Source organism: Cohnella sp. GCM10027633, from assembly GCF_042675445.1.
GTDB lineage: Bacteria > Bacillota > Bacilli > Paenibacillales > Paenibacillaceae > Cohnella.
The window spans coordinates 1-57671 of record NZ_JBHTGV010000012.1 but is presented as its reverse complement, the minus strand read 5'-3'; the positions used below and the strand labels follow the sequence as shown (position 1 = coordinate 57671).

Here is a 57671-nt window from a genome sequence, read left to right as displayed (position 1 = left end):
GCTTCGAGCGGACCCTCGTACAGCTTGTTGCCTTGCTCGTCGAGGATGACGGCCGGTCCGGACAGCCCTTGCGCCAGCGCGGCGGAAGCTTCGATCTTCGGCGTCTTCGCGAACCACTTGTCGACGAACTTCGGCGGCTTAATGAAGATGAAGAAGACGAGAACGAGGGAGATGAGCAGCACGAAGACGAACATCTTCTTGGCGATGTAGACGGTACCGAAGCGCCAATAGTCGTTGAGCGAGCGAAGGCGTCCCCCGAGAATCGTCTTCATCCACTTGACGAGCCATTTGAGAATGAGTTTCGGCAGCGTCTTGGCTTTCTTCAGAGGCATTAAGATCCGTTTTTGGATCGGTTTAATAAACGGTTTGACGATGGATTCGATCATTAGGGCACCTGTATCGTGACTTGGCCAGGATTGACGATCTGTATGACGCCGCCGAAGTTGCACATGCACTTGGAAGAGTTGTTGAGCGCGGGCATGTTCGCGACGAGCACGGTCGGCGAGCCCGGCGCCCAAGGGGCCGCGGTTACCGGGGTGCAAGGCATCGGCGTCAAGACGCCTAACGCCGCGGCTGTCGCGGAGGCGACGGCCGGATTCGCCATCGACTGACACATACCGAAAGGCGCAATATTGACGAACGGCTTGTTATCCATGATGTTGGCGATCGGCATGGCCGTCAACGTCCGGTTGACCGGCAATACGTTAAGCATTCCGGGAGCAAGGCCGAACGAGCATTGAAGCGCCGCTCCGCCGCATACGAGCTGTCCCATGGCAACTCCTCTCGCACGGCTCCTAAGCCGTGTCTTCGACGTGACACAATCTTCCTCTATACTACAACATCGTACGAATAATGTCATTTTATAATAGAAAATAGAGTGTAAAAAAACGTGACATATAGTACCATGGTAGTAACTAGCATGCGGAAGATTCTCTGCAATTATCGTCGAACAAGGGATGTGGACATCCGATTCTATGAAAAAGCTCGCTCCTATACTATTGCTGTTCGCCTTGGCGCTCTCCGCGCTCTCGCTCTACCGGATCGATTCCGCGCACGGCTTGTCGACCGCGCCGTGGACGGACAGCTTCGCGCTGCAGAACTTATCCCGCGCCGGGGAAAGCCCGGACGCGTCGCTCGTTGCCATTAGCGATTCCAAGCAACGGATCCTCAAGCTGTCCCCGGACGGCGTGCTGCAGGCGAACATAGGCAGATCGTCCTCGGAATCCGGGCAGCGCCGGGACTTCACGGAAGTCGTTACGGACGGCGCCGGGAACGTGTACGCGATCGATACGGTGCTGGACGACTACGGGTTATACGTGCTACGGGAGCAGATCGTCCGTTACGACGCGGCCGGGAAACACCGGGCCGTACTGTACGACTGGGAGGGCGACGGCAGCGGCAAGCGTATCGGACAGCTGAAGGCGCTCCGCGTGCTGCATAACGACCTGTACTTCTTCGTCGCGGAAGCGGACAAAGTGTCGCTCATGCGAATCTCGCTCGCGGGCGGACAGCCGCAAGAGCAGTTCTCGTTCTTGCTGCCTAAGAACCGGTACATGTCCGAGATCGTCGGGACGAGCCCGGGCCAAATCTACTATTCGACCAAGAAGGGCGCGGTCTTCCAAGTGTCCGCCGCCGGAGAGAGCAAGCTCGTCTATCCGCTGGAGAACATGGAACGCACCCGCAAAAACTTCCCCGAGCGGCTGTCGCTCGGGCAAGAAGGCCATCTGACGTTCGTCGACCGGTCCCTTAACGCGGTCACCGTGCTGGAGCCGGGGCGGGCGGACGGCATTCGCGTGCTGGCGGCGAGCGAGGATCTGGAACGTTCCGCGCCGGGAGCGGAAGGCTACGAGCTGATGGACGTCGCGTCGACGTCCGACGGCGGCTTCATCGCCGCGCTCAGCGACCGGGTGCTCCGGTTCGACGCGGACGCGAAGCTGTCCGGGGCGTGGGCGCAGGCGGAATACGCCGGAGACGAGAAGACGGCGGATTGGCTGAGGTGGGCGGTGTTGGTCGCCGCGGCGATCCTCGTTCTGTACAGCCTCCGCGCCGTCTATATCCACACGCTTAAGCGCAAGATGTCGCTCTTCTTCAAAATGATCGTCGTGACGGCGCCCGTCATCGTCGCGTGCATGTTCCTGCTCGCGAACTTCATCTACGACAGTTTCTCGGCGCGCATGGAGCAAGAGATGCAACGGGAGCTGTCGCTGCTCGCGCGCAACGGCCAGAACCTGATCGACGGCGACGCGTTGGGACGCATCCAATCGCCGCAGGATTTCCGGAACGACGATTACAACGCGATTCGCGCGAAGATGAACTTCTTGTTCGAAGGCGAGTACGCGAACGACCGGCAAGGCTTGTACAGCACGCTGTACAAGTACGAAGGCGACCAACTGAACATCATCATGGACGACGACGACGGCGTCAACATGTTCAAGCCGTTCGAGACGAACGAAGAGAACGAGGCGGTCCGGAAGGACGGCATGGTGAGATCCGGGCAATGGGAAGACGCCAACGGCAAGTGGCTGTACGCGATCGGCCCGGTGTACGACAATTCGGGACAGGTCGTCGGCATTTACGAGACGGGCCGGGACATGAGCGTTCTCGATCAGGCGAACCGCAAAATTTATACGAATATCGTGCAGAACATCGTCATTATTACGTCGGTGCTTCTGTTCGTCATTTTACTCGTCACGTTCCTGCTGTTGTCCTCCCTGCGCAAATTGCAACGGAGCGTCATGGCGATGGCCGACGGCAACTGGGATACGGAAGTGAAGCTGAGAAGCCGCGACGAAGTCGGCGACTTGGGCGAGCAATTCAACCGGATGGCCCGCTACATCCGCCAATATATCGCCGACATCACGCAGTTCTCGGAAGCTTCGTTCCGGTTCGTGCCGCAGCAAATCTTCAAATCGCTCGGGAAGAAGGGCATCCTGGACATTCGCCTAGGCGATCAGGTGCAGCAGAACATGGCCGTCATGGTCGCGAATCTAAGAGATTTCCACCGTTACGCGCAGACGTTGTCGCCGAAGGACAACTTCGACTTCATGAATTCGTTCCTGCGCCGGTTCGGACCGATCGTACGCGAAGAAGACGGGCTCATCAGCAAGTATCTCGGCGCGGGGTTCATGGCGCTGTATCCGGGATACGCGGAGCAGGCGCTGCAATCGGCGGTCACGATCCGCAGGGAGCTCGGGCGATATAACGAAGACCGCCGCAAAGCCGGGTACGAACCGGTCGACATCGGCATCGCGATCCACAAAGGGCCGCTCATGCTCGGCATCATCGGGGAAGAACGCCGCTGGGAAGGCAACGTCATCTCCGACGACGTTCATCTGACCGCGCTGCTCGAGAAGCTGTCCGCGGAGCTCGGCAGCACCGTGCTCGTCACGAAGACGTTCTTCGAGCAATTGCGCGAGCCGGAACGGTTCCGCCACCGCTCGCTCGGACGGATCACGCCGGAAGGCCATGGCGAGGCCGTCGAGCTGATCGACGTGTACGAAGGCGATCCGGACACGGTACGCCTGGCGAAAGACCGGACCAAAGCGCTGTTCGAGCGGGGGCTCCTGCTCTGCCAGGAAGGAAGATTCTTCGACGCGAGGGAGACGTTCGTCGAGGTTATCAAGCTCAATCGTCTCGACAAGGCGGCGAAGCTCTACTTCTACTTATGCGACGAATACTACCAGAAGGGCTCGCAAGCGGGTTGGAACGGAACGCTGGCGATGTAACGAACATCGGCTTGAACGGCTTGGAGGAGGTGCGAGATGCGAATTACGGACACGGATGCCTATACGGTGGAACGCGTGAACAGCGAAGAAGAGGCGAGCCGGATCGTCGAGTTTCTGTTCTCGCAAGACTCGTTCGACGATAACCGGCATACGCCGGGCGAGGTGGAGCATTTCCGAAGCTTGCCTTATCGGGCGCTGCGGGGGGAACTCGTCCTCTGGCACGTCCGCGACGAAGAAGGGCGCGTGATCGCTATCAATTGCGTCGCGGAGAACGAGCAGCGAACCGGCGGTTATAGCTGGGATTATATCGTCGTTCATCGCGCTTACCGCAAGTCGGGCGTCGCGACGGCGCTCATCTCGGAGATGCTGTCGACGCTGCGCTCCGAAGGCGCGAGATACGTGATGACGTTCACGTGCAGCCTGCCCGAATACGCCTCGATTCGCAGGTTGTTCGCGAAGCACGGGTTTCGGCTGTACGGGACGTGCCCGGACTATTATTACGAGGGCGAAGACCGGTTGATCTACGGACTTCGGCTGGATTGACCGATTGCGAAGGAGAGCATGGACATGACGACGGCATTTCGCGACGGCCGCGAACATCTCGACGCGGAGCTTGAATGGCTGGACGCCGGTCTCGAGGCGCTCATGGTAATCGGGGGCGGCAAGCCGGACGCCGACCCGCTCGCGCAGACGGGAATGAGAGGTCTCGTGGTGACGGCGGCGGAGCTGGCGGATGTCCCCGAGGATCGGGGAGACGAATGGGAGAAGTACGCGAAGCGCAGACGGGATACGGAGCGGAAGATCGCCGAACGCGCGACCGCTTCATGGAACGAAGGGCTCGACCTGCCGATCGTGCGGCTCTGTCGGTCGCTTCGCCTCACGGTCTGGGAGAGGCGGTGCCTCGTGCTCTGCGTCGCGCCCGAGATACATCGCAAATACGAGAAGTGGTACGCCTACTTGAACGACGACGTCACGAACAAGGCGCCGACGCTGGACATCGCGCTGCGCCTCCTATGCGACTCCCCGGCCGAGGCGGCCTCCGCCCGCGCGGCGCTTAGCGGCAACTCGGCGTTCCGCTCGCTGCTGCTGGAGAAGGACGACGCGAAGCCGTTCGCCGATACGGGCCGGGCCGGACTGACTTCGGCGCTTCGGCTGGATCTCCGGACGGTCAGCTTCCTGCTCGGCTCGGAGCAGGCGGACGGCAGGCTGGCGGACGTGGCCGAAGCGTTCGCCCCGGCCTGGGTGGACAAGCTGCCGCCGGTCCCGGCGGACGACCGGGCGACGGCGGCGCTTGCCGGCTTGCGAGATTCGGACGTGTTGGGAGATTCCGTCCCGTTCGTCCATCTGTGGGGACAGCCGGGCATCGGCAAGAAGCTTCGCCTGTGGCGACTCGCTTCGGCCCGGCGTCAACGGCTGCTCGTCGTGCATGCCGATAGGCTGCCCTCGGATTCCGTCCGAGCGGCGGAATTGTTATTCGCGGCGGCGCGAGAGGCCGTCATGACGGACGCGGCGCTGTGCGCGTCCGAATCGATGGGGCACGCGCCGGGCACGGCGCCGAGGCACGAGGAGGGTTGGCGGGCAGCTTTCGCGACGTACGCGAGGTTCGCATCGCGGCCGCTCGCTTGCTGGACGTCGATCGCGAAGCGGCAGCCTGCGGAGCTGCCGTCCCTGCCGGGCTGCGTCCGGTACGAGGGATCGGTCGAGCCTCCGGGCGCTTCGGTGCGCGACATCTTCTGGCGGGCGGAAGCTTCCGAACGCGAGGAATGGGCGGAAGCTTCCGGCGAGCTGCTGAAGTCGCTCGCGGAGAAGTACAAGTTCACGCCCGGCCAGATCGCGCAGGCGTGGCGGCAGGCGTTGGCGCTCGCCGCGGGAAGGGGCGCGGACGCTCCTTCGCAGGAGGAGCTGGACGACGCTTCCCGCATGCAATACCGCCACCGTCTAGCCCAGTTGGCCGATCCGATCAAAGCCGCTCGCAAGCTCGGCGATCTGATTCTACCGCCTGAGCCGTTGGCGTTGATCAGGGAAGCCTGCAACCGGTTCCTCAACCGCGAGACGGTGTTCGAGCGGTGGGAGTTCGGCCGCAAGCTGCCGTACGGCAAAGGGCTTAGCCTGCTGTTGGCCGGCCCTCCGGGGACGGGCAAGACGATGGCGGCGGAGATCATCGCGGGTGAGCTCGGCCTGGAGCTGTACCGCATCGACCTGTCGCGCATCGTGAGCAAGTATATCGGAGAGACGGAGCAGCGGCTCAGCGAGCTGTTCGCGGAGGCGGAGAACAGCGGGGCGATCCTGTTCTTCGACGAAGGGGACGCGCTGTTCGGCAAGCGGACAGAAGTGAAGGACGCGCACGACAAGTACGCCAACATGGAAGCGGCGTATTTGCTGCAGCGGATCGAGGCGTACGACGGCGTCGCCATTCTGGCGACGAACTTGATCAACAACATGGATGAAGCGCTCATCCGGCGGATGACGTTCATTATCCAGTTCCCGTTCCCAGGCATCGAGGAGAGGGAGCGCATCTTGCGAAACCATTTGCCGGCGGCTGCGCCGTTGTCGGGAGATCTCGACATGCGCTTCCTGGCCGAACGGCTCGAGGTGTCCGGCGGCTACCTGAAGAACATCGTTCTCGCGTCGGCGTTCCTCGCGTCGGCGGACGGAACGGCGATCGGAATGACGCATTTCGTGAAGGCGGCGCGGCAAGAGCTTCGGAAGATGGGGAAAATTTTGGTTAAAGAATCTTTTTTTCCATATTTCGTGGAGTAAAACGAACAATCTCGTAGTCAAGGCGAATAATGGTAGTTATAATAGAAGAAGCGTGGATTATCATGCTTCCTATCGAATTATGACGATTGTTGCGGAGGAGGGGTCGACATCGGAGGCTATACGGTCATCGCGGATACCGGCGCCAGCTTGCTGAAGCTGTTGCGAGAGCAATTATGTCCCGACCCGGTACCCAGACCCGAACTCATCGGCATCGCGTCCCCCGTCGACAAAGGCGACCTCGCCCTGTCGCTCTATCTGTTCAGCGTAAGGGAGAACGGGGAGTCCAGGCGGAACGATCTGATCGCTCAGGGCGGAGTGCTCAAGTTCCCGCCGCTCGCGGTCGACTTGCACTACTTGATAACGGCGCATTCCTCGGCGGACGTCCTATCCCGCGCGTTGGACGAGCACCGGATCCTGGGCCGGACGATGCAGGTGCTGTACGACAACGCCTTGCTTCGGGGGGCCTATCTGGAAGGCACGCTCGCCGATAATCAAGAGGACCTGCGAATTGCGTCGGAGAGCTACTCGTCGGATCAGCTCGCCCAAGCGTGGCAGTTCGGCGACACGCCGTACAAGCTGTCCATGATGTATCGGGTCGGACCGGTGATGCTGGAATCGAACCGAGTTAAACCCGGGCCGCGCGTCATCGAGAGACGGATCACGCTGCAGGACAAAGGCGGGGGCGGTTGATGGGGAACGAGACGACAACGTTCGTGAACCGGTGCGCGCTCGTCGTAAGAGCCGTAGACCTGTGGACGGGCAAGGAGCCTGCGCCGGCATCGATCCGCGTCGGCATTCGCGGCCACAACCGCGCGCCGCTTCGCACGAGCGACGGAAGCTATGCTTTCCTCGACTACGCGTACGACCGGTGCATGGTAACCGTCTCTTCTCCCGATTATCTCGATTACGAACGGGAGATAGAGCTGCGGGACGGGGTTCCGATTCTGACCGCCGGATTGATGCCGAGCAAGGTCCGATCGGTTCCCGCTGGCGCCGCAGGGCTGCGCTTCCGGATCGTCGACGAAGCGACCGGGAGGCCGGTCAAGGACGCCGAAGTGCGCGCCTACGTCGACGACGACCGAGCGATCTGCGGACGCATCGCCGACGATCAGGCCGTTAGCGGCGCGCCGGAAGTGCGCGTTTCGCCGGCGACGATCAAGCTGTTGCCGGGCGACTCGTTCGTCCTGCGCGCGAAAGACGGCGCCGCGGACTGGTCGAGCGTATCGGCGTTCGCCGATACCGCCGGCGGAGAAGTAGTCGCGCTGTCATCGCCGCTCGGCCGGACATGGCCGCGCGGAGAGCGGCTGCTGCTCGCGTCCGTCACCCGAAGCGAAGCGGACGGGACGGTCACCGTTCCGTTCCGGGGCATTCTTCCGACGGAGTTCCAGACCGTCGTCGAAGTAAGATCGGGAGACCGGAAGACGGCGGCGAGACTGTCGGGAGGCGGCGGAGAGATCCGGCGGGCTCCCGACGTGCGAATTTGAACATGGTGCGTGACGTCGGTTAGAGCGGCATGCCGCATTCGGCCGGCTAAATTATAAAGTTCATTCCAGAGAGGAGGAACTGGCAAGCCCGACCTGCGAACAACAAGCGTTGCATACATTCTAGAACGTACATAGGGGGAGCCGGGAAACATGGCAGAGTATTTGTCGCCTGGGGTATACGTGGAAGAGTTCGAGAGCGGCTCGAAGCCGCTAGAAGGGGTGAGCACGAGCACGGCGGGGTTCATCGGCCTTGCTCAAAGAGGCGCCGTCGAAGGACTGCCGCTTCTGATCACCAGTCCGGCCGATTTCCAGCGCAACTTCGGTACGTATTTGTCCGAGAGCGCTTATGGCGGATATCGTTTTTTGGCGTATGCGGTAGACCAGTTCTTCACGAACGGCGGTTCGCGCTGTTACGTCATGCGCGTCGCTCCGTCTGACGCCAAAGCCGCGTCCAACGAAGACGGGGAAGCGTCCGCGCTATCCATCGTCGCCAAGAACCCGGGTACTTGGGGTAACTTGATCAAAGTCATCGCGACGGAAGCCAGCAAGGCGAAGACGCAGATCTACGCGGCTAACGGCAAACGGTACCGCGTCAAGAACGCGGGCGGATTCTTCGCCGGCGACGTCGTGGCGTTCAACGCCGGCGACGAAGTGCAGTACAACCGCGTCGTCACCGTGCAAGACAACGAGATCGAGCTGGCGGACGAGCTGTCCGGCGACGTCGTGGACAACGCTCTGTTGCCTACGAAAGTGCTCTCGACTTCCGAGTTCACGCTGAACGTCGTTTACGGCGACGAAGTGGAGACGTTCGAGAAGGTAAGCCTGAATCCGGAAGCTCCAAGCTTCGTGGATAAAGTAGCCGGCCGTTCGAACCTCGTCACGATCGCCGCGCGGACGGTATCTACCGAAGCGGTAGCGCCGTTCGATACGGTTACGGGCCTTGGCGCATCCGGCAAGCTGGAGTTCGTCCTCGCGGGCGGCAGCGACGGCGCCGTATCCGGCATCTCGCCTTCCGACTTCATCGGCGAAGACCGCGGCCCTGGACGCCGTACCGGCATCCAAGCGTTCATCGATAACGACGTCGTCAGCCTGATGGCGATTCCGGGCGTTACGGATCCGAACGTTCAATTGTCCCTCGTGGCGCATTGCGAGAACCTGAGAAGCCGCTTCGCGATTCTCGATATCCCTCGCGAGAAGACGAAGGTCGCGGACGTCATCACCCACCGCAACCTGTTCGATTCGAGCTACTGCGCGCTGTACAATCCGTGGCTGTCGGTATTCGATCCGCTGGACAAACGCAACATTTTCGTTCCTCCGTCGGGCACGATCGCGGGCATCTACTCCCGTTCCGATACGACGAGAGGCGTGCAGAAGGCTCCGGCCAACGAAGTGCTGCGCGGCGTCGTCGGCCTCGACGTGCAATACAACAAAGGCGAGCAGGACATTCTTAACCCGATCGGCGTGAACCTGATCCGCTCCTTCACGGGACAAGGCATCCGCGTATGGGGCGCCAGAACGGCAAGCTCCAACACGCTGTGGAAATACGTCAACGTTCGCCGTCTGTTCATCTTCCTGGAAGAGTCCATCAAAGCCGGCACGAACTGGGTCGTCTTCGAACCGAACAACGAGCAGCTGTGGGCTCGCGTGCAACGGACGATCGACGCGTTCCTTACGCGCGTATGGCGCGGCGGCGCACTGATGGGTTCGAGCGCTTCCGAAGCGTTCTATATCGATATCGGGCGCTCCACGATGTCGCAGGACGACATCGACAACGGCCGTCTCATCTGCGTCATCGGCGTCGCGCCGGTTAAACCGGCCGAGTTCGTCGTATTCCGCTTCACGCAGAAGACGGGCGACGGGGCATAAGGTGACGGAGGTCATGTACGCAGCGCCTCGCGATAAGCGAGGTGCCGAGCGTAATCGTGATCGCGACCTGCAACAGCAGCGGCTTTGAACAGGCGCCCGCGCAGCGGGCCTAACCATAGGATCGGAAGGGGATATCAATGGCAGGCGAACGCAATGATCCATACCGCAATTTTAGATACCGCGTCGAGATCGAAGGGCTTCAGCAAGCCGGTTTCAGCGAAGTAACCGGATTCGACGCATCGTTCGACGTCGTTCAATACCGTAACGGCGACGACGTCATCACGCCTCGCAAAATGCCGGGCTTGGCCCGCTACAGCAACATCACGCTCAAATGGGGCGCAACGGAATCGATGGAGCTGTGGGAGTGGGTTCAAGAGTGCCTCGAGGGCACGATCGAACGCAAGACGGTTACGATCATCGCCATCGACGAAGAAGGCGGCGACGTCGCGACGTGGCAAGTCATCGAAGCTTGGCCGACGCGTTACACTGCACCGAGCTTCAACGGCTCCGGCGCGGAAGTCGCGATCGAGCTGCTCGAGCTCGCGCACGAAGGCATGTTGCGCACGGCGTAAGATTTCGTAAGAGCAAGGCGTTATCTATTTACAGTTTCATGCAGAAAACAAGGGAGGCCCTCTCTCTTGTTTTCTGTGTTTATAAACAGAATTACGGAAGCGAGGAATACGCACGATGGCGTTCGAAACCGAATATGAATTTGAACTTCCCCGCGGCTTCGTGGACGATCACGGCAATCTCCATAAGCGCGGCGTCATGCGATTGGCTACCGCGGCCGACGAGATTCTTCCGATGAAAGACCCGCGCGTGCAGCAGAACCCCGGCTATTTGACGGTCATCTTGCTGGCCCGCGTCGTGACGAAGCTCGGAGATTTGAAGCATCTCGATACGAAGACGATCGAGAAGCTGTTTACCGCGGATCTCGCATACCTGCAAAATCTGTACCGCCACATTAACGACATGGACCCGCCGAGATTGCAAACGTCCTGTCCGAAATGCGATCACGAGTACGAGGTAGAAGTCGATTTTTTATCCGTAACGGAGGGCCTCTCGTAGGATACCCGGCAGACCGGATCTACGAGGAAGTCGGCTTCATTTCTTATTATTTTCATTGGGCCCATGACGACGTCATGAACATGGACCACCGCGAGCGGCGCAGGTGGTGCGACGAAATATCGAAAATCAACAAAAAGCTGAACGACGAGCCGGATAGCAAAGCCAACGTGTTCGACGTGTTCGGGAAGAGGTGACGATAGGTGGCGGCAATCATCGGCGCTTACCGCTTCGCGGTAGAGCTGGACGGCATGCTGGTCGCGGGATTCTCCGAGGTCATCGGGCTGGAATCCCAGACGGAGTTCGAAGAATATCGCGAAGGCGGCGTGAACGGATACGTGCACCGGCTGCCGAAGGGCGTGCGTACGCCTCCGATCGTGCTGCGCAGAGGCATCTCGTCTTCGCAAGAGCTGTGGTCGTGGTACGACTCGGCTTCGCAGGGACGCGTCACGCGCAAGAGCGGTTCGATCATTCTGTACAAGCAAGACGGTACCGAGCTGTTGCGGTGGAACTTCTTCGAGGCTTATCCGGTGAAATGGTCCGGGCCTTCGCTGAACGCCGCCGCGAGCGACGTCGCCGTCGAAGCGGTGGAGCTCGTGCACAACGGCATTAAGGCGATCTATAAGCCCTAATAGTCATTACACCGATCGCGGCAATATGAAACAGTCATTCCGACGATAAAAGGAGGGGTTGCGCATGCGGAAGCTTCAGTCGACGTTCGAAACGAACGGATCGCGAGCGATCGTCGTTCCAAAGACGTTCTCGTCGGACATTGCCGGCAAATACGGAGCGATGAAACGCGGCGCGCAAAAGAACCGAACCTCCTTAGTCTATCGAACGGCATCGGCCGATAAGAAGAAATCGCAGCGCGAGAAGCCGACGACGATCGTACGGGTGCAAGTGAACATGCCGCAGCCGGCTCCGATCGTAAAGGTGCAAGAGACGAAGATCATCCGCGAGCGAGTCGTCGTGAAGGACAATCCCGCGAACATACCGGACGTTCAACGGGAACGGGCGGAGCGCGAGAAGCCGGTCGTACGCGAACGCATCGTCGAACGGGACAAACCGGTCGTGCGGGAGCGCATCGTAGAGCAAGAGAAGCAAGTCGTCCGGGACAGAATCGTAGAGCAAGAGAAGCAAGTCGTCCGGGACAGAATCTTAGAGAGAGAGAAATCTCCGGTTGTAAGAGAGCGTATCGTCGAACGGGATAAGCCGGTCGTACGAGAACGTATCGTAGAGCGGGAGAAGTCGCCGAATACGAGACAACGCGCCGTCGATCGCGAGAAGACGCCCTTCGCGCAAGCGCGCTTGGCGGACCGATTAACGAGAATGATTGAATCCGCTCGTAACGAGAACAAGTCAAGCCGGAAAGCTCTGAAGCCGGCGGAACGCCGGGAACGGATTAGCCGGATTTTCAACGAACAGTCGACGGCAAGAGAACTCGCATTCCGCTTGTTGGAAGAGGCGACGCATCTTACCGACGAAAGTCCGACGGGCGAGGATACCGCGATGGCAGGTTCGCCTCTTGGAACGGACGGAACGTCGCCTAGACGGCAATCGCAGGCAGCGCGACAGAGCCGTAACATGATCAACGCTAGAAAAGGTTCAATCGAACCTCCTACATATAAGCAAAAATCCGCGAACGCCGCGCAACAGCGTATTCGCATCTCTCAGCGCAACGGCGCATCGAGGCCTTGGAGCGCCGTCGTTATGATCAACCGGAGCAGGGCGGAACGGTTGAAGCCGCAGGATCGGCTCGCGCCTATGCCGAACGTCGTCTGGAAGCTTGCGACGCAGCAACGATTCGCCGACAGGTATATCGAGTCTCGCGGCAGCGAGACGGTACGAGAGGTCGCCAGACGCGATTCCGCGGAACGAGCGCGAGAGGCATCGTCGCCTAACGGCGAGGGAGCTGCGTCGAGAGAAATTCGTCGCATCGCCGAGGAAAGACAGGAACGGCAAGAGCGGCAGGCGAATGTCGCCGACAGGGGGACGACTTCCGAAGCGACGGCGATCTCGGGCGATACGCAAAGACCATCCAAAGCGGATGCTCAGTCCTCGCAACGGGATGGGGCGGGCAGAGGCAAGCCGATCGACAGGCTTGAGCTTGACCGGAATCTGCTCGGAGACGAGCCGACGACCGATGAGGTGACCGTAACGACATCCGGGGGATTACCGCCATTATCGGCATCGCTGCCGATTCGATTGCGCGTGGTCGGTACGGATGGGATAACGGTTCGCTTGTTATCGGCGAAAGCGGAGCGTCTGGGCGCTACTCTGTTCCTGCGGGGACGAGCCGACCCGGCATCGCGATCGATGGAGTCGCCTTCCGCATCCAGACTTATTCTAAGAAAACTCGCGTCTAGCACGGACACTTTCGCGACCGCGAAGCGCGCACCATTGAGGGGCGATACGCCCTCGCAATCAACGGCTCCCTCGGCAACGGGCAACGCGATGCTTAACCTTGCGGAGACAGCGCGCACCCCAAGCTTGCGGGATTCGGCGGGCACGCCTGTCTCGAACGCTCCGAACGCATCGGGCAACCGTTCGGCGAACGGAACGGACTTCGGGCTTTCGCCGAACGCCGCCAACGCTCCGAACAACCCGCGTTCGCAGAACTCGCGGAACTCGCAGACCGTTGCGGATGCGGTGAACGAGGCCGGCTTACGGAAGGAAGCGGTTAAGATTGGCGCATTAAACGTCGGCGATTCGGCTTCCTCGCCGAGCGCCGTCCGCATGCCGATCTCCGCGCGAACGGTCGTACGTCGCAGCGTGACGGGCGGCACCGTCAAGACGCCGCCTAGAGCGACGCCCGCGGGCACGATCGTGCACGCTTCCAAGCGGTGGCTGGCCGCCGCTCATCGGGCGCAGCGGAATAACAACGGCCTTGCATCCGCGTCAGCCGGACGACAACCGAATGCGGCAACCGCTGATCCGAGCGCGTCGCCTCCTGCTCGAAGCTCGGCATCGAACGCCGCTTCGACGACGTTGCGCAATCAACGCAACAACGCCGCCGTTTCCGTTTCCGGCGCCGGAGCAGCATCGGCACGCCATACGAATGCAGCCGGCCCCGGCGCAGAGACGCGTTTCACGAACGTCGCCGGTCAAGCAACGGGACGAACCGCACCCGGAGCCGACGCTCAGGCATCGGCCGCCGCGGATTCGAACATGATGCATGCCGCGGCCGGCGGGACGAACGATAACGCCGCCCCCGCCTTGAATACGACGAACGCCGCGATAACAACGCCTGACGCCGCCAACTCGTTAGCGCCGGACACCGGCGAGACGATCGCCTCAGCCAAGCTGTCGCGGCGCAAGCAAGCTCGCATGCCCGAATTGATGCATCGCGAACCGGGAGAGGCTGCCAAGGCCGAAGAAGCCGAAAGGGCAGTCGCCGATCCGGCAACGAGCCAGCCCGGGCAAACGGCGGCGGTCCGGCCGAGCGCCGGAACGGAGGAGCTCGCGGCAAGCGAAGAACTCCCCGTGCGCGCCCGCCCGATCGAACGCTCTGGCGAATCGCCGGCGATCCGGTTCACGTTCCGCAATCGGCCGATCGATTCGGCAGGTTCGAACAAACCCGCGAGCGCGGGAAGCGCAGCTCGACGACAATCCGTGCCGCAAGCGCGCATTTCGGCTCGACCAACCAGGGAGAGCCTGCCATCCGCGGCGAGGGACGAAGGCGGCACGCTGCAGGGAACGCGCGCGACGCTTGTCGCCCGCAGGCGCGCGGAAGCCGGACCACGCAACGCGTCGATGATCCAGCGCTTAAGTCCGCGCTCCGTTGCGACCGCGAATGGCCCGATGACCGCCGCGGGAGCCACTCGATCGCCTTCACTCGCCTCGAGCCTGATGCGAGAACGCGCGCCGATGACGACTTTGTTGTATCCGGATACGGGCGCAATGTCGGACTCGCTGCAAGGTCATGAGGCGAACACATCTTACGTCGCGCAACCGATGGCGCCGATGACGACGCTGCGTCGCCAACAACAGCAGCAAGCCTCGGGCCGGACTAGCGCGAAGGCGAGCGCCGCGCCCGCGCCGGCCGCGATGGAACTGCGTCGCCAAGCGACGCCCCAAACCCCTCCGCCGGCCGAACCTGCGCCCGCCGCCGTTACGGTGGAAGCGCCGCCGAGCATCGACGCGAAGCAGCTGCAGAAGGCGATCGAATCGATGCCGCAGCTCCATCCCGATCAACTGGCGGACCGGGTATATACGGCTTTAATGAAGAAGATGAAGTTCGAACAACGGCTACGCGGATTTTAACGGCAATTGAGGAGGAGGGTCCCGGAACATGTCGCTCACCAAAGCCAAAGTCATCATCATCAAGAGCAATAGCCAAGAGACGGTCGACGTCCTGTTCAATCCGAGCGAGTACGTGCTGCAATCGGGCAATACGTTCTCCTGGCATACGATACCGGGGCTGCAGGCTCCCGTCGCGCAGTTCGTGAGCGGCGAAGCGACGACGCTGACGATGGACCTGTTCTTCGATACGTACGAGAAGGGCACCGACGTGCGCGCGCATACGGCCAAGATCGCCGGGCTGCTCAACGTCGACAACGACCTGCACGCGCCGCCGAAATGCCGGTTCGTGTGGGGCTCGCTCGACTTCAAAGGGGTCGTCGAGAAGGTGCAGCAGCGGTTCACGATGTTCCTCGGTACCGGCATTCCGGTGCGCGCGACGCTGAACGTCACGTTCCGCGCCGTGCAATCGATGACCGAGCAGTACCAGAACGTGCCCCGCCAGAGCGCCGACCGGACGAAGCAGACGACGCTGAAACAGGACGAGCAGCTGTGGATGCTCGCGACGGCCGAATACGAGGACCCGGGCCAGTGGCGGGCGATCGCCGAGGCGAACGGGATCGACAATCCGCGCAAGCTGCCCGTCGGACGCAAGCTGACTATCCCAAGGCTGGAGTGAGGCTGCCGTGGCAGGAACGATCAAATTCGATACGACGACATACACGATGCAGGCGCTCGAGACGAAGTACCGCGATTTTTTCTCGCCTGCGTTCGATATTAGCATAGACGGTCAAAGCTTCACCTTGCAGAACATCGCCGTATCCACCGTCAAGGTGGACACGACGACGGACGCGCGGGCGGATTCGTTCACATTCGTCGTGGACAACGCCTATGATGCCGTGGAACGCAAGTTCAAGTGGGTCGGTTCCCTCATCGAAGTCGGCAAGACGTGCACGATCACGATGGGGTATACGGACAAACTGGAGACGGTATTCGACGGCATCATCACGAGCGTATCGCTCGATTACCCGGCGGACGGCCTACCGACCGTCTCCGTGCAGGGCATGGACCGCTCTTTCCTTATGATGAGAAGCGTCAAGTCCAACCTGTGGCTGAACAAGAAGGTAAGCGACGTCGTCAAGATCATCGGCGGCAAGTACGGCTTGCAGATGGCCGTCGACGACACGGGCACGCCGAAGCCGACGATCGAGCAGTTGAAGACGAGCGATTTTCACTTCTTGAAGTCGTTGGCCGAGGAGACGAACCACGAGTTTTTCGTCATCGGGAAGAAGCTGTACTTCCGCAAACCGAACCCGTCGGCGGCAGCCGTCGTCACGCTCATGTACGGCAAAAACCTGCGAAGCTATCATACGACCGTGGACATCTCGAACCAAGTGAGCCAGATCATCGTGCGCGGTACCGATCCGAAGACGCGCGTGCCGTTCCAAGCCGCGTCGAATTCGGTTGCCATTATCGGCACGAACGGCAAGACGGGCAAGGACATCATGGGCGCTCTCTCGAGCCACCTCGTCGAGACGGTGTACAGCGACGTGGCGACGCAGGCCGAGGCGCAGACGCTGGCGAATTCGATGCTGAACGAACGGGCGATGGATCTGGTGACCGGCGAGGGAGAGTGCATCGGAATCCCCGAGATGCGCGCCGGACGTCACATTAAGCTGGAAGGCCTCGGCCCGAAGTTCAACCAGCTGCTCGCGCTGAGCGGCGTCGTGCACACGATCGACAATCGAGGGTTTCTCACGACATTCAACGTAGAAGGGAACGCGATCTGATGTCTAGCTTTTTCCCCATGGGACAGGATTCTTCCCCTTCCTCGGGCAGCGCCGGCACGATTAACGGCGTGATGGTCGCCACCGTCACGAACATCAACGACCCGGAGAAGCTCGGCCGGGTGAAGCTGAAGTTCCCGGTCCGGGAGAACGAGCACGAGACCGACTGGGCGCCGATCGCTTCGATGATGACCGGCAGCGCGATGGGCACGATGTTCATTCCTGACGTCGGGGACGAAGTGCTCGTGGCGTTCCACCTCGGGCATCTGAACCAGCCGTTCGTCATCGGCTCGCTGTGGAATTCGCAGAAGAAGCCGCCGACGTACGAGCAGACGAACAAGATTCGGAAGATCCAGACGAAGAAGGGCCACGAGCTGATTTTCGACGATAACGATTCCGCCGCTAAGATTACGCTGAAGACGCCGGACGGGCATAAGATCGAGTTCGACGACCAGAAGGACACGATCAAGATGTTGACGTCGACGGGTAACCAAGAGGTGTCGGTGACCGGAGGCTCGAGCGGCAACGTGACGGTCAAATGCGGCTCCAGCAAAATCGAAATCACGCAGACCGGCGACATTACGATCAACGCGACGAAGGCGGTCACGATCAAAGGGCCGCAGATCAGCGTGGAAGCGACGGCGAAGCTGTCGCTGGCGGCCAGCGGCGCGGTGGAAATCAAGTCGGACGGCCTCCTGACGCTCAAAGGCGCAATGGTCAAAATCAATTGACGACGGACGGAAGGAGTACGGGACGATGAGCGCATCATTCCTCGGCCGGGGGTGGAAGTTCCCGGTGCAAGTAGACAGGGCGACCGGTCGGTTCCTCCTCTCCGAAGGCGAAGAGGACATCGCGGAGGCGATCGGCATCATTCTGAAGACGTCCAAAGGCGAGCGCGTCATGCGTCCGGACTTCGGGTGCGGGCTGAACGAATTCGTGTTCGGCACGACGGACGAGACGACGATGCGGCTGCTCGAGACCGATATCCGGCAGGCGCTTACCGTGTGGGAACCCCGGGTGACGGACGTCGAAGTCGAAGCGACTCTCGACGAGGCGAGGCCCGGACGGCTGCTGATCAGCATCACTTACGTCGTGAGATCGACGAACAACCTGTTCAACCAGGTGTATCCGTTCTATCTGGAAGAAGGAACGAATTAAGCGGGAGAGACGATCGCTATGAGAACTGGAGCTTGGCAGCAAGGAGCGGGGCGTCTGGCCCCGGCGCTCGACGATAGGGACCTCGACGCGCTCGTCGCTCAGATGAAGGCGATGGTGCCGCATTATACGCCGGAGTGGCGATTCTCGCCGGAAGACCCGGACGCGGGGTCCGCGCTGTTCTTCTTAGCGGCGCAGATGCTCGGCGACAACGTGAAGCGGCTCAACCAAGCGCCGCTGAACAACTTCATCGCGTTCCTCGACTTGCTTCGAGTGAAGCTGCAGCCGGCGCGTCCCGCGAGGGCGAGCGTGACGTTCAAGCTGAACGAAGGCGTGCGGGAGCCCGTGTACGTACCCGGCGGAACGCAGTTGACGGCGGCGGTGGACGACGGGGGAGAGGACGTGCCGTTCGAGACGGAAACGGCGCTGCTCGTGACACCCGCGAAGCTGACGGAGCTGTTCAACGTGCATCCGGAACGGGACGCGATCGTGCATGCGGCGACCGACTACGAGACGGGCCTAGCGGCCGGAACCGTAGGCGAGCTGCCGCTCTTCGACGTCGACGGGACGAACATGCAGGAGCATGCGTTCTATATTCGTCACGACGAGCTGTTCTGGATGGACCGCCCCGCTATCGTGACGCTGAAGGTACATAACGCGGACAAGCAGTATTTGGAGAACGACGTCGCCGCGCTGCTCGCCCGCGAGAGCGTATTCGAATGGTCGTACTTCGGCAAGTCCGGTCAATGGGTGCCGTTCGAGAAGGCGACCGCTTACGGCTCGGAGCTCGCGCTCCGCAAGCAATCCGCCGGCGCCGCCTTGCTAACGGCCGTGAACGGAACGGAAGGACGCTGGATTCGCTGCCGGCTGCGGCCGGAGCTTGACGCGGAACGGAAGCTGGAAGCGCTGCGCGCGATGCCGCCGATGGATCGGATCCTGATGCACGCGGTGCACGACAGGAAGACGGATCCCGGAGGCATACGGCCGACCGATCTGTACTTCAACGACATGGAGCTGGACAAGGCCGGGTATTATCCGTTCGGCGAGCATTTCATGCCGTATTCGGTATTCTATATCGGCTGCGCGGAAGCGTTCACGAAGCGAGGCAGCCGCCTGAAGCTGTCGTTCAAGGCGAAGAGCGTGCCGAACGGGCTGCGGATGGGACCGGATCCGGAGATCCGCTGGCGGATGGTCATGCGCAAGGCCGACTTCGATAAGAAGCCGCCGCAGCGCTTGTTCATCCGCAAGACGATCTGGGAATATTGGAACGGCGAAGGTTGGATGAAGCTTCCCGAGAGCGGGAAGTACGAGGAGCTGTTCGTAGGGGTTCCGGAAGCCGGCGCGGGCTACGAGCTGGACTTTCCGTGTCCCGAGGATTTGTCGGCGACGTACGTGAACGGCCGGGAAGACCGTTGGATCCGGGTGCGCGTGCTGCAGACCGATCCGGTAACGGATCCGCTCGTCGAATACATGAGCCCGTTCCTGGAAGACACTTCGTTCACCTATCGCTATGCCGGGGACGTCCGATTGTCGCCCGACGGCGCGCAGGCGTTCAATAACGCCGATTGGCGCGACGTCGGCACGATGGTTCGCCAGGTCGGACAGACGTTCAAGCCGTTCGAACCGATTCCGTGCCCGGCTCCGGCCGTCTACTTCGGTTTCGATATGGCGCCCGTTAAAGGACCGATCCGCATTCATTTCACGCTTGGCCGCAGGCAACCGCCGGACGGCGATCCGCCTTGGGTAGAGTGGGAAGCTTACGTCCGGTCGACGAGCGGTCAATGGGGCTGGGAGACGCTGCGAACGTCGGACGGCACGAGCGGGTTCACCGATTCCGGGGAGCTGCAATTCGTCGGACCGCCGAACATGGCGCCGGCTTCGCTGTTCGGACTCGAACGGGCCTGGCTTCGCGCGGTGAACCGCGACGGCCGCTACGGCGCTCCCGGCGCGAGTCTGCCTGGCGTAGACGCGATTCGCCGCAATTCCGTCACGGCGGTTCAACAACTATCGATTCGTCAGGAATATCCGGAGCCGCGCGGCGACGGTTACGTCCTATCTAGCACGCCGGTTATCGGACAAGACATCTGGGTGGACGAAACGGGCAGCGTGGACGAGCACGAGCTTAACCGCTTGCTCGAGGAGCATCCCGACCGCTTCGAGGCGCATCGGGACAGCGACGGGCAAATTCAACGGTTATGGGCGTTATGGCAGGAAGTGCCGGCGTTGACGACGTCGGGTACGCACGACAGGCATTATACGATCGACGCGGCTTCCGGGGTCATCGCGTTCGGCGACGGCGCGCGCGGCATGACGCCTCCGCTCGTCGGCGGGGACAAGATCCGCGCGAATTACCGGGTTACCGAAGGTGCGCGCGGCAACGTTGCGGCCGGCGAGCTGAACGGTATCATGGGCGCGATCGCATTCGTGGAGCGCGTCGTCAACGCGGCGGCGGCGACCGGCGGCGGCAACGCGGAACCGCTGGAGCGCGCTCTCGTCAGAGGCCCTCAGGCGCTGAAGCATCGGGGGCGGGCGGTGTCCGCGGCTGACGCGGAATGGATCGTGAGGGAGCTGGAGCCCGGCATCGACAAGGTGAAGTGCTTGCCGAACCGGGACGCGAAGCTAAGATCCCGACCGGGATCGGTCGCGATCGTCGCGCTTCCGCCGGGCGGAACGGACGGCGCGAGCCGGTTCGCCGGCACGAGGAAGCGGCTGGCGCGCGAGCTGCTCGCCCGCGTGCCGAATCTGCTGACCGCCGGAGGCCGCCTGCACGTAATGGCGCCGGCGTACTTGGAAATATCCGTCGTCGCGACGATATCCGTCGAGTCGCCGGAAGACGTTATGCCGGCCGAAGCGGCGTGCACCGAAGTGCTTAATCGCTACTTGGACACGCAAGCGGGCCAACTGGACGGGCAAGGCTGGAGCATCGGCGAGTATGCGCATCCGTCCGCGTTCTACGGCTTGCTGCAAGGCGTCCGCGGCGTTCGGCGGGTGGAGCTGTTGCATTTGAGCGTCATGCGCATCGAGAACGGGACGCAGGTCGAGATGGCGTCCGACGATATGAAGAGCGTGCTTCACGGAATCGTGACGGGAGGCAAGCATCGCGTCACCGTCGTGCTAGGATCATAGATCGATTGTCGATAGAAGGAGGGATACGGGATGCTGCCGAGGTTGCCGCTGGACGACCGAACGTTCGAGAGCATGGTGAAAGAAGCCCGCAAGGGCATCCCGCAGCAATTGCCGGAGTGGACGGACGAGAACGCCCACGATCCCGGCGTCACGTTCCTCGAGCTGTTCGCGTGGTTAAGCGAAATGCAGCAGTACTACCTCAGCAGGGTGCCGGAGCGCAACGTCCGCAAGTTCCTCGATCTGCTCGGCGTCGCACCGAACGAAGCGTCTTCCGCCGAGACGGACGCGACGTTCGGCAACGTGCTCGAGCAGGTGCTCGTACCCGGCGGCACGAAGCTGCAGGCGGAGGATCAAGCGTTCGAGACGACGGAGCCCGCGCGGTTCATTCCGCTGGCCATCGATCGGATCGTCACGCGCACGGAGCGCGAATCGAGCGACATGAGCGCGTTCAACGCCGACGGCAACGTCGCGTTCTACGCCTTCGGCCGCAACGCGCGCGCGGACAGCAAGCTGTACATCGCGTTCGACCGCGAGCTGCCGCAACGGGAAGCCGTCTCGATCTACGTCCGCCTGAAGGACGGAGAACCGCCGGAAGACCGTTCCGGCGTCACGCCTTCCGCTAACGTCGCCTGGAAGTACTACGGCGTCGCCGACAACGGCGAGCAAGCGTGGCTGCCGCTCGAGCTCGTCTCGGACGATACGCTGCATCTGACGTACAGCGGAGAGATCAAGTTCGCTCTGTCGTCGCCGATGCTGCCCGTCGTCGTCCATCCCGCGGGCGACCGGCCTCGTCACTGGATCAGCTGCACGCTGGAACAACCGGGATACGAGAGGCCTCCGCGTATCGAGCGGATTCTGCTCCATACGGTGAAGGCGATACAGAGGAACACGCACGGAGAATATTCGATACATGACGGAACGGGGCAACCGGGCTGCGGGATCGCGCTGGACCGGTTCCTCGCGTACTTCGGCCAAGTGCGGGTTCAAGTCAAGAACCCGGAAGGACGTTGGCGCGAATGGCGCGAGACGTACGATCTGGCCTCGTGCGGCCGGTCCGAACGGGTATTCCGCGTCGAACGCGGAGATCCGCGCACCGGCGAGACGACCGTGCGGTTCGGCGACGGAACGAACGGCTCGGTCATCCCCGCGGGGGAGAACAACGTGCGGATCGTCTGCATGACGAAGTCGTTCGCGACCGGCAATTCGCTAGGTAGAAGCGGCGGGTTGCCGCGAACGAAGCTGCCGGTTCCGGCGCTGGACGGACCGATTCACGGCGAGTTGCTCGTGCAGGTGGCCGTCGAAGACCCGACCGGCGGCAAGGAGCCGCTATTCGAAGATTGGACGGAAGTCGAACACTTCGACCGATCCGGCCCGCTCGACAAGCACTTCGTCTTCGACGCGGAGGAGATGGAGATCCGATTCGGAGACGACGAGAACGGAGCGATTCCGGACCGTTCGGTAACCGACAACGTCTTCCTCCTCGCCTGCGCGACGGGCGGCGGCAGCAGAGGCAACATTAAGCCGAATCTGCTGACGAAGTGGACGCAGCCGGAGCAGGAGGCGCTCGGCTTGACGGTGACGAACGCGAGCTACGGCTCGGGAGGCTCCGAAGCGGAGACGCTGCAGACCGCGACTCGGCGAGCGGCGGATCTATGGCTGACGCCATACGCCGCGGTGACGAACGAGGATTACATGCGCATCGCCGGCGAGACGCCGGGACTGCGCATCGCGAGGACGCACGTCATCCCGCAATACGCGCCCGGCCGCGGCACGTCTCGCGGCGCGGTAACCGTCGTCGTCGTACCCGACGGGCTAGCCGCTGCGCCGATACCAAGCAAAGGCTTCTTGGATACGGTGGCCAATCATCTCGACGACCGGCGGCTCATTACGACGGAAGTCCACGTGATCGGTCCGGAGTACGTGCAAGTGACCGTACATGCGACCGTCGTCGTCGAGCCTCATTATATGGAAGAAGCTCATCGGATCGTCGCGACGCTGAACCAACTGCTGTCGCCGATCGACGGACCGGGCGGCGTGCAAGGCTGGCCGTTCGGACGCACGGTGCAGAAGGGCGACATCTACAGCGCGATCAGCCGAATGAACGGCGTCGCGTACGCCCAGGACTTATGGCTGGACGCGGAAGGGCGGCACGCGAGCAAGAACGCCGCGGGGGATATCGTTCTTCCGCCGAACGGCATCGTCGTATCCGGCTTGCATCAGGTGCAATTGATTAGCCGGACGCAAATCTAAGTATCGCGCGCAACGTTGCGGGAGAGGAGGAACGACTTGACGGACGGGAATACGTATTATTCGCTTAGCCAGCCCGAGCATTGGAGGAAGCGAGGCTTCGGTCGCAATCTGGACGTCGCGAGCGGCGTATCGCTGCGCACGGACGCCAAGTACGGCGTGTCGGCGACGGTCCATCTCGGGGAGATGGACGGCATCGGATCGATATCCGACTTCGCCGTCCAGTCGATCGGTCGCTGGATCTTGCTCGACGATCAAGGAGATCTATGGTCGTACGATCGAGGGAGCAAGCATCACGAGCGGTTGTTCGTGCCGGGGCATGGCTTGTTCGGCCCCGCGGCGATGTTGGCCGTCTCGGGAGACACGCTGTTCGTTGCCGACCCGACGGGCACGGCGATGCTGTCGGCGATCGACCTGGCGAACGGTCAGCTGAGATGGAGCCGTACGGGAGGCTTCATCGACGAAGTGCCGATTCGGCCGCTCGCCATCGCGGCGGACGATCGCCATCTGTACGTGCTTACGCCGGAAGAGGCCGACGAGAAGGATATGCGGTCGCCGGACGGCGAAGCGAAGCTGGCGATCGTAACCCTATCGCTATTCGGGAACTTGGAGGCGAGCGTGACCGACGAACGGTTCGCGGCCGCCCTTCCCGAAGATGCCGCATTGTGGCGAGGCAACTATTACCTAGCCGCATCTACCGGCGGTCACCTCTACGCGCTCGATTCGGGCGGGCAAGCGCTGTTCGCGTTCGATCCCGGAGGCCGTCTGGCGAACCGGCTCGTCCTTCCTTCCCTTCCGCTCGCCGGACTCGGCGTCGATTCGGACAACCGGATCTACATCGGAGATACGCGGGGAATGGAGGAAGGCGCCGAAGACGATCGCTTCCTGCTGCAGTTCGGCGAAGAAGGCGATCTACAGGGTCGGGTAGCCGGCTTCCGAGGCAAAACCGACGGCTTGCTCATCGACGCGAAAGACCGCATCTACGTCCGAAGCCGGGAGAACGGCACGATAACGGTGCTCGAGCTGCAGGAGAAGACGCGCGGCTGGGACGACGGCGGGTCGCCGGAAGGCTTGTGGCTGTCCCGGGCGTTCGACAGCGGCGAGGCGGAGACGATCTGGCACAAGTTCACTCTCGAAGCGGATATTCCGGACGGAACGCAGCTGCGGGTGTCGTACTTCAGCTCCGACTCGGAATGGGTAACCGCGCAAGGAAGCGCATGGATGGCGGACGAATGGCTCGCCAGAGAAGACCTGAGCTTGAAGGAACGGGCGGACGGGCTGAAGGCGCATTGGTCCGCTCCGGTCATCAATCCGGTGGACGCGCTGTTCTTCGGGGCCCGAGGACGGTACCTATGGCTGAAGATCGAATGGATAGGCAGCGAGCGCCGTACGCCTCGATTGGACCGGCTTCGGGTCTACTATCCGAGAGAGACGCTACTGAATTACTTGCCGGCCGTCTATCGGGAAGACGAGGGCAGCAGGGATTTCCTCGAACGATATTTGTCTCTGTACGGCACGCTGTTCGATAGCGTCGAAGAGGCGATCGACGGCATGTCGAGAAGCTTCGACCGCGAGCTCGTGTCCGGCAGCCGGCTCAGATGGCTCGCTTCCTGGATCGGCTTGGCGAGCGACGAGCACTGGACCGACGATTGGGTAAGGAAGCTGCTGCGGGCGGCGCCCGACATGTACCGTTATCGGGGAACGAGAAGAGGCATCGAGCTGCTCGTCGAGACGCTGACGGGAACGCCTCCGGTCATCGTGGAGCCGTTCCAGTTCAAGAACATGCGCGACCACGCCGAGCTGAGGCAGTTGACGGACCGGCTGTACACCGACGATCCGCATACGTTCACGTTGCTGCTGCACCCCGGTCAAGCCCGTTCGGACAAGGAGCGCGTGCTGCTGAGGGGGCTCGTGGAGGAGCATAAGCCTGCTTTTACGGAAGTGAGAATCGTCTGGATTCAGCCATGGGTGTTCCTGGATCTACATACGTACCTTGGCATCAACACCGTGCTCGCGGAACCGTCGTTGTTCACGATCAACGCGGACCGCAGCATGCCTAACGATACGCTGATCGTCGATATGGATATGGATGGCAGGCTGGACGCGCATATGCGGCTCGGCATCGATTCGGAGATGGAGTAACGGTCCGGGACAGCGCGGACTTGGCAGGAGCGAATACGATCCGACTGAGGAGGAGATCAGATGAAAAAAGCGAGAATGTATCCGTTCGAGAGGAACCGCTATTTCTACGGGAAGCTGTTGACGGTACGGGATTTCGAGTCGGAGCAAAAGTATTTCAACGACAAGCGGAGGCTGTTGAACCGTCTATTGTTCGGCAGCGGCGTCGTGGCCGGCATGCAGGTCATCGCGGTCGACGACAAGACGATTACGGTGGAGATGGGCGTCGCGATCGATTATATCGGCCGCGAGATCGTTATTCCCGCCCCGGTGACGCTGAAGCTGTCGATGATCGACGGGTTCACGAACAACGAATACAAGAAGAACGTGTACCTGTACGTCGCCTACGACGAAAAAGGCCGCGAGCCGGTTCATTCGGTCGGCAATTCGTCCGTGCGCGCCGAAGAAGTCAGCGAATACAACCGGTATCTCGAGAGCTTCCGCCTGTTCATCAAGGAAGAGGCGCCGGCGCCGATGTCGCAAGAGCATACGGTGCTGATGGAGGAAGTAACGACGCTGTATCACGACTCTCAAGTGCGCATTACCCAGCGGATGCCCAAGTACGTCAATCCCGGCGACGTTATCGACGTCACGCTCGTCGTCGAGAAGACGCTGCAAGCGCCGCGCGTGTCGCTGTCGTTCGCGTACGAGACGGACGGACTGAAGCCGGTCGGACGGGAAGAAGCGTTCGTGCGCTTCGAGGATCCGGGCGACGGCCAAGAGACGGAATACCGGTACAGCTACAGCCTCAAAGCGGCGGAAGCGCCGGGTACGTCGGCCAAGCTGTCGGTGCCTGGCGACGCGATCGAGCTGTACCTCGGCGATAACCGGATTCCGATCGACGTGTCCGTGAAGCAGACGGCCGACATTATCGAACAGCCGGTCATGAGCCGGTTGCTGCAGGATTGGCACGAGCGGTCTCTCGACCAGGCGGCCGACGGCTATGCGGACCAGCATGTGTGCTTGGCGAAGGTCGGGTTGCTACAACTCGGGCCGACGTACATGATCGAGAAAATCGAGCGCGTCCCGTTCGGCGAATATATTCCGAACTCCGCGTTGCTTCAGAAGCTGACTGTAGCGGACAAGGGATTGTCGGCGAACAAGTTCTACGCCGAGTCCGAAGCGTACGATCTGGCTTACGGCAGCCAGCCGGAGCTTGACGTCGTCTATCATCCGGACCGCAACGCGTTCGACTTCAAGCTCGGCATTCCGAAGCCGCAGACGATTAAGGACGAGATGGCGACGGGCACGATCGAGGTTCCGCTCGACGTCAACGCCAAGCCGGGCATGCGGTTCTTCTTCAGCGGGAAGAAGAACTTCGTCACCGACGCGATCGTGCACGGGTTGGGAGCCGGTCAAGTGACGATCGTCGTCGGTCTGGAGGAGCTTCCGATGGAAGGTTCGGTTCCTCAACCCGGCGTATCGCCGAAAATGTACTACGGTTCCTCCGAGGTGTTCAAAGGAACGGAGTACGAAGCCGAGCTGCCGAACGTCGTGTTCGGATCCGTCGTCGACCCGGATAAGGGGAACTTCCGGATCGGCATGAAGCTGAAGGAGCCGACCGAAGCGGCGGCGCTGCGCGTTCGCTGGTGGGCGTTCAAGAAGCTCGAGGACGGCGCGACGATCGTGCCTGCGGAAGCGCTCGAGGCGCTGGAAGCCGGGTTGGACGAAGCGGCCGCGAGCAAGGAGTAAGACAAAGAACGGGTGGGTCAGCGGAATACGCTGCCCACCCGTTCTCGTTATTCGTCGATATTCCATTTGCCGGCATCCGACTGCGCCGGCGCGGACAGCGCGAACTTCGCGCGTTCCATCGCTTCGAGCTGCTTGGAGATTTCCGTCGGCGTCAGGTTGCGGTTCTGCTCGGCGTCTTCCGCGGATTGCTTCAGCTCGGCGAGCACGCTGTCCCGTCGCTCCTGGACCATCCGAGACTGTATCTCCGCCATCTCCGGCTCTTGGTCGGCGTACCCGAGCAGATCGTCCGGGGATTCTTCGAAGTCCGTCTCTGCCCCTTCGTCCTCGAAGTCGGCGTCCGAATCGGCATCGACATCGCTCTCGTCATCGGACGCCCGGTTTTTCTCTTTGTCCGCTAGCGTTTCTTTAATCATAGCCCGATAGGTGCCGTAGCCCGCTTGCGTGTCGCGCTCCTGAGAGTAGGGAGACATGTACAGGCCGAAGTCCGGCGTCATTACGGGGGCAGCCGGGAGCGGGGGAGGTATCTTGCCCTTGTCCTTCTTCTTATCCATATTCTCCTGCGTCGCTTGGTTGCCGATCGCCTTCTGCATGCCGAAGATCGCCGACGCCATGCCTAAGCCGGAGGACTTTTTCTCGTCTTTGCCGCCTTGGCGCGATTGCTCGGTCGGCTGCTTCTCGCGATTGCGCGAAGCGAACTTGCGGGTACGGACTCTAGCCATGGGAGTGCTCCCTTGTTCCGAATATATTGTCTATCTATTCGTTCAATTGTTGATAGTGCGCCGAGTTGTCATTATTTTCATCGTATTACGTTTCGACGCTAACCGCAATAGCGATCTCTATCGTACAAGAAATCGTTGTCAGATTATGTATCTTAATGGTATATTGTTTACAGATGATGGAACTTACCGAAACGATCCCGAAGCCGGAAGCACCGCGCATTCAAGGAGAACCCTTGTTTGTTGGTGCTTTTTTTGATGCGGCGGGCGAGCGATCTCCGGGTTAATCGGTACCCAGTTGAACGATAAGAGGAGAGATCAATGATGAGACGAGTATTCATGATGATATTGCTATTGGCGTGCATAGGGGGCATTATGCCTGTCGGTGCCATTGCAGCCGTTGGGGCGGTGAAGTTCAAGGACGTTAACGATTCGCACTGGGCGAAGGCGACGATCGAACAGGCAGTGGCGCAAGGATACGTTAACGGCTATCCGGACGGAACGTTCCGGCCGTCGAACACGATCACCCGCGCCGAAGTGGCTTCGATGTTGAGCCGCGTGACGAAGATGAAGCCTGATACGGTGTCTGAGGCTTTCGCGGACTCGGACAAGCATTGGTCGAAGGAAGCGGTACGGAAGCTAGTCTCGCTCGGCTTTATTAAATCTGCCGACTATCCGAAAGGCTTCGAACCGGATAAGGCGATTACGCGCTATGAGCTGATGAAATGGTTGGCATCCGGATTGGGCGAATCGGAATCGTCTTTGAAACAAGCGCTTGTAGACACGAAGGACACGTTGCTTCCTACGCCGGAGTCGTTCAAAGGCGGCATTGCGAAGGAGCAGGTTCCTTATATCGCATTGGTGCGAGGCACGGGCGTCGTGAACGGCTTTCCGGACGGTTCGTTCAAGCCGGGCGAGAAGGCGAATCGCGCCGAGGTGCTGACGATGATGATGCGGTATGCGCAGGTCGAGGGGACGAAGGCGGAGGGGTATCGGGATTTGCAGGAGATGATCGATGTTTCGCTTAAGGGAATGAATAGCGTTTTGATTAAAGAAATTAAATTTAGTTCAAAATCCCTAAGATTTAAAGATATTGAAAATAAAAACTTCGATTTTAAATCTTCAGACATAAAATTGCATCGGATCATCCTTGTAGATGGGAGAACTTCAGAGTACAAGGGGGTTTATGCGCCACTGTTTGTCGGAAAGAGTAAGAATGATAATGTTGGGCGTGTCATCGCGTTTACAAATATGACATTTACGTTTCAGGGAGACAAGCCGTATAAGGGGAGCATGTCGATAGAAGTTTTAGCGCAAATACGTGATAAAAGCAACATGATGGAACTCAACCGCGTTGATTGGGAAAATGCAAATGAAAAACATATACCAACATTTCCGCTAGTTAATACAGTTCAGTTTGTACTTCCAAATAAACCGGTTAACATTTGGGTTCAAAATCCAATGCTTGTTGGAAGCTCTTATTATGTTACATCGGGTAATGAAAAGCTATTTTTGACTATAATGCCACAATAAAAGGCAGTGATAAATAATGAGAAAATTACTGCTTATTGTTTTGACGATTTTTATGGTTTTTCCGTCTATGATTCTACTTATTCCTCAGAGTGTGGAAGCATCTTCACAAAAGACGCAGAGTATAAAGATTCCTATTGTCTCCTCCACTACGACTGCAAAATATGAACCAGTGGTTATTTGGACGCAACTCGATGATGGCAGGTTTCATGCAGGGTTTACAGATGATGACGGAACATCTGTTGATGCTTACACATACAAGGACACAATTGCCGGAAGCGAAATGCCTAAAAAGGGTGCGAGTACGACTTTATCATATACGATTAGTCTTAATCACTTGATACCCCCTAAATGGACATACAATGGGGAAGATATAGATAAGAGTTTGTTGTCGGACATCGAGATCGCAAATGCTGAATATATGGCTGCTTCAACATATACAGGTGTTGGAACGCCTGAAATTAGAGGTACTAGCTTGAGGATAACGACAAATACTGGAGGATATCCGTGGTCAGATAATAACATTTATTCCGGTGTTAAGTGGCAAACCGAATACAGGACTCCTTTATTATATAAATTTAAGGCTAGTGTCATTGAAACAAAAGAAATAGACGTAAACCCGAACTCGACGATTGCCATTGGGGAAACTAAAACGCTCAATGCAAGTATTCGAACGAAAGCACCGAATCAAGCAAGTATTACTGCTTCACCGTGGGTAAGTATTCGATCTGATCCCGAAACCGTTTGGACGTCGTCTAATCCAGCTATCGTAACGGTTGCAAATGGGATCGTGCAGGGCCAAAAAGAAGGAACAGCAATAATATCCGCAACCTGGATCAAAGGCGATTATCAGTTATCCGACACCGCGACCATCACAGTGTCGAACGCGCCTGGCCCCGAACCTACCCCCACACCAGACCCGCCGACGTTCACGGGCGACTTCGACGTAACACCCTCAACAATCGCTTATCGCGATAGCTTCACGATCAAGCCAACCAACTTCTCCATGAACTCCTGCACCTATGTGTCCCACCAGTACAAAATCGAGCGAAGCGGGATGACGTGGACCTCAACCGCGATAACGGGTCAAACCACGATTAGCTCTTATTCATTCAACTCCTATCCCTACGTCATTGGAGTCGGCTCCCACAACGTCTCGATGAAGATCAAGACGTCCAACTGCGGCGAGTCCGGATGGATCGGCCCGAAGTCGCTGGAAGTAAGCGGACCGACCGACAATAGCCCGCCAACGGGCAAGATCGGATTCGTCTACTCCTATGCGAACAAGACGCCTGTATACAAAGTGGTAGAAGGAACCGTGATGGATCTTATTCTCATTCACGATCCCGACGTTCCTACGCCATTCGATCCGGATGATGGGGACTCGGTCTATTTTGAAGGGTTCGACTTCTCCACGAGCAGCTCGTGGGCACAGTCCATACCGGCGACGACTACCGAATACGGAGACGGATATCACAACATTACGATGTCGCAACGCGGGTTCCATCTGGTCAATGCGGTCATTCGGGACGATTGGGGCGCATCGACCGTTCTAACCACATGGATTGAAGTCGTGCCGCCGAACCCGGAGCCGGTCGCGGGCTGTCCGGCAATCGTCACGTCGAACCATCCGGTAGACATGTCGAAGTTTACGTCCGCGGCCAGCAGCAGCCCTCGCGGCTATGCCATCGATCATATGCGGGATGAATGGACGAATAAGCTTGAGGCTTACGTGAATGAATCGACCGAGAATATAACGGTGACCGCCTATCTACACGTTTACGATAGCCAAGGGCTGAAGTCTCTTGAACCCGATGATTGCACGATAACGGTCAAGCCCGATTTGCCGCCGATCGCTAAGCTTACGGTGCCGGCTTTCGGAATCCGAAGCGATGCCGTCGACATTCTCAACCGCTCGTCTAGTCCCGACGGAGACCTGATCACGGGAGCGGAATACAAGTATAAATACGACGACGAGAACAACGGCTTTGCCGACGACGCTTTCGTTACGATCCCAGGGACGCTAGGTAAAGTGAGCTTCACGCCGACGAGAGTCGGCCAATATCTTTTTTACGTTAAGGCAACGGAAAACTACGGGAAGTCGGACAATACGTCGGACGAGCCCGAAAGCACGTTGGTATTGGACGTCACGAATCTCGCGCCGGAAGTCTCGTTCAACATCGTAGGCGAGAATAACCAACCGGACCTGCAGTTGCCGACGAGCATTACCGCCAACACGATACTCAGCTCGTGGGACCTGTTCGACTTGAACACGAAGCAGAAGTCCGCATCCAAGGAGCTCAACTGGTCGAACAAGAACGGCGTGCTCGTCGGCGGCAGCGGCAAACAATCCGAACGCCAATATTTTCACCATTACTCCGAAACGTTCTGGAACAACGACTTCAACGAGAAGGATGCCGAACCGCTGCCGGATTACGGGTACGGAGCGAACGGATTGTCGCCTTGGCGGGCAGGAGCAAGTTACTCCTACGAGATCAACGCGCCGGTCTTGGATGATAGGAATCTGCCCGTATTCAATCAAGAGCCGATCTTGAGATCCAACCTCTCTCATTTCTATTACAACGCGGGCAACAAGCTGTTAGCCATGAACAAGTCCAAGATCAAACAACCGACGCTCGTGACCGGTATGTTCCAACAGGACTACCGATACGAGGAATCTCCCTTTGATTTCGTCATCGATTTCGGAAACCGCGATAACAGTAGGTTCCTAGGATACGAACTCGCCGATCGTACCTTATACGTCTTCTATACGAACAAGACTTATTCGGGTGATTCGTCTTCTTGGAAGTACAACATGAGAACGTACGATGCGCTTACCGGGCAACTCATCGGCGATGCGGAACAGCAAGGATGGAACGGTACGAAATCGATGCTCGGCGGCTCCGAGTACGATTATGGCAGCGAGCAAGTCCAAGCGGTACAAAAAGGCGGCGACGTCGTCGTGTTCTCTTGGGACGGTATCTATCAATTCGACAGGACCGGCAAAGTGGTGAAGCAAGGCACGATACCGAAACGCGGATCGGAGTGTACGTTGAACCCGGCTGCCGTGTACGTAGCCAATGGCGACTTCTACGGGATCGAACGATGCAAAACGACTCCGCAATTGAGCGATTACGAAACGCATTCGGCCATCGTGAAGATCAGCGGTTCGACCTTGCAGCTCGTATGGCGTCAATTGCTGACGGGCGTAGATACGACGCCGAACGCTTGCTATACCGGGTTCACGCAGAAAATCGACCATTACAACGCGCTCATCGTCAACACCGTCAAAAACGAATTGTACGCTAGAAGCTATACGAACACCGGATATTTTCAATGCGGCATGTATATCGATAAGATCAACCTTACGACCGGCGTAAAGACGGACATATCGAATACGGGGTACGAATATACGTCCATCGGCATTAAGTACGGAATCAATTGGGAAGGCAATCCGTTCAGCATCGGACAGTACGAAGGCAAAAGCAATATCGTCACGATCGATCGTTATCGCACGGATCTGAACGTTCGGGATTCTTACAATAATCCATTAAACGCGGTCTATGATCCAGCGGGCGTTCAACGGGGCAACTTCCCGGGAGGAGGATCCTATGCCTTCGCTTCCGGAACGCAATATGCGGAGTATGGCATGTATATCGGCGATGGGTTCTACGTTACGATTGGCCCGGTGACTGCATGGGGATACGCCAGTCCGGCGCTCGTCATGTGGATGACCAAAGCGACGCCGACAACCGATCCGATCGCGAAGAGATTCAGGTTGGGGCAGTTCTCCTCTAACGGCGAGTACGGCGATGCCGACATCTACTTCACGATGAAAATGAACAAGACGGATTACGATAACGAGTCGGCCGGGTATTCGTTCAACATGCAAAACGCCGACAATCGATACGCGGTCGAGGCGACGGGAACGTCGGTCTCTCTCGTGAAGTACGTCGGCGGCGTTCGAACCGTACTCGGAAGCGGCGCGTATCCGTTTCAGAACGAAGTCGGAGTGAAATTCATCGTCCGCACGTTCGGCGGCCGCATTCAAGTGTTCATCCAAGGCGTCCCGTTCTTCGACGTAACGGACGGCACGTTCTCGAAAGGGCGCATGGGTCCGTATTCGGACAAGGCTTTCGTCGAATTCGGCGGTATCGGATATAAGCCGTACGCCGGCAATACGACGGTATGGTCGGATCAATACGCGATCTGGGACAGCGGGGAAGCGAAGGCGGATATTCAATACAACGATATCGCGTTCGCCGATCCGGAGAACGATCCGGTCTCGGGAGCGTACGCGTGGTCTATCCAACATACGCCGCGCTTCATGGCGAACCAAGGCATCTCCGCCTTGAACGGACAATCTTTCCATTCGGCGCAGCTCGCGTTCGATAAAGTCGGTGATTATGTCGTAGAGCTTCAAGCGAAGGACGATCCGAATCCATCCTATCGCTATCCTTCCATGACGTTCGACAGCTACCGGAAGGCATCGAATAAGTTCACCAAGCGAATTACCGTGCACCGTAGACCGATCGCGCAATTTACGCTGGCGCAGAGCTCGGATTATAAGGTGATTTGGACCGATTCGAGCTATGATCCCGACCGCTACGTCAATGCAACGACGTATTCCGCGGAGGTAACGGGAATCGATTATAAGACGACGCGCGGCATCGTGGAGAAGAAATTTTACTTCGTGTCGCCGAGCGGCAATTATGCGGCGGGCAAGCTGAGCAACCCGGAGGAACGGGGAACTTACGAGGTCGGCATGGCCGTCAAGGACGAATACGGGGCATGGAGCGAATATGCGGTCGTCATGCTGAACGTAACGACGCTGCCGCCTCCGAATACGCCGCCTACGCCGGGTTTTACGCAGAGTCATTCGTCAACGTATCGGGGTATAGGCATCACGATCGATTCTACGGCAACGGATGCGGAAGACGGGGATCGAACGCAGCTTCCCCATGCGTATTACATTAGCAATACGACGACGGGAGGAGCGGAGACGTTGCAGAGCGCGGCACGGGCCTCGTGGGTGAAGACGTTCAGCACGCTAGGCGTATTCCTGATTCGACAGGTCGTCGAAGACTCGCAAGGGGCAATGGCGCAGTTCGAACGGCAGATTACGATCAACAACCGAATACCGTCCGCGAACGTGACGGTTCCGAGCAGCGCGGACCAGAGCAATCCGACGAAGCTCGCCGTTCTACGTCCGGCGTTCGCATGGACGTACGGGGATGCCGATAACGATGTCCAGACGCAATACCAAGCGAACGTCTACCGATACGGTGGTACGCTGATCATGGATTCGGGAGTTCGAAGCGGATCCGCGCTAACTTGGACGCCAAGCGCGAACCTGCCGGAACATACGAACCTGTACGTCCAAGCGCGCGTATTCGACGGATACGATTGGAGCAACTGGAGTTCGCCGAAGTATTTCTACATCGAGACGAACCGCCCGCCTACAGGGGATTTCGGTTGGACGCCGTCTCCCGTCTATGAGGGCGACAGCGTACAGTTTCGGTCTGCGGTCGGCGATCCGGACGGGGATTCGCTTGCCGTGAATTACGAGATTACGCCGCCATCGGGCGCGAAGCTTACTTACGCATACACGATAGTCTCGCCATACGCTTCCAATACCGGACCTCTCATCCGCATGGAAGCGCCGGGCAATTGGAAGGTAACGATGACGGTCAGCGATGGCAAAGCGCCGGCGGTCGTCGTCACGAAGACGGTTCGCGTCGATCCGCTTCAGATTATCGGAACGGTGAAGCACACGGAGGCTTGGGAGGCGAACCGGTTGGCTTATAACGCGGCGCATGAACCGGACCGGCCTCCGGGCCTATTCTGGGCGGGAGAAGCGTTCGTGCTCGAAGCGGCGACGACGGACACCGGACCGTCGTCCGCGACGAAGGCGGCAAGCGTCGTCGTCCGGATGTTCGAAGACAACGCGAAGACGTTATTGGCGAACGACGCATCCAATTCTTCGTGGGGCGGGTTGCTGCGCAGCTCCGATACGGACATCGACTTTACGAAGCTCGCGGACGGGAATTATACGTTCCTATTCACCGCGACGTATTCCAACGGCACGGTGAAGACGGACACGGTTACGATCGCGATACGGGATTCTACGGCGTCCTACGTGCAGGTGCACCGGATTCACTAGATTCGGCTAAGCCGAATGCGAGAGGATAATGCCTATCGATGTCGAAATACAACCGTATCGAAGGTAGCCTCTCTACGAAGGAGTGAACGGTTATGACGCTGATCGATCAGGCGATCGAATTCGCCGCGCATGCTCACCGCAAGCAGAAGCGCAAAGGGACGAAGATTCCGTATATCAGCCATCCCTATGCTGTCGGGTTGATTTTGCAAAAGGCAGGTTGCAAGGAAGAAGTCGTTGCGGCAGGCATCCTGCACGATACGCTCGAGGATACGAAGGCGACGCGCGAGGAGCTGTCTGAGCGATTCGGTCCGGCCGTGCTCGAGATCGTGGAAGGCTGCTCGGAGCCGGACAAGGAAGCCTCATGGGAGGAACGGAAGCAGCATACGCTCGATTACTTGCGGAATGCGCCGCTGACGATTCGCCTCGTCGCCTGCGCCGATAAGCTGCACAATATCCGATCGGTCGCCAGGGACCTGGAGAAGCATGGGGAAGAGACGTGGGAACGGTTCAAACGGGGACGCGAGCTCCAGCAATGGTACTATACCGGATTGGTAGACAGCCTCGGTCATGCGTCGAGATTCCCGCTGTTGGAAGAACTGCAGGAAGCGGTCGCCGAGGTGTTCGATCTCGCGACGGACTCGCCGGATTGGAAGCCGCTGCGCATGAACAAGAAGTTCATGAAAGCGGCGTTCGAGACGGCGGACGGCAAAGCGGAAGCGCTCGCGGCGAGGATGCCGTACTTCAAGAAGGTGAAGGCCTCTGACTTGCTGACGTACGTGCACGAGAATGCCTATCCGATTACGAACGAATCCGATCATGCGGAGAGCTTCGCGAAGCTGTCGGACTACTTGAGGGAGCGTGGATTGCCGCTGGCGTACGGAACCGAAGAAGCGGATCGCTTGATCGGATTCGCCGCGGTGCTGATGAACCGGCTGCATATGTACCCGTCGGAAGCGTACCACCGCCTAGCCGCTCGCAAGCCGCGCTGATGCGAAAACCGTTGAGATGCTGACCGAACAGCATTTCAACGGTTTTTTTCATCCCTGCGTCATTCAACGCTTCGCCTTATAGAACTCATGGTACAGCTTCATAAGCGCACGCTTCTCGATCCGCGATACGTAACTTCTGCTAATGCCCAGCTCCCTTGCGATCTCGCGCTGGGTGCGCTCGTCTCCGCCTCCGTCGAGGCCGAATCTCCCCCGAATCACCTCTTGCTCGCGGTCGTCCAGAATATCGAGATTGCGGTAAATTTTGCTTTTCTCGATCTTCAATTGCACTTTCTCCACGACCTCGTCAGGCTCCGTGCCAAGTATATCCTGAAGCGTAATTTCGTTGCCTTCCTTGTCCGTGCCGATCGGGTCGTGCAACGACACGTCCTTCTTGGTTTTCTTGAGAGACCGAAGATGCATCAGGATCTCGTTCTCGATACATCTCGCTGCGAACGTGGCGAGCTTCGTCCCTTTGCCCATCTGGAAGCTCTCGATCGCCTTGATGAGGCCGATCGTGCCGATGGAAATGAGATCCTCGAGGTCCTCGCCGGTGTTGTCGAATTTCTTGACGATATGCGCGACCAGACGCAAGTTATGCTCGATGAGCAAATTGCGCGACACCGGGTTTCCTTCCGCTAACCGCGCCAGATGCAGCGCTTCCTCGTCGTCGGTGAGGGGCTGCGGGAACGCGTTGTTCTTGACGTAGGAGACGAGTAGCGACAGCTGCTTCAGGAACAAGGCTATCGATGTGATGAAACCGGGCACGATGAAGCCACCTCCGACTGTAGGGTCGACGTGCGGGAAATAAGCATTACCATTGTATGTGGGTTCCCGCCCATCCGTGCCTGTACCCCCGCCTTTTCCATCGGGAAAACCTCGTCGGCGCTCATTCCGAATGACGCTGCGCCCCTTTGGGAAATAATGAACGCGACAGTCGGTAGCAATGATGCAGGGGGTGCAGCATATGGCAGTGAAAAGCGCGGGCCGGAGCGGGAAGGGTTATAAGCCCGTCTCGATGTCCGCCAAGGAATACAAGGCGTTCGCCCAAATTCGCGAGCCTTCCCGGTCCGTATGGACGAACTGTCTCAAAGCGTTCCTGGTCGGCGGGCTCATCTGCGCGCTCGGCCAAGCGATTCAGCAGTTTTTCATGGCGGCGTTCGACATGTCGTCCAAAGAAGCAAGCAACCCTACGGTCGCGGTGTTGATTCTGTTGTCCGTCATTCTCACGAGCATGGGCGTCTACGACAAAATCGCCCAATGGGCCGGCGCGGGAACCGCCGTTCCGGTAACGGGCTTCGCGAACTCGATGAGCTCCGCGGCCATCGAACACCGCAGCGAAGGGCTGGTCCTCGGCGTCGGCGCGAACATGTTCAAGCTGGCGGGCTCCGTCATCGTGTACGGGGTCGTGGCCGCGTTCGTCGTAGGCATCATCTACTGGGTGTTCGGGATCGGAGCGTGGCATGATACTACAGGGTAATCGTTCATGGGTGTTCCAGGAGCCCCCGGTCATCGTGGCCACCGGAACCGTGGTCGGACCCGACGAGGGCCAAGGACCGCTCGCGTCGGCGTTCGATCTCGTCCATCCGGATCTGGAGATCGGACAGCCGAGCTGGGAGAAGGCCGAACGGGCGTTGATGGAGCAAGCGTCCGATATCGCGCTGCAGCATGCGAAGCTGAAGCCGGGGGACGTGAACTTCTACGTCGGCGGCGATCTGCTGAATCAGATTATCAGCTCGACGTTCTCCGCCCGTACGCTAGGGGCGCCGTATCTCGGCGTGTTCGGCGCGTGCTCGACGTCGATGGAGTCGTTGGCGGTCGCTTCGCTGATCGTCGCGTCGGGCGCCGGCAAGCACGTCATGGCGGGCACGTGCAGCCATAACTGCACGGTGGAGAAGCAGTTCCGCTATCCGACGGAGTACGGCTCGCAGAAGCCGCCGACGGCGCAGTATACGGTCACCGGAGCGGGTGCGTCGATTGTCGCGAAGCAGGGCGACGGCCCGGTCATCACGGCGGCGACGATCGGCAAAGTCATGGATCTCGGCATTACCGACCCTTTCAACATGGGGGCGGCAATGGCTCCCGCGGCGGTCGACACGATCCAAGGTCATCTGGAGGATACGGGCAGGTCGCCGGGCTATTACGACGCGATCATTACCGGGGATTTGGCTAGCGTCGGCCATCCGATCGCGAACGATCTGCTGAAGCGCAACGGCGTTCCGATGCAGCAGACGACGTTCCTCGATTGCGGCCTTCTGATCTACGACGTCGCCAACCAGAAGGTTCAGGCCGGCGGCAGCGGATGCGCGTGCTCCGCGGTCGTTACGTACGGCCACCTGCTCAAGCGGATCGCCTCGGGCGAGTGGAAGCGAATTCTGGTCGTCGCCACCGGCGCGTTATTAAGCCCGCTGTCGTATCAGCAAGGAGAGACGATTCCGTGCATCGCGCACGCGGTCGCCATCGAATCTCCGAATTAAGCGTATAAGCATATACCAATATGAAGGAAGGCCTGCTTATGATGCCTTATGTCTGGGCTTTCATCGTCGGCGGCGGCATTTGTGTATTCGGCCAGCTGTGCTTCGACGTCGCGAAGCTGACGCCGGCGCATACGATGTCTCTGCTCGTCGTTCTCGGCGCGGCGATGGACGCTGTCGGTTGGTACGATCCGCTTGTCGACTTCGCTGGCGCGGGCGCGACGGTTCCGATCACGAGCTTCGGCAACGCCTTGGTGCACGGGGCGCTTACCGAGCTGCAGCAGGATGGCTGGATCGGAGTTATTACGGGAATATTCTCGATCACGAGCGCCGGCATATCGGCTGCGATCGTCTTCTCGTTCCTCGCCGCGCTCGTCGTGCGTCCGAAAGGATAATCGGCCGCCTCCGCCCCGAATCGATCATGTTTTGAATCGAACAGCCCAACCTTATCCAGGTTTGGCTGTTTTTCTATTGTTTTTTGTAAGAATCTAAAATTTCAATCGCATCCATAATTCGGTATAATGTATATACGCAAATAATCCACTATCAAAGTAGATTCCATAGGAGGCAACGGCATGGATCACCAAGGCGCGATGCAATTATTGGATCAAATCAGACGCAATATGGAATCTTGCATTTACGGCAAGAAAGACGAGATTGCATGGATGCTGACGGCGTTGCTGGCCGGCGGACACGTGCTGATCGAGGACGTGCCGGGCACCGGTAAAACCCAAATGGTCAAGGCCCTCGCGCTATCCGTGGGAGGCGTGTTCCATCGTATTCAATGCAATCCGGACTTATTGCCGACCGATATTACGGGCGTGTCCATCTATCATCCGAAGCTGGAGCAATTCGTGTTCCGACCGGGCCCCGTCATGGCGAACCTGCTGCTCGCCGACGAGATTAACCGGGCGACGACGAAGACGCAATCCGCCCTTCTCGAAGCGATGGAGGAGAGACGCGTGTCCGTCGACGGAGAGACCCACGTGCTGCCTCAGCCGTTCATGCTGTTCGCGACGCAGAACCCGATCGACTTCGAAGGCACGTATAGCTTGCCCGAAGCGCAATTGGACCGTTTCCTTATGAAAATAAAGCTAGGCTATCCGGACGAACTGTCCGAGAAACGCCTGATTCTCGAGCCGAACGCGAGCCGCGCCGCGGAATCGTTGCAGGCGGTCGCGAGCGTCGAAGACATCGCGCGCATGCAGAAGCTTGCCGAAGCGATCCACCTGGACGCGAGCGTCGCCGATTACTTGATCGCGCTCATCCGCGGCACCCGCAAGCATCCGAGCGTGCTGCTCGGGGCAAGCCCGCGCGCGGCCGTCGCGCTCGCGTCCGCGGCGAAAGCTTACGCGTTCTTGCAGCATCGCGCCTTCGTGCTGCCCGACGACGTCAAGGCGATGTCGTACCTCGTGCTCAGCCACCGGCTGCACCTGCGCTCCGAAGCGAGAATGCAGGGCACGACGACCGCGAACGTGCTGCACGACGTGCTTAGAAACTTGCCGGTACCCGTCGGCATGGAGCGTTAATCATGCTCCGGCTGATGTCGCGTACTTGGTTGTTCAGTTCGATCCTATACGTCACCGCCGCATGCTACGTCCTGTTCCAAGGCGGCAAAACGTCCCTCATGCTGTTCGCGATCCTGAACGTGTTGGGCGTCTACTTGATGCTCGGACGCTGGAGCGGCATCGCCGGCGTGAACGGCGTAAGGCTGATCGACGCCCAGGGAGGCAGCGCCGCGTTCCTGATGGCGGGTATGCGGATCGGCATTACGCTTCGCATGCAAATTCCCGGCTTCTGGCCGCTTCCCTACGTCATCGTAAGGGAGAAGCTCGCGCGCAGATCGGGCGGAGAAAGCCAAGTATACGAAATGTCGTTCGTACCCGATTACCGGAGACGCGGCGAGGTGCGGTTCGAGACGGCGCCGCTGCGCCGCGGCGTCTATCAATTCCAGCCGACGGACTGCTCGACCCGTGATATATTCGGGTTGTTCGAGCATCGGGGTTCGTTCTCCCAGTCGCACTTTATTCAGGTGCTGCCGAGGACGATCGAACTGAAAGACTGGAAGCTGTTCCGAAGAGCCCAGAGAGGCGTGTTCCATCACACGTACTCGTCCCAGCACGCGAGAGAGACGACTCAGATCGACGGCGTACGGGATTATATCCACGGAGACCGCTTATCCAGAATCCATTGGAACGCCACGGCGAAGACCGGACAATGGAAGTCGAAGGAGTTCGAGAGGGAAGCGCTGCCCCGCATCGTGTTCCTCTTGGACCGCAACCGCGCGACCTACCGCGGCGCCGAGCAGTTCGAGCTCGCGGTATCCGCCGTCGCTTCCTTGATCGAGCTGTCCGTCCAGAAGAAGATGCCGCTCGGCTTCGTATCCGTCGGGCAGCAAGCGTTCTGGTTCGGGGAGGGGAAGACGACCGTCTCCCGCGACGAAGTGATGCAACACCTCATCGACGTGGAAGCGGACGGTTCGATGCCGCTTAGCGACGTGCTCTGCCAGGTCGCTGAGCGTTACGAACCCGGCGTTCACATCGTGATGGTGACGGCTTCCGTCCAGGAAGACACGGCGGCGGCGTTCGCCGCGCTCGAGAGCAGGCGCATGCAGCCGAGCGTCATTCATATTTCGGATAAGCATCCGATGCCTGACGAAGCGGCCAAGCTTCGCCATTGGCAATGGATGTGCCAATCGAAGCAATGGGAATTCGTATCCGTCGCCCAGCTCGAGCAGTTGCCCGTCGCTTTGGGGGTGGGAAGCGCATGAAGATCAACCGCGCCGCGCTGTTCTTGCAGCGACTCGTATTGGAACGGCTACACCGCGTTCTAGCGATGATTATTACGTTACAGCTCATTCAGTGCTTCGCCGATTTCTGGTGGGAGGAGACGTATGCCATCGTCTACGGCACGATGGCCGTCGCCGCCGTCACCGAGCTTCTATTCACGCGAGGGTTCCTCTGGCGATTCCTCGTTCAATTAATAGCCGCGTTGGTATTCATCTGTTACCAAGCGCCCGTTCATTGGGGCGGATGGCCCGCGAGCTGGCGGGATTGGGACGCCGTCGAATCGTTCCTTACGTTCCATGCGGATCAGCTCCATCCGTTCTACGAGCTTACGCTCGGCACGCTGCTCGTCGCGCATGCTCTCGCTTGGATCGGACGCAATCGGGCAGGTACGTTATCCGTCCTTATGACGTCGATCCTTACGATGGCCGCGATCGATTCCTACTACTGGCTGCAACTGTGGCATAACATCGCTTGGATCGTCGCCGCCGGTTTGGTGTGGCTGGTCGTCGTGCATTTGAGACAGCTGCAAGCCCGGCATCCGGACAGCTGGGATCATCTCGCCGAAAGGCCGTTCGATCTGATCGTGCCTTCGGGTCTCATCATCGGCGTCGTTCTTGTGATCGGCATCATTATGCCGCGCGTTCCGGTGTTGCTGGAAGACCCGTACACGATCTTCATGGAGGCGCAGGGACATACGGTGCCGAACGCCGGCGGCGAAGGCGGGGTGCTCATCAATTCTCCCGTCGTCAGCGGCAGCAAAGGCTCATCCTTGTCCGGCTACAGCCGAGACGACAAGGAGATCGGCGGCGGCTTCCAGTTCGATTATTCGCCGGTCATGACGATCACGACCTCGCACCGCAGCTACTGGCGCGGGGAGACGAAGGCGGTATATACCGGCAAAGGCTGGGGAGACCGCAAGAACCCGAGCCTCGAGCCTTACGCCTTCGGCAAAGACAGCGATCTGCCGCTGCTCCCGGAGCGTCCCGATACGGTCGCGACCAAGGAAGTCGTGCAGACGGTCAGCGTGCAGCGCAAGGACAAGATACCCGTTCTGTTCGCCGCGGGTCCCGCGAACCAAGTGGCCGAGATGAAAGCGGACGGCAAAACCGAGCTGCTCTGGAACGCGGAGGAGTGGGAGCTTCGGCTGAACAAGCCGACGCGCGTCGAGAGCTACACGGTAGTCTCGGAGGTTCCGGTGCTGGACGAGGATGCCCTTAGGCAGTTGAAGCAGGCGGAAGATAGCTCGCTTGATCTGGGGCCTTACTTGCAACTGCCGGACAGCTTGCCGCAACGGGTCCGCGAGCTCGCCGAAGCGCAGACGGCCGGCCTGGCAAGCGACTATGACAGAGCGAAGCAGCTCGAGGCGTATTTGCGGGAAACGTACCCTTACACCAATACGCCGGACGTCGGCAAGCAGACGAGCAAGGACGTCGTCGACGCGTTCCTGTTCGAGATTCAAGAAGGCTATTGCGACTACTTCTCGACGACGTTCGTCGTCATGGCGCGTTCGATCGGATTGCCGGCCCGTTGGGTCAAAGGCTATTCCACCGGCATCGACCCGGCGGAGATCGAGCGTCAACGCTTCGGTTACGAGACGCCGGACCCGTCCGGCGCCGGCACGTATACCGTTCGCAACGCCGACGCCCACTCGTGGGCCGAGGTGTACTTCGAAGGCTACGGCTGGGTTCCGTTCGAGCCGACGTCGGGCTTCAGCTTGCCGTTGCCGCGTCCGGAAGGCGCTCCTGCCGAGATCGATACGTCGACGCCTGCGATCGCCGATCCCGTAACCGAGACCGAGACGAACGAGAAGAACGGCTGGCTCGTTCCGGTCGTTGCCATCGCAGGTTCGGTGCTCGTACTTGGCGGGGTAGCCTTGCTGCTGTTCCGCCGCTTGGACGGTGGAGGCAATCTCTGGCGCCGTCTGCGGTATTACGGTTCCACGCCGGATCAGCGCGTCGTCAGGGAGATGGAGCGACTGGTCGTCTTCCTTCACCGAAGGGGCCTTCGCAGGGAAGCGCACGAGACGATGCGGGAGTCGTTCTCCAGATGGGGCGGCAAATTCGGCTCCCTTCGTCCGGAATTCGATAACGCGCTTCAGCATTTCGAACTCGCGAGGTACGGCCACAACCGCGGCAACGAGCAGCGGCTGCAGGCGTTCAATGCCGCCGCGACGAACATCCGCAAAGCTTTGTAAGGCACGGCAGCCGGCCGGCGCTTCCCTTCGGGGGCGCCGGCCGTTTTACTTCGGGCGATTCGGTATGGTATATTTTGAGGAAGATTAGCCTTACGGGGACAGGAGTAATTACCTAGATGTTCAAGCGTTTGATTCCCGATCAGATCGTGAATACCGTGTTCGATATCGATCTGAACGATTTAACCGCCCGAGGCGTGAAGGGCATCATTACCGATCTGGACAACACGCTGGTCAGCGCCCGGACGCCGCTCGCGACGCCCAAGCTGATCGCTTGGCTGGACGTTCTGAGAGACATGGGCTTCAAAGTCATCATCTTGTCCAATAACAACAGCGGCCGGGTGAAGCGATTCGCCGAGCCGCTGGGCATCCCTTATATTCCTGCCGCGCGCAAGCCGACGAGCAGGGCGTTCGGCGAGGCGATCGCGCGGCTCGGGCTCAAGCCCGAGCAGGCCGTCGTCGTCGGAGACCAGATGATGACGGACGTTCTCGGAGGACGGCGAGCGGGGCTTCACACGATTCTCGTGACGCCGATCGCGAGGAACGAAGAAGGCTTGGGAACGCGGGTCAACCGCGTCATCGAGAAGATCGCCCTCTCCAGGCTTCGCCGCCAAGGGCTATGGCCGATCGACAAAGGAGGGCGGTAACGTGGCATCGACCAACGTAGAACGCGTTCCGCGCTGCGCGGGCTGCGGCATCGCCTTGCAAGGCGATAGCCAGCAATCGCCCGGCTTCGTGCCGGCGGCATCGATCGATAAGGAAGGCGCGATCTGCCAGCGCTGCTTCCGGATCAAGCATTATAATGAAGCATCGTCGGTGACGGTCGATCAAGACGAATTCCTGAAGCTGCTAGGCAGCATCGCTTCGACGGAAAGCTTGGTCGTGCACATCGTCGATCTGTTCGACTTCGAGGGAAGCTTGATTTCCGGGCTGCAACGGTTCGTCGGCAACAATCCGGTTCTTCTCGTCGTGAACAAGATCGATCTGCTGCCGCGCGTAACGAACTGGAACCGGATGCGCAACTGGGTGCAGAAGCAAGCCCGCGAGAACGGTTTGAAGGTCGCGGACGTCGTCTTGTGCAGCGCGCGCCGCAACATCGGCTTCGACCGCGTCGTCGAAGCGGTAACGGCGCTGCGAGGCAAGCGCGACGTCTACGTCGTCGGCGCGACGAACGTCGGCAAGAGCACGCTCATTAACCGGCTCATCTCGGATTACAGCGACTTGAAGCGCGAGCTGACCGTGTCCCGCTACCCGGGCACGACGCTCGACGCCGTTCATATTCCGCTCGACGACGGACATAGCATCATCGATACGCCGGGCATCGTCTATGCTTCGAGACTGACCGAGCTCGTGCTGCGCAAAGATCTCGGTACGATCATGCCGGATAAGCCGCTGAAGCCGATGACTTATCAGCTGAACGCGAAGCAGACGCTGTTCTTCGGCGCGATGGCTCGTTTCGACTTCGTCGAAGGAGACCGTCAGTCGTTCACGGCATTCGTATCCGGCGGACTTAACATTCATCGAACGAAGATGGAACGGGCGGACGAGCTGTACGCCGAGCATAAGGGAACGATGCTGAGTCCGCCGGAGTTGGCGGATCTCGACGCGTTGCCGGCTTGGACGCGGCATCGGCTGCGCATCCAACCGGGCAAGGCGCAGGATATTTTCGTATCCGGCCTCGGATGGATCCAAGCGAACGGCACTTCGGGCGCGACGGTCGACGTGTATGCCCCGCGCGGCGTCAAGGTGATGCTCCGCGATTGCATTCTCGGCAACGGCCAATAGATCAGCGGAGTAACGAATCGCTCTGGGGAGGAGCAATCGATAGATGGATAGCTACACGGTGCTGTACGGCGTGATCGGCGATCCGATCCGCCATTCGAAGTCTCCCGTCATGCTGAACCGCGCGTTCCGGGAGAAAGGCATCAACGGCGCGTACGCGGCGTTCCACGTCGCGCCGGGGCGGCTCGGCGAGGCGATCGCGGGCGTTCGGGCGCTCGGATTCCGCGGATTGAACGTGACGATTCCGCACAAGATTGAAGTGATGCAATATCTCGACGAGATTCATCCGGGAGCGCAAGCCGCGGGAGCGGTCAACACGATCGTGAACGATAACGGCCGGCTCGTCGGATATAATACGGACGGCATCGGCTACGTCCGCTCTCTGAAAGAAGAGGCGGAACCGAACTTGGCAGGCCGCAGCATCGTCGTCCTAGGCGCGGGCGGCGCGTCCCGCGGCATCCTATGGGCGCTTGCCCGAGAGAAGCCCGCCAAGCTCATTCTCGCGAACCGTACCGAACAGAAGGCGCAAGAGGTCGCCTCGGCGTTCGCTTCGGAATTCGAGATCGAGACCGTCCCATGGGCGGACTTGCGCGAAGCTTGCCGCGATGCGGACGTCGTCATCAATACGACTTCCGTCGGCATGTCTCCGAACACGGACGCCGTTCCGATCGATCCGACCTGGCTGAAGCCGGGCGCCGTCGCGAGCGATCTGATCTACAATCCGCTTACGACGAAGTTTCTGAAGGAAGCGGAAGCGCACGGCTGCCGCGCGCATGGCGGCCTCGGCATGTTCATCTACCAAGGCGCATATGCCTTTGAATACTGGACCGGGGAGACGGCTCCGGCCTTGGTCATGCGGGAAGCCGTCATGGCGTCGTTCTCTTAATCGAATCGAAGAAAGCAGGAAACTCCATGTTGACAGGCAAACAGAAACGCCATTTACGTTCGCTCGCGCACCATCTGAAACCGATTTTCCAAGTGGGCAAGGGCAGCACGAACGATCATCTCATCCGCCACATCGAGGAAGCGCTCGAAGTGCGCGAGCTCATTAAAGTATCCGTCTTGAACAATTGCCTCGACGATCCGAAGGCGATCGGCGAAGAGCTGGCGGAGCGCTCCGGCGCCGAGCTGGCGCAAGTGATCGGCAAGACGATCGTTCTATACAAGGAATCGCGCGAGAACAAGCAGATCGTATTGCCACGTTAAGACGAGAGGCGGAATCGCATGAGAAAAATCGGCCTCATGGGCGGCACGTTCGATCCGGTTCATATCGGTCATCTGCTCGCCGCGGAATCGGCCAGGGAAGCCGCCAAGCTGGACGAAGTCTGGTTCGTGCCGACTTCGATCCCGCCGCATAAGCCGCAGCCGGGTACCGGTACGAAGGCGCGTTGCGACATGCTGCAGGCGGCCATCACCGGCAATCCGGCGTTCCGGTTGGAGACGATCGAGCTGGAGCGCGAAGGCGCCTCCTACACGATCGATACCGTCATCGCGCTGCAGGCGCGGGATCCGGAGGCGCAGCTGTATTGGATCATCGGTTCCGACATGGTGAACGATCTGCCGAATTGGCGACGCATCGACGAGTTGCTGGAGCGTATTTCCTTCATCGGGCTGGAGAGGCCCGATCAACCGGCGGACGATACGCAGCTGCCGGCCTCCGTGAGGCGTCGACTGCTGAGGGCGGCGATGCCTCCGCTCGGCATCTCTTCGACGGATATCCGCCGCCGGCTCAAGGAAGGCAGATCGATCCGCTACCTCGTGCCGGAAGCGGTTCAAGATTATATCCGAAGGAATGAATTATATGGAACTTGAGCTGCTGAGGGAAGCGACGCGCGGACAGATGCCGGATAAAAGGTGGAGGCATACGCTCGGCGTCGTGGATACGGCGATCGAGCTCGCCGGCAGGTTCGGCGGCGACGTTCGCAAGGCGGAGCTCGCCGCGCTGCTGCACGACTACTCGAAGTCTTGGCAGACGAGCCGGATGGAGAAGGTCATTAGGGAAGAGCGGTTGCCGCCGGAGTTGCTCGAATACGACAAGGAACTATGGCACGCGCACGTCGGCGCCTGGGCGGTTCGGACGGAGCACGGCATCGCGGACGAAGAGGTGCTGGACGCGATTCGGTATCACACTTCCGGACGAGAGAGCATGACGCTTCTCGACAAGATCGTATGTCTGGCCGACTACATGGAACCGGGACGCGACTTTCCCGGCGTGGACCGGATTCGGGAGCTGGCGAAGACGAGTCTGGAGCAGGCGCTTATCGCGGGCTTCGATTCTACCATCGCGCTGCTGCTCGAGAGAGGTAGACGGATTTTTCCCCTTACGATTAGCGCGCGCAACGGTCTCATACTACAGGTAGAAGGCGACGATACATCAGGAAATTAACGTTAATGGAGGCTGAGACATGGCAGGAAACTCGGAAAATTTATTGAAATCGGTCATCGACGGGGCGGAGGAGAAAAAAGCGCACGATCTCGTCGCTCTGAACTTGCAAGGCATCTCGCTCGTCGCGGATTACTTCGTCATTTGCCATGGTAATTCGGACACGCAGGTGCAATCGATCGCCACGGAAATCCGCAAGCGCGCGGAGCTGAGCGGCGCCCGCGTACGTCTGGAAGGCATGGACACCGCGAGATGGGTGCTCGTCGACATGGGCGACGTCGTCGCTCACGTGTTCCATCGCGACGAACGCGAGTATTACCACTTGGAGCGTCTATGGTCGGACGCGAAGGCGGTTGAGCTCGCATGAGTCTCGTCGCCGGAACGCTGAGGACGCTGCGGGTTCTCCGGGAGGTGTCCCCGTACGGATGGTTTCTCGGCAGCGAGGACGACGGGGGAGAAGAAGTGCTGCTTCCTTACGGCGAATCGGTCGGCGCGAAGCATGAGCTCGGAGCGGAAGTCGAAGTTTTCTTGTTCCATGACGACAAGGAACGGATGACCGCCACGCTGCGGAAGCCTTACCTCGTCGTCGGGGAGATGGCGCGCGTCGAAGTGGCCGACTATCATCCCCGGTTCGGGTTTTTCCTCGAGATCGGCATCGGACGTCAGTTGCTCCTTCCGTTGAAGGAGCTTCCGGAAGGCCGCAGGGACGTGTGGCCGCAGAAGGGCGACGAAGTTCACGTCGTCATGAAGCACGACAAGGAAGGGCGCATGCTCGCCCGCCTCGCGAAGCTCGAGGATATCGAGCCTTACGTATTCCGCGCGCCGACGACCTGGAACAACGAGTGGAAGGAAGGCTGGGTCACGGACGTGTTCCGCGACGGCGTGTTCACGCTCGTGGACGGCGGCGTGCTCGGCTACGGCGCGCTCGGGTATATCCATAACTCTTCGATGGTCCATCCACTTCGCGTCGGGCAGAAGTTCAATGCCCGCGTGACGCAAGTGCGCGAAGACGGCAGAGTAAGCCTTAGCATTCGCGCCGCGAAAGAGACCGGCCGGGTGGAAGACGCGGATCGGCTGCTCGCGTTCCTGAAGGAGCGTCCGAACGGAGGTATGCCTTACTCGGACGAGACGAGCGCGGAAGATATCCAGCGCCGGTTCGGCCTGAGCAAGGGCGCGTTCAAGCGAGCACTCGGCAAGCTGATGAAGGAAGGACTCGTCACGCAGAAGGGCGCTTGGACGTACTTGGCTGGCAAGAGCGAAGAACCGCAACAGACGGACAACGCTTAATCATCCGATATTATGATCGAATAATGGAGAGACAGCTATGCGTTCTTATCGGCAATTCGCTTCCGTATACGATCGGTTGATGGAAGAAATGCCTTACGCGGAATGGATGAGCTTCGCCCGCAAATGTTGGCAGAAGCACGGCATGCCGAAGACGATCGTCGACTTGGGCTGCGGCACGGGCAACATGTCGATCCCGCTCGCGCGTTCGGGCTTCGCCGTATACGGCATCGATCTATCGGCGGAGATGCTGTCTATCGCCCGGAGTAAGTGGGACGAGCCGCGCCGCGGAAACGGCGATGATGAACCGGGCACGATTCGTTGGCTGCAGCAAGACATGCGGGATTGGGAGCTGCCGGAGCCGGTCGATGCGGTCATCAGCTTCTGCGACTGCTTGAATTACTTGACCGAGCCGGACGACGTCGTCGCGGCGCTGCGGCATACGTACGCGGGCTTGGCGCCGGGCGGGCTGTTCCTGTTCGACGTCCATGCGCCGATCACGTTCGAGCGCTACGCGGACGAGCAGCCCTTCGTGCTGGACGAGAAGGACGTCGCCTACTTATGGACGTGCGATTACGATCCGGATACCCGCACGATCGACCACGACTTGACGTTCTTCGTCCGCGACGAGAGCGTCGGCGGTTCGGAAGCGGTCTATCGCAGATTCGAAGAATCCCACTCCCAGCGCGCGTACGATCCCGAATGGATCGCCGAACAGCTTCGGACGGCGGGCTTCGAGCTGCTGCACCGTACCGCGGACTTCACGTGGGACGCGCCGAACGAGCAATCCGAGAGATTGTTCTACGTCGCCCGAAAGCCTGCTTAACGCGAAGTTGAGATTGCAAATAAGGCAACGATCCCATTACGGGTCGTTGCCTTTGTCGTATCATGCGCTTATTCGTTAACGGTGACGCGATTGTGTTCCGCCTTGATCGTCTTGCCCGGCTTGCCAGGCCAGAATGCGAGGTTGCCGAGCTTCATCGTAATGGCGGGCACGAGGAACGGCCGAACGACGAACGTATCGAGCAGCACGCCGATCGCGGTAATGAGGCCGAACTGCACGAGCACTTGGATCGGCAGCGTCGCGAGCACCGCGAACGTCCCGGCGAGGATGAGGCCCGCGGACGTAATGACGGCCCCCGTCTCGCCGACCCCTTCGCGAATCGCTTGGCCGAGCGGCATTTTCCCGCGCTTCTGCCAGATGCTAGAGATCATGAAGATGTTGTAGTCTTCGCCAAGCGCTACGAGGAAGACGAACGCGTACAGCGGAATCGAACCTTGGATCGCGTCCGCGCCGAAGCCGTAGTGCAGCACGATCCACCCGAGTCCGAGCGCCGAGAAGTAGGACAAGATGACGGTCAGCACCAGATAGACGGTCGCGACGACGGATCGGAGGTAAGCGAGCAGCAGCAGCGTAATGAGTCCGATGACGATCGGGATGATCAGCTTCGTGTCCCGGTCGCCTGTCGCCTTCGCATCGTGCTGCTCTGCGGTTTGTCCGCCGATCCAAGCGCGATCTTCAGAGTCCGCGATGCCTGCGTCGGCGAGCGCTTGCCGAGTCGCCTCGCGCAAGTCCGGAATGAGATCCATCGCTTCCAGCGCGTACGGATTCATCGCGAGCTCGACATCGTATTTCACGATTTTCGGATCGGCCGAACCGGCTTGCGGCTCGCTCACGCGGTCTACGTAAGGCAGAGCGGCTAGCTTCTCTTGAAGCGGCACGTCCTTGCCTTGAGTATCGACGATGACTTGGACGGGCGCCAACTCGCCGGGGGAGAACTTCTCCCCGATCAAGGCGAACCCTTCGCGAGAAGCCATATCTTTCGGGAAAGAAGACAGGATGTCGTACGTCACTTTGATCTGCGTCGCGAACGCCGCGAAGCCGCCGAGGAAGACGATGCAAACGGCGATGATGAGGCCCGGCTTGGCGACGACCGACCGTCCGGCCCAGTTGCGGGGCGCGCGCTCCGCCGAGGCGTCCGGAGCGGGCAAGCCGCGGCGTTTAGCTCGTTCGGCGCGCATCGTTGGCGTGCGAGGCACGAACGGGAAGAAGGAGGCGCGGCCGATGATGGCGAGCAACGCCGGCACTAGCGTCAGGCTGGCGATGCCCATGATCAGGATTGCGATGCTGAACGGCGCCGCGAAGCGCTGGTAGACGCCGTATTCCGCGACGAGCAGGGCGAGAAGCGACAGTACGACGGTCAGACCGCTCATCGCGATCGCTCCGGACGAGCCTGTGATAGCCGAGAGCAGCGCACGGCCTGCGTTGTCTTCCGTCTTCAGCAGCTGTCGGAACCGGGAGATGAGGAACAAGCAATAATCCGTTCCGGCGCCGAACAGCAGCACCGTCATGATGGACAGCGCTTGGGAATCGAAGACGATCCACCCTTCGGAAGCCATCCAGCCGAGCACCGGGTTAATGACGCCGTAGGCGAAGCCGACGGCGACGAGCGGGATGAGCGCCAGAATCGGCGAGCGATAGATGAGCAGGAGCAGCACGAGCACGAGCAGCACGGTGCCGATCAGCAGCGAGACGTCGGCGTTCTTGAACAAGCCGGTGGCGTCGATCTGGATGCCGACCGGGCCGGTGACGCGCACGCTCAGCTTGTCGGTGCCGCTCGTCGGCTCCGCGAACGGATCTTCGCCGAGCAGAGCGACGGTCTCCGCCTGTATATGCTCGACGCCTTCCTTCAACAGCTCGACGTCCGCCTGCTTGTCGAAGAGGACGGGAGCGACGAACGTGCTGCCGTCTTCGGATAGCTCGGCCTTCAGCGCTTCCGCGGGCAATTGATGCAGCGGCGGGATTGACGTTTGATGAGGCGCCGGAGCCGCGGCGAGCTGGGCGGACCAACGCTGAATGGCGCCGAGGTCGTCGTCCGTCAATCCTCCTTCGCGGTGCCAGACGTATAGCGCGGGAATGTCCGCGCCGCCGGCGAATTCGCGCTGCGCGATCGTCTCCGCTTGCACGGACGGCTTACTTGCGCTAAGGTTGGCCGCGTTGTTGTTCTCCTGGCTGCTCGCGCTCGGCAATAACGCGCTGAGCAAGGCTGCCGCGACGATCCAGACGAGTAGAGTTACCCATTTCGACTTCTTGCCTGCGACCCATTTAGCGATTCCGGCATTTTGATGCATGTACATTCGTCCTCTCCGCATTTTTAACGATGTAATCGTTGCTTGTTTGGGCTATAATGACGTTGACACCTAAATTATATATACCGGAAGGTTAATTATGCAACAGGAATTATACCGAAGGGTTAATTTTATCGCAAACATCATCGTTTCGACGAACGGGAGGACTGGGGAATGAATCCGACGGACGATTCATCCAGACGGGCGCCGGGAAGGCCGAGGCTGCAAGCCGGCGGGGTATCGATGCGGGAGACGGTGCTGGGCGCCGCGTCGAGGTTGTTCATGGAGCTCGGATACGAGCCGGTATCGATTAATATGATCGCGGAGCATGCGGGCGTCACGAAGGCGTCGGTGTACTATTATTTCGAAAATAAAGCCGAGCTGTTCACGACGTCCGTCATCGAGATGTTCGTGCGCGTACGGATGCGCACGATGGCGATTCTCGAAGACGAAGGCGATCTAAGAGCGCGGCTGTCGAAGCTTGCCCGCACGAAGCTGTCTCGCACGCATACGGATTTCGAGAGCATGATGAAGGAAGCCGTGCCCTTCTTGACGGAAGAGCAGCTGCAGAGCATCCGGAAAGCGGAGCACGGCATTCACGAAGGGCTCGCGGAGGCGTTCCGGGCCGAGATGGACAAGGGCGAGCTCGCGCCGGGCGATCCGATGATGCTCTCCCATGCGTTCTCCGCGCTGCTCATGCTGGGCAACCGGGAACGGTTCGGCGAGCGCAAGCCGTCCGTCGAGGAACTGGCGGAAGGGGTCGTCGAGCTGTTCTGGAACGGGGCGGCAAGGCGTTAGGCGGGCGCCCGGCCCGGCTTGACATCGATCGTTCCGATTCGCTATAATCATGGCATACTTTGGCTGAGATAAGGAATAGTAATCGCGCGCGCGTTACCCAGAGAACCGGCGGAAGGTGCAAGCCGGCTAACGCGGACGATGAACTCGCCTTGGAGCCTTCGGATCGAGCGGCGATGCCGGGTAGATCGGACGTGAACCTCGCGTTAAGAGGAACGAGTGGACGGATGCCCAAGCAGGGCCGCCGTCAACTAGGGTGGTACCACGGGAATTGATCCTCTCGTCCCTAGCGATAACGCTAGAGACGCGGGGTTTTTTTAATTTGGAGAGGGGTAACAAGTTATGACGCAAGAGAATCAGCAGGGCTACCGTCCGCTTACGATCGAGCCCAAGTGGCAGCAATATTGGGACGCGAACAAGACGTTCCGCACGACCGAGGAAGCGGACAAACCGAAATTTTACGCGCTGGATATGTTCCCGTATCCGTCCGGGGCGGGGCTGCACGTCGGCCACCCGGAAGGCTACACGGCTACCGATATCGTCAGCCGCTACAAGCGGATGAAAGGCTTCAACGTCCTCCATCCAATGGGGTGGGACGCGTTCGGGTTGCCTGCCGAGCAGTACGCCCTGCAGACCGGACGCCATCCGCGCGAGATCACGGTGGAGAACATCAACAACTTCCGCCGCCAGATCAAGTCGCTCGGCTTCTCGTACGACTGGGACCGCGAGTTCAGCACGACGGATCCGGATTACTACAAGTGGACGCAGTGGATTTTCATTCAATTGTACAAAAAAGGGTTGGCCTACGTCGCCGAAGTACCGGTCAACTGGTGTCCGGCGCTGGGCACGGTGTTGGCGAACGAGGAAGTCATCGACGGCTTGAGCGAGCGCGGCAACCACCCGGTCATCCGCAAGCCGATGCGCCAATGGATGCTGAAGATTACGGAATACGCCGAGCGGTTGCTGGAGGACTTGGAAGAGCTTGATTGGTCCGAGAGCATCAAGGACATGCAGCGTAACTGGATCGGCAAGTCGACGGGCGCGGAAGTGAACTTCGCGATCGAGGGCCATGACGCGGCGCTTACTGTATTCACGACGCGTCCGGACACGCTGTTCGGCGCGACGTACTGCGTATTGGCTCCGGAGCATGAGTTGGTGGGCGTTATCGCGTCCGCGGAGCAAAAGTCGGCTGTAGACGCGTATGTCGATGCGGCTGCTCGCAAGAGCGACCTGGAGCGCACGGATCTGGCCAAAGACAAGAGCGGCGTATTTACGGGCGCGTACGCGATCAATCCGGTGAACGGCGCGAAGGTGCCGATCTGGATCGCGGACTACGTGCTCGGCGGTTACGGCACGGGCGCGATCATGGCCGTACCGGGTCACGACGAGCGCGACTGGGAATTCGCGAGGAAGTTCGGACTGCCGATCGTCGAGGTCGTCGCGGGCGGCAACGTCGAAGAAGCGGCGTATACGGGCGACGGCGCTCTGGTGAATTCGGACTTTTTGAACGGGAAGAACACGGCGGACGCGATTGCCGCGATGATCGCTCATCTGGAGCAAGCGGGCAAGGGCAAAGGCAAAATCACGTACCGTCTGCGCGACTGGCTGTTCAGCCGCCAGCGTTATTGGGGCGAGCCGATCCCGGTCATCCACTGGGAAGACGGCACGATGACGACGGTCGAAGAGTCGGAGCTGCCATTGCTGCTGCCTGACGTCGACGCGATCGAGCCGTCTGGCACGGGCGAATCGCCTCTCGCGAACGTCGAGGACTGGTTGAACGTCGTTCATCCGGTAACGGGACTGAAGGGCCGCCGCGAGACGAACACGATGCCGCAATGGGCCGGCAGCTGCTGGTACTACTTGCGGTTCATCGATCCGAAGAACGCGGACGCGATCTGTTCGCCGGAGAAGCAAGCGGAATGGCTGCCGGTCGACCTGTACATCGGCGGCGCGGAGCACGCGGTTCTTCACTTGCTGTACGCGCGTTTCTGGCATAAGGTTCTGTACGATATCGGCGTCGTGAACACGAAAGAGCCGTTCCATAAGCTCGTGAACCAAGGCATGATACTCGGCACGAACAACGAGAAGATGTCTAAGTCCCGCGGCAACGTCATCAACCCGGACGAGATCGTCGGGGAATTCGGGGCCGATACATTGCGCATGTACGAGATGTTCATGGGCCCGCTCGAAGCGACGAAGCCATGGAACACGAACGGCGTGGAAGGCGTGTACCGCTTCCTCGCGCGCGTCTGGCGGTTGTTCGTCGACGACAACGGCAATCTGAACGAGAAGATCAAGGACGTTCCGGGAGAGGAATCGTTCCGCCGCACGTGGCACAAGAGCCTCAAGAAAGTCGGCGAAGACTACGAGGCGCTTCGATTCAACACGGCGATCAGCCAGATGATGATTTTCGTCAACGACGCGTACAAGGCCGAAGCACTGCCTGCGGAAGCGATGAGACACTTCGTGCAGATGCTGTCGCCGATCGCGCCGCACATCGCCGAAGAGCTGTGGGAGAAGCTCGGCGGCGAAGGCTCCGTGTCTTACGCGCCATGGCCGGCGTACGACGTCTCGCTCGTCGTGGACGCGGAAGTCGAGATCGTCGTCCAAGTGAACGGCAAGATCGCCGACCGCGTCAGCATCGCCGCCGATCTCGACGAGTCGGGCATGCAGGCGATCGCGATGGACCTCGAGAAGGTGCAGGCGCTCATCGCAGGCAAAACCGTCCGCAAAGTCGTCGCGGTGAAGGGCAAGCTCGTCAATATCGTGGCTAATTAAGCGGAGATCGGATAATCGAATAACGCAAGCGACTGCGTGAAGCACACGCCGTTTGTCCCGGATTCGGGGCAGGCGGCGTTTTTATTTTGGCTTCGGCCGAAGAGGAGGGTACGCGATGACGGTCGAGGAGACGATCGACGGGTTCGTGGAGGAACAACGAGCAGGCGCGCGAGGACAGAGAAAGGAGCTGCTGGAAGGGGATTTGACGGGGACAAGGAAGTTGTTGGAGGTGGTGTTGGCCGTGCTTGGGTCTTTTGACGGGATCATACTTGAATACGAAGTACGCGGCGCGAACGGGGAACGCAACTTCATCGACGCTTTCTATGAACCGCTTGCGATTGCGTTCGAATGCGAAGGGTTCGTCCCGCACGCGGAGACGATCACGCGCCGTCGGTTCGCTTACGAGCGCCGTCGGGTTCGGAAGCTGGCCGGGTACAAGTTCGTGTACTACCCGTTCAGTAAAGACGAGCTCGACAAGGAGCCGGAGATGTGCCGACAGGACCTGCGCGAGTTTCTCGGCGTGCACGGCGGCGTCGCGGGTAGCCGAGCCATGGAGGAGCTATCGGTATACGAACGGGAGGTGCTGAGATACGGGTTGCTGCTGATGCGGCCGTTTCGGTTGGAGGATGTGAAGTATTGTTTGGGTCTGGGCGAAGACGGTGCAAGGCGGATTGTACGCGATCTGATGGTAAAGAAATTAATAATGCCTTTGAAGGAAGGTAAACTACGGAATCACGCCTATGTTGTGCTGCCGCTTGGACGAGACTATATTCTCCGCTAATCTCTCTCTCGGTGGGTAATAGGCGGGAAAAGTCGGGTTACTGGGAACCATTCGGCGCTCAGGCGGGCAATAGTCGGGAAAAGCCGGGTTACAGGAGAAGAAACGTCGCACCGGTGAGCAACAGGCGGGAAAAGTCGGGTTACAGGAGAAGAAACGGCGCTCAGGCGGGCAATAGGCGGGAAAAGTCGGGTTACTGGAGAAGAAACGTCGCTCAGGCGGGCAATAGGCGGGAAAAGTCGGGTTACAGGAGTAGAAACGTCGCTCAGGCGGGCAATAGGCGGGAAAAGTCGGGTTACTGGAGAAGAAACGTCGCACCGGTGAGCAATAGGCGGGAAAAGTCGGGTTACTGGGAATCAATCGGCGCTCAGGCGGGCAATAGGCGGGAAAAGTCGGGTTACAGGAGAAGAAACGGCGTTCCGGTGAGCAATAGGCGGGAAAAGTTGGGTTACTGGAGAAGAAACGGCGTTCCGGTGAGCAATAGGCGGGAAAAGTCGGGTTACAGGAGAAGAAACGACGCTCCGGTGAGCAATAGGCGGGAAAAGTCGGGTTACTGGAGAAGAAACGAC

The 57671-nt window shown here is 59.7% G+C and carries 46 protein-coding genes and 1 other annotated feature (1 of these 47 running past the window's edge); of the genes, 41 read left to right on the top strand and 5 right to left on the bottom strand.

The annotated features are described in order from the left end of the window. Positions 1 to 386, bottom strand: partial view of an MORN repeat-containing protein gene (locus tag ACFQZG_RS21610; protein WP_378156312.1) — the 5' end (the start) only. Its footprint begins 1408 nt before the window's first position; 386 of the gene's 1794 nt are visible here — the first part of the coding sequence; its start codon is at positions 384 to 386; the stop codon falls past the left edge of the window. Continuing rightward, positions 386 to 772 carry a DUF4280 domain-containing protein gene (locus ACFQZG_RS21605; protein ID WP_378156311.1) on the bottom strand — a complete coding sequence of 129 codons (387 nt, stop codon included), beginning with the start codon at positions 770 to 772 and terminating at the stop codon, positions 386 to 388. The genes ACFQZG_RS21610 and ACFQZG_RS21605 overlap by 1 nt, the downstream gene beginning before the upstream one ends. Positions 773 to 974: 202 nt before the next feature. On the opposite strand from ACFQZG_RS21605, the gene ACFQZG_RS21600 reads away from it, so the two are divergent. The 19 genes from ACFQZG_RS21600 to ACFQZG_RS21510 all read left to right on the top strand — a co-directional run bounded on the left by ACFQZG_RS21600 (position 975) and on the right by ACFQZG_RS21510 (position 27324). Further along, positions 975 to 3725: a HAMP domain-containing protein gene (locus ACFQZG_RS21600; RefSeq protein WP_378156309.1), complete on the top strand. Its 2751-nt coding sequence runs from the start codon at positions 975 to 977 to the stop codon at positions 3723 to 3725. Positions 3726 to 3761: 36 nt separating this feature from the next. Further along, complete coding sequence (locus tag ACFQZG_RS21595) at positions 3762 to 4268, top strand: GNAT family N-acetyltransferase (protein ID WP_378156307.1); 507 nt, start codon at positions 3762 to 3764, stop codon at positions 4266 to 4268. Between the two features lie 24 nt (positions 4269 to 4292). Further along, positions 4293 to 6485: an ATP-binding protein gene (locus tag ACFQZG_RS21590; RefSeq protein WP_378156305.1), complete on the top strand. Its 2193-nt coding sequence runs from the start codon at positions 4293 to 4295 to the stop codon at positions 6483 to 6485. Between the two features lie 147 nt (positions 6486 to 6632). Further along, positions 6633 to 7175 (top strand): Pvc16 family protein, encoded by a 543-nt coding sequence (locus ACFQZG_RS21585; RefSeq protein WP_378156303.1) that lies wholly within the window; start codon positions 6633 to 6635, stop codon positions 7173 to 7175. After that, a complete protein-coding gene (locus ACFQZG_RS21580) occupies positions 7175 to 7969 on the top strand; it encodes a hypothetical protein (RefSeq protein WP_378156301.1) in 795 nt (264 codons plus the stop codon). The genes ACFQZG_RS21585 and ACFQZG_RS21580 overlap by 1 nt, the downstream gene beginning before the upstream one ends. Before the next feature lie 150 nt (positions 7970 to 8119). Then, positions 8120 to 9835 carry a phage tail sheath family protein gene (locus ACFQZG_RS21575; protein ID WP_378156299.1) on the top strand — a complete coding sequence of 572 codons (1716 nt, stop codon included), beginning with the start codon at positions 8120 to 8122 and terminating at the stop codon, positions 9833 to 9835. A gap of 137 nt (positions 9836 to 9972) precedes the next feature. Next, positions 9973 to 10407 carry a phage tail protein gene (locus ACFQZG_RS21570; protein WP_378156297.1) on the top strand — a complete coding sequence of 145 codons (435 nt, stop codon included), beginning with the start codon at positions 9973 to 9975 and terminating at the stop codon, positions 10405 to 10407. 115 nt (positions 10408 to 10522) lie between these two features. After that, positions 10523 to 10903, top strand: coding sequence for a phage tail assembly protein (locus ACFQZG_RS21565; RefSeq protein WP_378156296.1), 381 nt, complete (start codon positions 10523 to 10525; stop codon positions 10901 to 10903). After that, positions 10843 to 11097, top strand: a complete 255-nt coding sequence (locus tag ACFQZG_RS21560) for a DUF6760 family protein (protein WP_378156294.1) — start codon at positions 10843 to 10845, stop codon at positions 11095 to 11097. Before ACFQZG_RS21565 ends, ACFQZG_RS21560 begins: the two co-directional genes overlap by 61 nt. A 6-nt stretch (positions 11098 to 11103) precedes the next feature. Beyond that, positions 11104 to 11532, top strand: coding sequence for a phage tail protein (locus ACFQZG_RS21555; RefSeq protein WP_378156292.1), 429 nt, complete (start codon positions 11104 to 11106; stop codon positions 11530 to 11532). Between the two features lie 64 nt (positions 11533 to 11596). Next, positions 11597 to 15163 (top strand): hypothetical protein, encoded by a 3567-nt coding sequence (locus ACFQZG_RS21550; RefSeq protein ID WP_378156290.1) that lies wholly within the window; start codon positions 11597 to 11599, stop codon positions 15161 to 15163. 28 nt (positions 15164 to 15191) lie between these two features. Beyond that, complete coding sequence (locus ACFQZG_RS21545) at positions 15192 to 15818, top strand: CIS tube protein (RefSeq protein WP_378156288.1); 627 nt, start codon at positions 15192 to 15194, stop codon at positions 15816 to 15818. Between the two features lie 7 nt (positions 15819 to 15825). Beyond that, entirely contained in the window at positions 15826 to 16929 is a 1104-nt protein-coding gene (locus ACFQZG_RS21540) for a phage late control D family protein (RefSeq protein WP_378156286.1), read from the top strand. Continuing rightward, complete coding sequence (locus tag ACFQZG_RS21535; protein ID WP_378156284.1) at positions 16929 to 17657, top strand: phage baseplate assembly protein V; 729 nt, start codon at positions 16929 to 16931, stop codon at positions 17655 to 17657. Before ACFQZG_RS21540 ends, ACFQZG_RS21535 begins: the two co-directional genes overlap by 1 nt. Positions 17658 to 17682: 25 nt before the next feature. Next, positions 17683 to 18084 (top strand): GPW/gp25 family protein, encoded by a 402-nt coding sequence (locus ACFQZG_RS21530; protein WP_378156282.1) that lies wholly within the window; start codon positions 17683 to 17685, stop codon positions 18082 to 18084. A gap of 18 nt (positions 18085 to 18102) precedes the next feature. After that, the gene (locus ACFQZG_RS21525; RefSeq protein WP_378156280.1) at positions 18103 to 21207 is read left to right on the top strand and encodes a baseplate J/gp47 family protein; all 3105 of its coding nucleotides are present in this window, start codon (positions 18103 to 18105) and stop codon (positions 21205 to 21207) included. Between the two features lie 30 nt (positions 21208 to 21237). Beyond that, positions 21238 to 23457: a putative baseplate assembly protein gene (locus ACFQZG_RS21520; RefSeq protein ID WP_378156278.1), complete on the top strand. Its 2220-nt coding sequence runs from the start codon at positions 21238 to 21240 to the stop codon at positions 23455 to 23457. A 36-nt stretch (positions 23458 to 23493) separates the two neighbouring features. After that, entirely contained in the window at positions 23494 to 25596 is a 2103-nt protein-coding gene (locus tag ACFQZG_RS21515) for a phage tail protein (protein ID WP_378156276.1), read from the top strand. A gap of 60 nt (positions 25597 to 25656) precedes the next feature. Then, the gene (locus ACFQZG_RS21510) at positions 25657 to 27324 is read left to right on the top strand and encodes a hypothetical protein (protein ID WP_378156274.1); all 1668 of its coding nucleotides are present in this window, start codon (positions 25657 to 25659) and stop codon (positions 27322 to 27324) included. Positions 27325 to 27371: 47 nt separating this feature from the next. Here the strand turns inward: ACFQZG_RS21510 and ACFQZG_RS21505 are convergent, their stop codons facing one another. Next, positions 27372 to 28043, bottom strand: coding sequence for a hypothetical protein (locus ACFQZG_RS21505; RefSeq protein ID WP_378156272.1), 672 nt, complete (start codon positions 28041 to 28043; stop codon positions 27372 to 27374). Between the two features lie 321 nt (positions 28044 to 28364). On the opposite strand from ACFQZG_RS21505, the gene ACFQZG_RS21500 reads away from it, so the two are divergent. The 3 genes from ACFQZG_RS21500 to ACFQZG_RS21490 all read left to right on the top strand — a co-directional run bounded on the left by ACFQZG_RS21500 (position 28365) and on the right by ACFQZG_RS21490 (position 36722). Next, positions 28365 to 29573 carry an S-layer homology domain-containing protein gene (locus ACFQZG_RS21500; RefSeq protein WP_378156270.1) on the top strand — a complete coding sequence of 403 codons (1209 nt, stop codon included), beginning with the start codon at positions 28365 to 28367 and terminating at the stop codon, positions 29571 to 29573. Positions 29574 to 30627: 1054 nt separating this feature from the next. Further along, positions 30628 to 35733, top strand: coding sequence for a glycoside hydrolase family 78 protein (locus ACFQZG_RS21495; RefSeq protein WP_378156268.1), 5106 nt, complete (start codon positions 30628 to 30630; stop codon positions 35731 to 35733). Positions 35734 to 35825: 92 nt separating this feature from the next. After that, positions 35826 to 36722: an HD domain-containing protein gene (locus ACFQZG_RS21490; protein ID WP_378156266.1), complete on the top strand. Its 897-nt coding sequence runs from the start codon at positions 35826 to 35828 to the stop codon at positions 36720 to 36722. Between the two features lie 63 nt (positions 36723 to 36785). Here ACFQZG_RS21490 and sigK read toward each other — a convergent pair whose 3' ends face one another. Further along, positions 36786 to 37487, bottom strand: a complete 702-nt coding sequence (gene sigK, locus ACFQZG_RS21485) for an RNA polymerase sporulation sigma factor SigK (RefSeq protein ID WP_378156264.1) — start codon at positions 37485 to 37487, stop codon at positions 36786 to 36788. Between the two features lie 199 nt (positions 37488 to 37686). Here sigK and spoVAC point away from each other — a divergent pair, with 199 nt between their 5' ends. The 15 genes from spoVAC to ACFQZG_RS21410 all read left to right on the top strand — a co-directional run bounded on the left by spoVAC (position 37687) and on the right by ACFQZG_RS21410 (position 50448). Beyond that, positions 37687 to 38199: a stage V sporulation protein AC gene (gene spoVAC / locus ACFQZG_RS21480; RefSeq protein WP_378156262.1), complete on the top strand. Its 513-nt coding sequence runs from the start codon at positions 37687 to 37689 to the stop codon at positions 38197 to 38199. Further along, the gene (gene spoVAD, locus ACFQZG_RS21475) at positions 38186 to 39196 is read left to right on the top strand and encodes a stage V sporulation protein AD (protein ID WP_378156523.1); all 1011 of its coding nucleotides are present in this window, start codon (positions 38186 to 38188) and stop codon (positions 39194 to 39196) included. Before spoVAC ends, spoVAD begins: the two co-directional genes overlap by 14 nt. Before the next feature lie 41 nt (positions 39197 to 39237). Next, entirely contained in the window at positions 39238 to 39588 is a 351-nt protein-coding gene (spoVAE, locus tag ACFQZG_RS21470) for a stage V sporulation protein AE (protein WP_378156521.1), read from the top strand. Positions 39589 to 39768: 180 nt separating this feature from the next. Then, positions 39769 to 40722 (top strand): AAA family ATPase, encoded by a 954-nt coding sequence (locus ACFQZG_RS21465; RefSeq protein WP_378156260.1) that lies wholly within the window; start codon positions 39769 to 39771, stop codon positions 40720 to 40722. Between the two features lie 2 nt (positions 40723 to 40724). Further along, complete coding sequence (locus tag ACFQZG_RS21460) at positions 40725 to 41963, top strand: DUF58 domain-containing protein (protein WP_378156258.1); 1239 nt, start codon at positions 40725 to 40727, stop codon at positions 41961 to 41963. Continuing rightward, a complete protein-coding gene (locus ACFQZG_RS21455; protein ID WP_378156256.1) occupies positions 41960 to 44176 on the top strand; it encodes a transglutaminase TgpA family protein in 2217 nt (738 codons plus the stop codon). Before ACFQZG_RS21460 ends, ACFQZG_RS21455 begins: the two co-directional genes overlap by 4 nt. A 116-nt stretch (positions 44177 to 44292) precedes the next feature. Next, positions 44293 to 44820, top strand: a complete 528-nt coding sequence (locus tag ACFQZG_RS21450) for a YqeG family HAD IIIA-type phosphatase (protein ID WP_378156254.1) — start codon at positions 44293 to 44295, stop codon at positions 44818 to 44820. A gap of 1 nt (position 44821) precedes the next feature. After that, complete coding sequence (yqeH, locus tag ACFQZG_RS21445; RefSeq protein WP_378156252.1) at positions 44822 to 45958, top strand: ribosome biogenesis GTPase YqeH; 1137 nt, start codon at positions 44822 to 44824, stop codon at positions 45956 to 45958. A gap of 43 nt (positions 45959 to 46001) precedes the next feature. Then, positions 46002 to 46841, top strand: coding sequence for a shikimate dehydrogenase (gene aroE / locus ACFQZG_RS21440; RefSeq protein ID WP_378156250.1), 840 nt, complete (start codon positions 46002 to 46004; stop codon positions 46839 to 46841). Positions 46842 to 46867: 26 nt separating this feature from the next. Next, positions 46868 to 47161 (top strand): ribosome assembly RNA-binding protein YhbY, encoded by a 294-nt coding sequence (yhbY, locus tag ACFQZG_RS21435; protein ID WP_378156248.1) that lies wholly within the window; start codon positions 46868 to 46870, stop codon positions 47159 to 47161. A gap of 18 nt (positions 47162 to 47179) precedes the next feature. Then, positions 47180 to 47767, top strand: a complete 588-nt coding sequence (locus tag ACFQZG_RS21430) for a nicotinate-nucleotide adenylyltransferase (RefSeq protein WP_378156246.1) — start codon at positions 47180 to 47182, stop codon at positions 47765 to 47767. After that, positions 47757 to 48341 (top strand): bis(5'-nucleosyl)-tetraphosphatase (symmetrical) YqeK, encoded by a 585-nt coding sequence (yqeK, locus tag ACFQZG_RS21425; protein WP_378156244.1) that lies wholly within the window; start codon positions 47757 to 47759, stop codon positions 48339 to 48341. The genes ACFQZG_RS21430 and yqeK overlap by 11 nt, the downstream gene beginning before the upstream one ends. 19 nt (positions 48342 to 48360) lie before the next feature. Continuing rightward, on the top strand, positions 48361 to 48705 hold the full coding sequence (gene rsfS / locus ACFQZG_RS21420) for a ribosome silencing factor (protein WP_378156242.1): 345 nt from the start codon (positions 48361 to 48363) through the stop codon (positions 48703 to 48705). Next, complete coding sequence (locus ACFQZG_RS21415; RefSeq protein WP_378156240.1) at positions 48702 to 49625, top strand: CvfB family protein; 924 nt, start codon at positions 48702 to 48704, stop codon at positions 49623 to 49625. Before rsfS ends, ACFQZG_RS21415 begins: the two co-directional genes overlap by 4 nt. Before the next feature lie 37 nt (positions 49626 to 49662). Continuing rightward, on the top strand, positions 49663 to 50448 hold the full coding sequence (locus ACFQZG_RS21410; protein WP_378156238.1) for a class I SAM-dependent DNA methyltransferase: 786 nt from the start codon (positions 49663 to 49665) through the stop codon (positions 50446 to 50448). Between the two features lie 68 nt (positions 50449 to 50516). On the opposite strand, the gene ACFQZG_RS21405 is transcribed toward ACFQZG_RS21410, so the two are convergent. Then, positions 50517 to 52754: an MMPL family transporter gene (locus ACFQZG_RS21405; protein WP_378156519.1), complete on the bottom strand. Its 2238-nt coding sequence runs from the start codon at positions 52752 to 52754 to the stop codon at positions 50517 to 50519. Between the two features lie 171 nt (positions 52755 to 52925). Between ACFQZG_RS21405 and ACFQZG_RS21400 the strand changes: the two genes are divergently transcribed. The 4 genes from ACFQZG_RS21400 to ACFQZG_RS21385 form a co-directional block, all read left to right on the top strand. Continuing rightward, complete coding sequence (locus ACFQZG_RS21400; protein ID WP_378156236.1) at positions 52926 to 53549, top strand: TetR/AcrR family transcriptional regulator; 624 nt, start codon at positions 52926 to 52928, stop codon at positions 53547 to 53549. A gap of 56 nt (positions 53550 to 53605) precedes the next feature. Continuing rightward, positions 53606 to 53837 (top strand) — a binding site (T-box leader). A gap of 51 nt (positions 53838 to 53888) precedes the next feature. Further along, complete coding sequence (leuS, locus tag ACFQZG_RS21395) at positions 53889 to 56324, top strand: leucine--tRNA ligase (protein ID WP_378156234.1); 2436 nt, start codon at positions 53889 to 53891, stop codon at positions 56322 to 56324. A gap of 115 nt (positions 56325 to 56439) precedes the next feature. After that, positions 56440 to 57105 (top strand): hypothetical protein, encoded by a 666-nt coding sequence (locus ACFQZG_RS21390; protein WP_378156232.1) that lies wholly within the window; start codon positions 56440 to 56442, stop codon positions 57103 to 57105. Between the two features lie 113 nt (positions 57106 to 57218). After that, on the top strand, positions 57219 to 57671 hold a 453-nt coding region (locus ACFQZG_RS21385), incomplete at its 3' end, for a hypothetical protein (protein ID WP_378156230.1).

Excerpts from the sequence above, each read along its gene's own strand:
- ACFQZG_RS21605 (WP_378156311.1), bottom strand. The coding sequence starts at position 772 with ATGGGACAGCTCGTATGCGGCGGAGCGGCGCTTCAATGCTCGTTCGGC.
- ACFQZG_RS21600 (WP_378156309.1), top strand. The coding sequence starts at position 975 with ATGAAAAAGCTCGCTCCTATACTATTGCTGTTCGCCTTGGCGCTCTCC.
- ACFQZG_RS21595 (WP_378156307.1), top strand. The coding sequence starts at position 3,762 with ATGCGAATTACGGACACGGATGCCTATACGGTGGAACGCGTGAACAGC.
- ACFQZG_RS21590 (WP_378156305.1), top strand. The coding sequence starts at position 4,293 with ATGACGACGGCATTTCGCGACGGCCGCGAACATCTCGACGCGGAGCTT.
- ACFQZG_RS21580 (WP_378156301.1), top strand. The coding sequence starts at position 7,175 with ATGGGGAACGAGACGACAACGTTCGTGAACCGGTGCGCGCTCGTCGTA.
- ACFQZG_RS21575 (WP_378156299.1), top strand. The coding sequence starts at position 8,120 with ATGGCAGAGTATTTGTCGCCTGGGGTATACGTGGAAGAGTTCGAGAGC.
- ACFQZG_RS21570 (WP_378156297.1), top strand. The coding sequence starts at position 9,973 with ATGGCAGGCGAACGCAATGATCCATACCGCAATTTTAGATACCGCGTC.
- ACFQZG_RS21565 (WP_378156296.1), top strand. The coding sequence starts at position 10,523 with ATGGCGTTCGAAACCGAATATGAATTTGAACTTCCCCGCGGCTTCGTG.
- ACFQZG_RS21560 (WP_378156294.1), top strand. The coding sequence starts at position 10,843 with ATGCGATCACGAGTACGAGGTAGAAGTCGATTTTTTATCCGTAACGGA.
- ACFQZG_RS21550 (WP_378156290.1), top strand. The coding sequence starts at position 11,597 with ATGCGGAAGCTTCAGTCGACGTTCGAAACGAACGGATCGCGAGCGATC.
- ACFQZG_RS21545 (WP_378156288.1), top strand. The coding sequence starts at position 15,192 with ATGTCGCTCACCAAAGCCAAAGTCATCATCATCAAGAGCAATAGCCAA.
- ACFQZG_RS21535 (WP_378156284.1), top strand. The coding sequence starts at position 16,929 with ATGTCTAGCTTTTTCCCCATGGGACAGGATTCTTCCCCTTCCTCGGGC.
- ACFQZG_RS21530 (WP_378156282.1), top strand. The coding sequence starts at position 17,683 with ATGAGCGCATCATTCCTCGGCCGGGGGTGGAAGTTCCCGGTGCAAGTA.
- ACFQZG_RS21525 (WP_378156280.1), top strand. The coding sequence starts at position 18,103 with ATGAGAACTGGAGCTTGGCAGCAAGGAGCGGGGCGTCTGGCCCCGGCG.
- ACFQZG_RS21520 (WP_378156278.1), top strand. The coding sequence starts at position 21,238 with ATGCTGCCGAGGTTGCCGCTGGACGACCGAACGTTCGAGAGCATGGTG.
- ACFQZG_RS21510 (WP_378156274.1), top strand. The coding sequence starts at position 25,657 with ATGAAAAAAGCGAGAATGTATCCGTTCGAGAGGAACCGCTATTTCTAC.
- ACFQZG_RS21505 (WP_378156272.1), bottom strand. The coding sequence starts at position 28,043 with ATGGCTAGAGTCCGTACCCGCAAGTTCGCTTCGCGCAATCGCGAGAAG.
- ACFQZG_RS21500 (WP_378156270.1), top strand. The coding sequence starts at position 28,365 with ATGAGACGAGTATTCATGATGATATTGCTATTGGCGTGCATAGGGGGC.
- ACFQZG_RS21495 (WP_378156268.1), top strand. The coding sequence starts at position 30,628 with ATGACGTGGACCTCAACCGCGATAACGGGTCAAACCACGATTAGCTCT.
- ACFQZG_RS21490 (WP_378156266.1), top strand. The coding sequence starts at position 35,826 with ATGACGCTGATCGATCAGGCGATCGAATTCGCCGCGCATGCTCACCGC.
- spoVAC (WP_378156262.1), top strand. The coding sequence starts at position 37,687 with ATGGCAGTGAAAAGCGCGGGCCGGAGCGGGAAGGGTTATAAGCCCGTC.
- spoVAE (WP_378156521.1), top strand. The coding sequence starts at position 39,238 with ATGCCTTATGTCTGGGCTTTCATCGTCGGCGGCGGCATTTGTGTATTC.
- ACFQZG_RS21465 (WP_378156260.1), top strand. The coding sequence starts at position 39,769 with ATGGATCACCAAGGCGCGATGCAATTATTGGATCAAATCAGACGCAAT.
- ACFQZG_RS21460 (WP_378156258.1), top strand. The coding sequence starts at position 40,725 with ATGCTCCGGCTGATGTCGCGTACTTGGTTGTTCAGTTCGATCCTATAC.
- ACFQZG_RS21455 (WP_378156256.1), top strand. The coding sequence starts at position 41,960 with ATGAAGATCAACCGCGCCGCGCTGTTCTTGCAGCGACTCGTATTGGAA.
- ACFQZG_RS21450 (WP_378156254.1), top strand. The coding sequence starts at position 44,293 with ATGTTCAAGCGTTTGATTCCCGATCAGATCGTGAATACCGTGTTCGAT.
- aroE (WP_378156250.1), top strand. The coding sequence starts at position 46,002 with ATGGATAGCTACACGGTGCTGTACGGCGTGATCGGCGATCCGATCCGC.
- yhbY (WP_378156248.1), top strand. The coding sequence starts at position 46,868 with ATGTTGACAGGCAAACAGAAACGCCATTTACGTTCGCTCGCGCACCAT.
- ACFQZG_RS21430 (WP_378156246.1), top strand. The coding sequence starts at position 47,180 with ATGAGAAAAATCGGCCTCATGGGCGGCACGTTCGATCCGGTTCATATC.
- yqeK (WP_378156244.1), top strand. The coding sequence starts at position 47,757 with ATGGAACTTGAGCTGCTGAGGGAAGCGACGCGCGGACAGATGCCGGAT.
- rsfS (WP_378156242.1), top strand. The coding sequence starts at position 48,361 with ATGGCAGGAAACTCGGAAAATTTATTGAAATCGGTCATCGACGGGGCG.
- ACFQZG_RS21415 (WP_378156240.1), top strand. The coding sequence starts at position 48,702 with ATGAGTCTCGTCGCCGGAACGCTGAGGACGCTGCGGGTTCTCCGGGAG.
- ACFQZG_RS21410 (WP_378156238.1), top strand. The coding sequence starts at position 49,663 with ATGCGTTCTTATCGGCAATTCGCTTCCGTATACGATCGGTTGATGGAA.
- ACFQZG_RS21405 (WP_378156519.1), bottom strand. The coding sequence starts at position 52,754 with ATGCATCAAAATGCCGGAATCGCTAAATGGGTCGCAGGCAAGAAGTCG.
- ACFQZG_RS21400 (WP_378156236.1), top strand. The coding sequence starts at position 52,926 with ATGAATCCGACGGACGATTCATCCAGACGGGCGCCGGGAAGGCCGAGG.
- leuS (WP_378156234.1), top strand. The coding sequence starts at position 53,889 with ATGACGCAAGAGAATCAGCAGGGCTACCGTCCGCTTACGATCGAGCCC.
- ACFQZG_RS21390 (WP_378156232.1), top strand. The coding sequence starts at position 56,440 with ATGACGGTCGAGGAGACGATCGACGGGTTCGTGGAGGAACAACGAGCA.